Genomic DNA, 49,103 nt, shown 5'->3' with positions numbered 1-49,103 from the left:
CGGCCGTGGCGCTCGCCGCCGGGCTGCTCGCGCTCGGCATCGTGCCGCGTATCGATGCACGCGCCGCGCAGCGCATGCAGGTGGCCGCGCAGCAGGCGCTGCCGGTGGCAGTCATCATGCCCGGCACGGCGCCGGCCGATCAAACGCTGACGTTGCCCGGCTCGGTGATGCCGTATGCGGACGCATCGATCTATGCGCGCACGAGCGGCTATATCGCGCACTGGAGCGCCGATCTCGGCACGCACGTGAAGGCCGGCCAAACGCTCGCGCGGATCTCGGCGCCGGATCTCGACGCGCAGTTGCGCCAGGCTCGCGCCGACGAAGCGAGCGCGCAGGCGAACTACGACTATGCGAAATCGACCGCGCAGCGCTGGCAGGACATGCTGAAAACGCAGTCGGTCTCGCAGCAGGACACCGACACGAAGGTCGCGGACATGAACGCGAAGCGCGCGATGCTCGCGTCCGCGCAGGCGAACGTCGCGCATCTTGCCGAACTCGTGTCGTACGAGTCCGTCGCCGCGCCGTTCGACGGCGTGATCACCGCACGCAACGTCGACGTCGGCACGCTGGTGACCGCGGGCGGCACGCCGGGCAGCCCGGGCCTGTCCGGCGAACTGTTCCACCTCGAACAGACGGACACGCTGCGCGTGTTCGTCGACGTGCCGCAGGACAGCGCGGCCGGCGTGTCGACCGGCACGCCGGTCTACCTGACGACGCCGCAGTTTCCGGGGCGGCGCATCGCCGCGCAGGTCGCGCGCAGCGCGGGCGCGATCGACCCCGTCACGCGCACGCTGCGTGTCGAGATCGACGTCGACAATCGCGACGGCACGCTGATGCCCGGTGCGTATGCGCAGGCGCATCTCGTCGTGCCGAGCGCGGCGCCGGCGCTCGACCTGCCGGTCAGCGCGCTGCTGTTCCGCGCGAGCGGCGTGACGGTCGCCACCGTCGGCGCGAACGGGCGCACCGCGCTGAAGACCGTGCAGATCGGGCGCGATTTCGGCACGCGCGTGGAGATCGTCGCGGGGCTCGCGGCGACCGATCGCGTGATCGACAACCCGGGCGATGCGATCACGGCAGGGGAAGCCGTGACGATCGTGTCGACCGCGCACGATGCGGCGCCAGTGGCTGCTTCGTCCGCTTCGTCCGCTTCGTCCGCTTCGCCCGCGCAGGCCGCGCAGGCCGCGCAGGCCGCTCGGACCGCACTGGCCGATCAACCGGCGTCCGCGTCCGGTGCGCGCGACGTGCCGCCGCGCGAGGCCGGCGTTGCACCGGCTACGTCAACGCCTGCTCCGGCGCCCGCCCGCGGCTGACCCTTCGACGCCTCCCACGAGATGCCTGCCATGCGCCTTCTTCATCCGCTCCCGTTCGCTCGCCGCATCGTCGCGCTCGGCGTTGCCGCCGCACTGACTGCCTGCTCGACGCTGCCGCCCTATTCACCGCCCACCGTCGCGGTGCCCGCCCACTACGCGGGCGCACCGGCCGCGCAAGCCGGCTGGCACGTCGCGATGCCCGCCGACGCCGCCGCGCGCGGCGCGTGGTGGACCGTGTTCGACGACGCCGACCTGAACGCGCTCGAAGCGCGCGTCGACGTGTCGAACCAAACGGTGAAGAAAGCGATCGCCGATCTGCAGCAGGCGCGCGCGATGGTCGACTATCAGCACGCCGGGTTCCTGCCGACGATCACGGCAGGCGTCGCGCAGAGCCGTGCGCGCGTGTCGCAAAACCGGCTCGGCTCGTCGCTCGCCGGCAAGACGACGCCCGACTACCAGGCCGGCGTGGCCGCGAGCTGGGAACCCGACGTATTCGGCCGAGTGCGCGACGCCGTAGCGGGCGCGCAGGCGAACGCCGCCGCGAGTGCAGCCGACCTGCAGGCCGTGAAGCTGTCGGTCACGGCCGAGCTCGCGACCGACTATTTCGCGCTGCGCTCGCTCGACACGCAGAAGCAGCTGCTCGACGATACGGTGCGCGCCTACACGGATGCGCTGACGCTGCTCAAGCAGCAGCTCGCGGCCGGCGCGATCGACGCATCGGCGGTCGCGCAAGCCGAGACGCAGCTCGAATCGACCCGCACGCAGGACACCGACATCGACGCGTCGCGTGCGCAGTTGCAGCACGCGATCGCGACGCTCGTCGGCGAAAGCGCGTCGACGTTCGCGCTGCCGCCGCGCGTGCAGGCGTTCCGCGTGCCGGCGATTCCGGCCGGCGTGCCGTCGCAACTGCTGGAGCGGCGGCCCGACATCGCGGCGGCCGAACGCCGGGTCGCGGCCGCGAACGCGCGGATCGGCGAGGCGCGCGCCGCATTCTTCCCCGATCTCGTGCTGTCGGCGAGCGCCGGCCTCGAAAGCGCGTTCTTCGCGCCGTGGCTCGCCGCACCGAGCCTGTTCTGGTCGCTCGGCCCGCAACTCGCCGGCACGCTGTTCGACGGCGGCCGTCGCAGCGCATCGCTGCGCGGCGCGCACGCGCAGTACGACGGCGCGGTCGCCGACTACCGGCAGTCCGTCCTCGTCGCGTTCCAGCAGGTCGAGGATCAGTTGTCGGCGCTCGATGCGCTTGCGTCCGAAGCCGGCAGCCAGCAGCGCGCGACCGACGCGGCCGACCTGTCGCTGCGGCTGACGACGAATCGCTTCAACGCGGGCGCCGTCAGCTATCTGGACGTGGTGACCGCGCAGACGATCGCGTTGACGAACCGGCGCACGGCCGATCAGATCGACGCGCGCCGGATGGAGGCCGAAGTCGGCTTGCTGAAGGCGCTGGGCGGCGGCTGGCAGGCGAGCGCGGACGTGGTATCGAAAGCCGGTACGATGGAACGAGCAACAGCCGCTCAGCCCGCCCCCGCCGTCACGCTGCCGGCGGCCGGTTGAACGTGAGCACGAAGCGCGTGCCGCGCGCGTCGCTTTCGACCTGCGCGGTGCCGCCGTGCAACTCCATCACCGAGCGCACGATCGCGAGGCCGAGCCCGGCCGTGCCGCCCGGCACGCCGCCGCTGCGCGCGGGGTCGCCGCGCACGAACCGGTCGAAGATTCGCGGCAGCAGCGCGGGATCGATCGGCTCGCCCGGATTCTCGACGACGACGTTCACCGCCTCGGCCGTTTCGTCGACACCGAGCGTAATGACGCCGCCGGCGGGCGTGTAACGCAGCGCGTTCGCGAGCAGGTTGCCGACGGCGCGGCGAAACAGCTCGACATCGGCGGTCAGCTGCCCCTGCCCTTCGACGCGCAACGTCGAGCCCGCTTCGTCCGCGAGCCCCTCGAAATACCCGGCGATGCGCTCGAGTTCGTCGCGCACGTCGAACGCGCGCTGCCGCGTGACGAAGCTCGGATGCTCGGCGCGCGCGAGAAACAGCACGTTCTCGATCATCCGTGCGAGGCGGTCGTATTCCTCGAGATTCGATTCGAGCAGCGTCTGGTACTCATCCACCGAACGCGGCCGCGCGAGCGCGACTTCGGTGGCGCCGCGCATGTTGTTCAGCGGGGTGCGCAGGTCGTGCGCGAGGTCGGCGCTGAATTGCGACAGATGCGCGAATGCCTGCTGCAGGCGGCCGAGCATCGCATTCTGCGCATCGACAAGCGCACGCAGCTCGGGCGGGGCGCGCGACGCGTCGAGCCGCGTGTCGAGCTTGTCGACCGTGATCCGGCCGGTGTTGTCGACAATCTCGCGCAGCGGCGCGAGCGCCGTGCGGATCAGCCAGTAGCCGAGCAGCAGCGCGAACAGCGCGCCGAGCCCGCCGGCGAGCTCGAGCCGGTCGCGATAGCCGTCGAGCAGGTCGGCCCGGTCGCGCATGTTGCGCGCGATCGCGATGCGGATCGGCGTGCGGTCGCCCAGCGCCGCCTCGATCACGACGCCGCGCATCGGCGTGCCGCCGCCGGCCGTCCACGTGACGAGCCGGTCGGCCGTGATCCGGTCGTTTGCCGGAACCGGCACCGCGTGCGGCGCGAACAGCTGCACGTCGGCGAGCGGAACCGATGCGGCGGCAGGCGCGTCGTCGAGCGCGGCGAGCCGGACATTGTGCCGTGCGAGCACGTCGCCCCGCGCATCGACGACGGCCATCGACAGCGCCTCGTTGCCCAGCACCTGGCTCGTCAACCGCTCCGCGTGCGCACGCACCGCCTCGAGCGACTCGAGCTCGCCCGCGAGCCGGCGTGTGTGGCGCGCGGCCAGCACGATGTCGAGGTCGTCCTGCGTGTTGACCTGCCGCTCGAGGCCCGCATACACATACGTCCCGACGAGCGCGAACGACGCGAGCGTGGTCGCGGCGAACGCGAGCGCGAGCGTCGCGGCAAGCGAGCGCGGGCGCATCATGCGTCGTCCTTCGGTTCGAGCACGTAGCCGACGCCGCGCACGGTATGGATCAGCTTGACCGGAAACGCGTCGTCGATCTTCGCGCGCAGGCGCCGGATCGCGACCTCGACGACATTGGTGTCGCTGTCGAAATTCATGTCCCACACGTACGATGCGATCTGCGTGCGGCTCAGCACCTCGCCCTGCCGGCGCGCGAGCAGTTGCAGCAGCGAGAATTCGCGCGGCGTGAGGTCGATGCGGGTGGCGCCGCGCTTCACGCGGCGGCGCACCACGTCGATTTCGAGATCGCCGACCGTCAGGTGCTCGGTCTCGCGCGGCGGCCCGCGACGCGCGAGCGTGCGGATGCGGGCGAGCAGCTCGACGAACGCGAACGGCTTCACGAGATAGTCGTCGGCGCCGAGTTCGAGGCCGTGCACGCGGTCCTGCACGTCGTCGCGCGCGGTCAGGAACAGCACCGGCGTCGTGTGCGTGTCGCGCAGCCGCTTGAGCACGGCCCAGCCGTCGAGCACGGGCAGCATCACGTCGAGCACGATCACGTCGTAACGCTCTTCCTGCGCCAGCATCAGCCCTTCGCCGCCGTCCTTCGCGAGATCGACGCTGAAGCCCGATTCCTCGAGCCCCTTCTTCAGGTAAGCGCCCGTCTTCGGTTCGTCTTCGACTATCAGGATGCGCATGGCCGGCTCCGTCGCTAGCGTGGGGACATCCGGCGATGTTACCCGGAAATGGCGCCACGGCTTCGCTGCGTGCAGGCGCGCACGGCGTTGATGACAAAACCGTAATCAGCCGGTCAGCGTGGCGAGATCTTCTTCGCGACGCGGCCGAACCCGGTCCGGCTAGAGCCGCCGGCTCGCGTATTGCCGCTCGCTTGCGCCGGCGCGGTCGACCCAGCCGCGGTAGAACGCGCGGTACTTCAGCACGAGCTTGTCGTACTTGCTGTACGCGCCGCCGCCGTCCGGCTTCATCCCGTTCCAGATCTTGACGTCGTACCCCGCGGCCTGCCGGGTCTGGAGCCCGAACAGCAGGTAGTCGGTCGCGCGACGCAGGAGGCCGCCCGCCTTCCGGATCGAGATGAGCATGTGCATGACGTTCTTGCCGTCGCTCACCGGCGTCACGCACTGCAGCAGCTTGTATTTGACGTCTCCGTCCAGCGCGACGGTCATCACGCACCCGCCGGGGTAGCCGTCGAAGTGCAGGTTCATCTGCGACATGTTCATGCCGAGCGCGCGCGACAGCATGCCGAAAGGCCCGAAGTACCGGTCCACGGTGAAATCGATCCCGGCACCGAACCACGCGCCCGCCCGTGCCAGCGACTCGACCTCCGGCCACGGGCGCCAATCGTCGAAGAGCTTGAGCTCGAAGGCCGATATCGGCAGCGCGTGGACGGGCGCCGCGTGCTGCGCGTCGTAGAAATTCTCGACGATCCGCAACACCGCCGTCGTCGTCTCGAACGCGAAGTGCAGGTGCATGAAGTCGCCGTTGTCGACGTCGGCCGCGGCGATTTCGGGCAGCGGATGCAGCGGCTGCGCGGAGCCGTACCAGACCCACACGTAGCCGTACCGCTCGGCCGTGACCCACGTCGGCTGGCGCGCCCCGCGCGGGACCGGCTCCAGGCGGCACACCGCCGGGCCGTGGCCGGGGATATGCACGCACTGGCCGTGCTCGTCGTACCGCCAGTGGTGAAACGGGCACCGGATGCACCCGTCCTCGACCTGCCCGTCGGCCAGGTTCGCGCCAAGGTGCGCGCAGTGGCGGTCCATCACCACGGCCCGTCCCGACGCGCCGCGCCATGCGACGCACGGCTGGCCGAAGAGCGTCAACGCCGCCGGCTTGTCCTTGAGGTCGGCCGTGCGCATCGCGACGTACCAGCTCGCGGCCACGCGCGTGGTCGCGTCGTACGCCGCCGCCGGATGCGCGCCGGCACCCACCCGATTCAATTGAATGTCGTCGATCATTTCGATTCCGGGGTCGGGCGACTACTTCAGCGCCAGGCCGATGCGGGTCGTGACGTACGCCCTGAGCAGCGCGAACATCGGGTTGTAGTCGAAATACCTTTTCACCTCGGCCGGCGCGCTGGTCTGCGTCCAGTGCAGCAGCTTCATCGCCGGCAGCAGGCTGTACTTCGAGTTGTTGAGCTGCGGCCTGGCCCCGGTGATGCAGTACCCGAAGCCGAACATCGGCTTGGCGAACTCGCGTTCGTTGATGAGCGCGTGAATCCGCGCCGCGGCCTCCCCGGCCGGCTTGCGCCCTGCGCTCACGGCCTCGACCTCGGCCTTGGCGTCGTTGAACAACTGGTAGTACCCCTCCATGTCCGCGCACAGGAACCCGAGGTACGGCGCGTCGTCGTCGAGGCGATCGAGGTCGCGCTCGTCGCGCGACGCGCGGAACCGCGCGTGGGCTTGCACGAGCCGGAACTGGCCGAGGATCGTGCCGACCGCCCACAGCCTGTGGAACGCGTCCCACAGGCGAAAATCCGAGAACGCCGTGTAGCAGCAGCTGACGAAGTCGTCGTTGTGGTCCAGCAGCTTCTGCTGGAGCCGCTCGATGTACTCGAAGCGCTCGGGGGAGAAGTCGTCGTCGCGCAGCGCCTTGATCAGGCGCGCCGCGAGCGCGTGGATGGTCACCGCGGTGTTCTCGAGCCCGCGGGAGAAAAGCGGATCGATGAACCCGTTCGCGTGCAGCATCAGGCAGTAGCGATCGCCGACGCACGCGCGCGACGAGAACTGCAGGCGGTCGGTCCTGACCCAGTCGCGCACCGGCACGGCGTCGCGGAACTGCGCCGCGATGCTCGGGAACCGCGCGAGGAATGCGTCGAATTCCTGCTGCGCGGGGATGTCCGTTTTCGGGTGGACACGCGGGTCGAGCTGCAGGCCGACGCTCACCAGGTTGTTGGTCGACCGCGGGTGGTTGTTGAACGGAATCACCCAGAGCCAGCCGCCCTCGAACATGTGGTGCAAGGTCCCCTCGTGCCAACGCCAGCGCTGCCCCTTGACCTTGAAGATGTCGTCGAACGGCTTGACCCCGAGCATGTGCGTGTAGAGGCTGCGCGAATGCGTCTTGAAGCGGCACGGCTCTTCGCGCAGCGCGAACTTGGTCGCGAGCGGCGCGCGGGGCCCGCCGCAGTCGATCATGTACCGGCCGGTGAACCGTTCGCCCTGGGCGGTGGCCACCGCGACGCCGTCCTTGTCCGCGTGGTATTCCGTCACGGTCGTCTTCTGGCGGACCGTGCAGCCGTATTTGATCGCGGCTTGCAACAGGTAGGCGTCGACGTCCTGCCGGTAATAATGGCTCTCCGGCCCCCACGGCAGTTCGGGGATGACGCACTGCGTGAACTCCTTCGGATCGTGCTCCTCGCCGGGCTTGTGGAATACGAAGCCGAAGTTGCGCTTGATGCCCGTGCTCGATGCGACGTACCGCTGCGTCGCATAGAACGACGTGATGTGGTCAAGCTCCGGAATGCCGTAGCGATCGGCGATGATGCGGTTCATCAGGGACGTCTCGGGGATCGACGATTCGCCGATCGTGAACCGCGGGTGCGACGACTCCTCGATGATCAGCACGCGAAACCGTTGCCTGGCCAGGATGGCGCCCATCTGGGTGCCCGACATGCCCGAGCCGAGAATGATCACATCGAAGTGGTTGCTGTCGCGCCCGTTCGCGGGGCTCTGCTGAGTCATGGGGGCACACTCTCCTGGTGAGATGGAATACATGGCCGCGCGCGTCAGGCGCCGGATTCGTCGAGCGCGGCGCGCACGCGCGATCGCGCGGCACGCGTGAGCGTCAGCAGATCGCCGAGCATGCTGGGCGCGTACCCCCCGCTGCCGATCGACGGGCCGCTTTTACCGGCTTCGTATGCGCGCTCCGCCAATTTGACGTGAGGCGCCCGGAAGTGCAGCAGGACCTCGAATACGCGGTCGAGGGCCGCCAATCCGGCCGCGACGGGCTCGCCCCGCGCACGGGCCGCTTGCGCGTCGCCGAGCGCACGGTCGATGAGCGACGGCTGCCCGGCGAACCGCGCGTAGATCGCCCTGAATGCGGGCAGCACGTAGGGCAGGTACGTCTCCTTGAATTCCCGATACGCGTGGTGGTCCGATTGCGCCCCCCACAGCACGTGCTCCAGCACGAAGAGCGGCATTTCGACGGCGCCGGGGCCGAGGTAGCTGCGGCCCCCCACTCGAATCGGCTCGTAGAACGGGCGAAGCTCGTCGTAGAAGACCTGCAGCGAGATGAAGCGGTACGCGTAAACAATCGAGTCGACCATTTTCCGCAGATAGGCCGCCAGCGCGTCGCACCCTTGCGCGAACGCAGGTGCCTGCAGCGGCACGTCGGACAGCTCGACGGTCAACGCGATGGCCGCCTCGAGCGCCGCCATCGAGAGGCGCACGCTCTCGAGCAGGTGCGCTTCGTCGCGCAGCCCGGTGTAGCTGCGCTGCGCGTCGGCCGCCGCCGGGTTCCAGACGGTCACATGCAGGAGCGTCTCGCGCGGCGGTAGGCCGGTCGCGCGCGCCAGGTCGAGCAGCACCGGCTCGAGCCCGGGCACCGCGTCCACCGGCTCGTGTCCGTGCCGCTTGAGCGACCCGAGGAAGAACCCGATATCCCGCATCGCGGCCGCGGCTTCGACGAAGCCCCAGCCCGCGGGCATGCCGCGCGCCGGAAGGAACGCGCGCAACAGGCCGACGATGCCGGGCACGTCCCGTTGACGGTTCAGGCCGGGCAGTTGCAGGACGAACGCCCGCGCCTGCAGCGGATCGCACGCCGCCACGGCGTCGTGCGTGGCCGCGATGGCGCTTACCCGGGCCAGGGTGCTGTCCACTACAGGATCTCCGGCGCCGCGAGCGTCGGCCCGGGCTGGCTGCGAGACAGCCCCGCGTGGCCCTCGCGCAGCGAGCGCAGGTAATCGTGGTTCGTCGGCAGGCTCTTTCGCAGATGCTCGGCCTCGCGCCGGATCCGGGCGAACATCGCCTCGGCCTTGTCGATCGACTCCGGCCGGTGCCGCAAGAGCGGCAGCGACCGGTCCGGCAACAGCCCCAGGCCGGCAAATATGCAGTAGTAGTTGCCGTTCAACCAGAAGTTCTTGAATTCGTAGTCGAAGGTGTCGTAGTACGTCGAATCGTCGAACGACGCGGTGGTCAGCGGCAGCCCCGCCTTGTAGCGTTCGACCTTCTCCTGGATGGCATCCGAGAGCCGCAGGTCGTGCCGGTTCGCGCGCCAGAACGGGGTGTCGTCGCGCGACGTGGTGAAATAGTGCGCCTGGACGAAATCCCGGCAGTCGTCGAACATGTAGACGATTTCGGCATTGAATGCGTCGGTCAACCGCGGGTCGAACGACGTGTCGGGGAAGTGCTTCACCAACTGGTAAAGCGCCGCGTAGATGAAGTAGATGCCCGTCGATTCCAGCGGCTCCAGGAAGCACGACGACAACCCGATGGAGACGCAGTTGTTGACCCACGCCCGCCGGTTGCGCCCGACCCGGAACTTGATCTGGTTGAGCGGCTGCTCGTCCGAGAGCCCCCAGAGGTCGAGGAAGTCGGCGGTGGCCTGGTCGCGCGACGTGAACTTGCTCGAGAACACGTAGCCGCTGCCGAACCGGCCCAGCATCGGGATCTTCCAGGTCCAGCCCGAGTTCATCGCGATCGCCGAGGTGTACGGCTCGATCCCCACGCGCGCGTCGTCGGCGGGCACCGCGCTCGCGACCGCGCTGTCGCACAGCAGGTAGTCGGACATGTCGATGAACGGCTCCTTCAGGGCCTGGTTGATCAGGAGTCCCCGCATACCGGAGCAGTCGATGAACAGGTCCGCTTCCAGCGTCCGCCCCTCCTTGGTGGACAGGCTGGAGATATAGCCGCGATCGTCCAGGTGAACCTGCTCGACCTCGTCGACCACGCGCTTCACGCCGCGTTCGACGGCCCAGCGCTTCAGGAAGTCGGCCACCAGGTGCGCGTCGAAGTGCCACGCGTGGGACATCTGGCGGGTGCCGTCGGCCAGGCACGGTGCCAGCTTGGCGTCCAGCGCCTCGGTCTGCGGGTAGCAGGCGTACGCCATCGGCTGCTGGAAGCCCTGTTCGCGCTTGCGCAGCCAGTAGTGGGTAAGCGGCACGCCGTCGCAGTTCGGCACGTTGCCGAACAGATGATAGAAATGATCGCCGGGCGCGCGGTCGGGCGACTTCCGCCAGTTGACGAACCTGATGGCAGACTTGAACGCGCCGTTCACCTGGGGCATCCACTCCCGCTCCGGTATTCCGAGGAAGTCGAAGAACACCTTCTGCAGACTCGGAATGGTCGCCTCGCCCACGCCGATCCGGGGAATCGCCGCGGATTCGACGAGCGTGATGTTCGCCTGCTGCTGGAGTGCCCGGACGAGGTACGAGGCGGACATCCAGCCCGCCGTGCCGCCGCCCACGATGACGATATTCCTGATCGGATTACTCATGACACGCTTCCCATGGGATTGAAAACCTGAATGGATAGTGCCGCCTTTTCGAATTGAACCGGCAAATTGTTCGGCAACGCGTCACAACATGACGCCACCCGTCATGACAAGTCAAATCGCAAAGACGCGGTTAATTGAAGCGAATTCAATCAACAATGCGAATCCCCATCGAATGCGGCGGCACACCGCGCAATGGATTCAGCCTCGGCAGATTGACTTGCCGATTCGACGATCGCCGTTAGTGCACGGCCATGATCAATTGCCCTGATTGCCAGCACGATTGATACGCCATGCACTTGACCGCTGCGGCACACCTTAACAGCGTTCAGGACGGCATGCCGAGAAAAATTTCATATCAATCTAAAGTTATCCAGAGAAATTCTAAATCCCGCAAAATATCGACGAAATGCTGCACAAAGATCGATTTAATTTCTCAAACCAAATAAATTCTGTTTTTTATTTAAATCGCATATACAAGCACCCCATTTTACAAAAAACGCGAAATGACAGATCTAATTAACAGGAAAGAAATAAAGTCCTCTTCATTTCCAAAACAACGAAGTCGATCTTTTCGAATTTCGGCAGTTTTGATGCCGACCTGAAAATAATCCGACTCGTCGCCGGAGAAATTCGTCATCATGTGTCCGGGCGGACACGAAGGCCATGCAATGAAAACGGGCACGTACCCGAAAGAGCGGATCGCCTCTGCACTGAAGCATTCCAGCGGCGCCCCGGCTTCGGCCGGACGCGAACCGCGACACCGACGAATCGAGGAGGCCGCGTGCCCATCCAGGAAGCGTTGCTGAAGATGTCGATGTACGTCTCGCTGGTGCTGATCGTGCCGGGGCCGACCAATACGTTGCTGCTGTCGTCCGGGCTGAAGGTCGGCCTGCGCGGTACCTGGCCGCTGGTGATCGCCGAGGCGCTCGGCTACGCGATCGCGATTTCCGTATGGGGATTCTTCCTGGCCGCGTTCGCTGCCGGCCGGCCCTGGCTGTATGACGTGGTCAAGCTCGCGAGCTCCGTCTACATCTTTTTCCTCGCGCTCAGGATGTGGACGCATAGCCGCGTGCCGCAGGACGTACCGATCGCGCCGGTGAGGTTTCGCGATGTGTTCGTCGCGACGACGATGAACCCGAAGGCGCTGCTGTTCTCGAGCACGCTGTTTCCGTTGGAGGCGTTCAGGTCGGCCCACTATTTCGCATGGACGCTCCTCGTCTTTCTGGTCGTGCTCGCGCCGATCGGCGTGGGCTGGTCGTCCCTCGGCGGGCTCCTGACCTCGCAACGCGCGTGGGCCGCCCGAACGTCGACGCTGCTGCGCGGCGCCTCGCTCGTGCTGTTGATGTTCTCCGGCACGCTCGTGTACTCGGTCGTGAACCGCTGACCGCAGGCTGCCGATCATCGCGACGCGTGAGCACGCATCGCGCCGCGACATGACCGCGACCGCCCTGAGCGCGGCCTGGCGCAGAGCCGGCGCCGCTTCACGGTGAGTTCGTCCTCTCCGTCGGTACCCGGAACGATTCCCGCCGCCCTACGTGCATGCCGCGCCACGCGCCGGCATGTCGACGGCCGATTGCATGAACCGCTGATCGACCGTCGCGGCGATGCGCTGGGCCGTTTCGTACAACGCCGCGCTGATCTGCTTGACCGACATCGCGCCCGCTTCCCCCGACAGCGCGAGGTACGGGCACGCGAGGATCGCGATGGCCGAACCCGACTTGTCGACGATCGGCGTCGCGATATCCGTGATGCCGGGAATGCGCGCATTGGGACGGCAGAGATAGCCGTCGGCCAGATGGGGCGGCAACGTGTCGTCACCGGGCGGCGGATTGCGCGACCCACCGGCGTGCCCGTCGGCCCGCGACAACCGGGCCCGCACGTCTTCGTCCTGAAAGGCCAGGTACATCTCGCCCGCCGCGCTGCCGTGCAGCGGCATGCGCGTGCCGACGCGGACCGCGATGTTCCATTCCGTCTCGGCGCCGGCCGTCGCGATGACGATCATCGTGTCGCCGTCGAATACCGCCAGGTAACACGACTGGACCGTCTGCAATGCGAACTGTTGCAACAGCGGCGTGACGAGCGCGCCCAGCGATCGGGTCGGTGCATGATGCTGCCCGAGAAAGTAAAGCTTCATGGTGAGCGCGTACCGGTCATAGCGATCCACCCGGTAGATGTAACCGCGATCCTCGAGCACCTGCATCATCCGGTACAGCTCGCTTCGGCTGCGTTTCAACGCGCGGCAGATGTCCGCCTGCGCCATGCCGTACTGGCGATCGATCAGCAGCTCGAGGATATCGAGGCCTTTCTCGAGCGCCGGGGCGCGATAGCTCGTCTTCTTCCTGGGTCCCGGGCTGTCCGGGGGAGCGACCGGGTCCATGTCGGGATTCCGCATATGCCGCATTGCCTCTAAATTCAGTTCGTTCGAGTCATGCCGGATCGCCCGGCGTCGCTTCAGGACGCCGTTGCCGACCGGCCGTCAGCGCGTTTCCGGCCACCATGGCTGCGGCGTCTCGCGGATCAGGTAGTCGTCGAGATTCTTGCCGGCCAGCCACCGGGGACGTGCGCCCTTCCCCGACCACGAGCGGCCGGTGTTCGGGTCGTAGTATTTCGCCGGCGCCTTCTGTTGCCGCGCCTTGATGAAGCCCGCCGCGCGCAGCAGTTCGATTTCGGTGATGCTGAACTGCCGGACGTACTCGGCGATCTCCTTGAGTCGGGCCTGCTTCTCCTTCTGCCGGACTTCTTCGACGATCAGGTTCAGTTGACCCAGTTGCTGTTGCAGTTCGCGAATGGTGGGACTTTTCATTTGACAGGTTCAAGCGAGACTCGACAGGTTGCCGTTCGACCCCGCGCGGCGCGGCGCGGCTTCGAACGGGGTAAAAATGGCGGAATACCCGCTCACGACGGCTGAATCGCGTGGATCACGCCGCGCAGGTTCCTGCACGACGCCTCCTTGACGCGCGGCAGCGCGGCATGCACCTGGTCGCGCAGCTGGGGAAGCTCCGACACGAAGCGGTCGAGCACCGCCGCCAGGCGCGTCGCGCGCATCGCTTCGTCAGGCTTCATCAGGAAGGTGTCCGGCAGCCCGAAATGACTGAAAAGGCCCTGGAACTTGTCCTGGTAGGTCAGCGCCGCGACGGGCACGCCCATGCCAAGACTGGCGATCGCGAGATGCATGCGGCCCGTCACCACGCCGTCGACCTGCCCCGAAATGGCCTTCAGCTCGGCCGCCGACATGCGGGTGCGCGGGTAGTACAGCCGGTCGCCCATCGTCTCGGTCAAGGCGTCGTGCAGTGGTTCGAGACAGGTATCGTCGCCGTCGCGGCCGCGATAGTCGTGAGACAGCAGCACGACGCTGACGCGATGCCGTGCCGCGAGCCCGTGAAGCGCCTCCTGCGCCGACGCGACGAGCGCCGCGATATCCGTGTCGCTGGCCCGGCGAATCAGCATCGGGTGCAAGTTGAAAGCGATCACGATGTCGCCGGCCGCGCGCCGCGATTCGACCCACGATGCCGTCCCCCTGACGCAATCCGACGCATGGTCCGGCTGAAGCATGAATGCGGAATCCGCCACCAGCTCGGCGGGCGCCGAACTGAAACGCCTGAATCGGTCGAGCGACACGCCGTCGCGCACATTGACCAGCAGCCGCGCGTCGATCTGGTCGAATGCATGCCTCAGTTGCCGGTACGGCTGGCGGTTGAAGCTGAAGCCGAGAATCGTGCCGGCCACGCCGCGCCGGACCAGCAGGTCCGCCGTCGCCAGCAACCGCAGCGACGTCATCGGCGAGTAGTAGCCGTCCATCACGTCCGCGCCGATGACGACCACCGCGCTGGGCTGCAATGCGGCCAGCCGCTCGACGGTGTCCATCAGGCGCCACGGCTCGCGCCAAGCGTCGACCGCCTGAAAGCCGAGCCGGGTCGCGGCGTCCGCCGCCTCCGGCGTGGCCGTGACGACCGACACCCGCAACGCGCCGTTCGCAACACGCAACCGCTCGACGACCGCGCGCAGCATCGCTTCGTCGCCTTTCGAGCCGACCAGCGTCCACGGGTCGCACGGCAGGACCAGCAGATGGGCGCCGGGCGCGGCGGCGTCGCTCGCGGCACGCCGTGCGGCCTCGCGACGCCATTGCCGCGTCAGTCGCGTGACGTACAGCCGCACGCGCAGCCGCTGCTTCAGATCGGCCAGTTTCGACATGTTCGATTCCCCTGGTTGGTTCGATGGTTTCGATGGATGCGTCCGTCACGCGTGCGCTGCAACCGGCCGCCGCCGGAGCGTCTCGCGCAGGACATCCAGCTGCGTTTCGTGCCAGGCCAGCGCGGCGGCACGTGCGGCGGCCCCCTGCGCGACACGCTGCGCGCGGTCCGTCGCGAGCCGGACGACCGCATCCGAGAAGCCCTGCGGATCGCCGTCCCGCACGACGGTCACACCGCGCAGGTCCTGTTCGCCGAGGCCGCGCGCGCCGGTCCGCGTGCTGACGATCGGCACGCCGAGCGCCATGCTCTCGAGCAGCTTGATGTTGATGCCGGTGCCGAGCAGCATCGGATTGATCGAGATCGGCGCGATCGCGAACGCGTCGCCCAGCTCGGCGACGGTGCCGCGCTTGACGAGGTGCGGACCGTCCGGCACGGCCGCCGCGATCGTGCCGGCGAGATGCAGGCGAAATGCCGGCAGCCGCGCCACGACATGCGGCAGGATCTCGTCGACGAAGTACTTCACGGCGTCGCGGTTCGGCTGGTTGTCGCTGCCGAGAAAGGTCGCGTCGGCATGCCCGGCGCAGTCCACCTGCGGCGGAAACGCGAGCAGGTGACTGAGGACCGCGACCGACGGCGTGTCGCCGCCGCCGAGGCGTGCCGTCAGCGCGTCGCCCTCCTCGGCCTGGATCGCCAGCGCGACATGCGCACGGCGCAATCCGTCGCATTCCCGTTCCGGCGGAATCGAAAACATGTAGCGCTTCGCACCGGGGCGGCCGATGAACGGCACGTGCCGGTCCGCGAAGATGTCGTGCGTGTCGACGACCTTCACGACCGAATCGGGAAACGCATCGAGCGCACGCGAATAGAACACGTATTCGACGAACACGGCGTCGAACGTGTGGCGGTGCTGCAGCGCGCGCAACTGCGCGGAGAAGCTGTCGCTGAACAGCTCGTCGAGCCCCGTGTAATACGCATGCCGGCTGCCGGCCGCTTTCGCGGCGAGGCGACGCGCGAGCCACGCGACCCGCTTGAACCGATAGCGCGCCAGCGCCAGGCCCGCGCGACGCAATACCGACACGCGGTCCGCGCCGAACTCCTCGCGATGCGCGTCGAGATCCATGCCGCCCGTCTGGCGCGATTCCAGATAGACGAAATGCACATCGCAGCCGAGCGACCTCACCGCCCGCGCGAGATTCAGGACGCGACTGCGATTGCCCGCGTTGACGGGAAACAGCGGAATCGGCGAAACGATGGCGACTTTCATGAAGCGTTTCCTTGAAGCGGAGCGGGCGGCGGCGTGTCGTCCGGCGCACGGTGACGAATGGCGACGAACGCCCCCACGCGCACGGACTGTCCTCGCGCGAAGCCGACGCCGTGGACATAGATGCCTTTCTCGTGATCGGCGTCGTACCTGAACGGGCCGCCCGGCACGGGCAGCCACCGGAATCGCGCGTCGTCGAGCGTGCGCGCCGGCGTGTCGGTGCGCAGCGTCATCGGCGGGTACGCGCCGACGCGCACGGCGGCCGCGCCTGCCCCGCCGCCTTCCGGCACGCGCACCGATGCGTAGAGATCCCAGCGCCCGTCGCGCGGCAGCTTGTCGAGCTTGAGCTGGACCGCCCATGCGCCCGAATCGCCGCGCATCGCGATCGCGGCGCCGTCGAGCGAACCCGGATCGGCCACCAAACGCGCGCTGTCGTAGAGGTTCACGCGCGACACGTCGATCGCGCGCCAGTCGCCGTCGGCCGGACCCGCCACGAGCGGCGGCGCGACGACGGGATGCCGGTCGATATCGAGCAACGCGCCGAGTGCCGCGAGATTGCCGCTTTGCCGATACTGACGAATGCCTGCTGCCGCGATCGCCGCGTCGAGACGGGCGCGTCGCGCGCCGACGTCGAGGTCCCAGCCGTCCTTCGCGGCGCGCGCCGCGTAGCGCTCGCGCAGGGCCAGGATCACGAAATCGAGCGGCACGCGCGCCTGTCGCACGCGCGCGCCGCGCACGGCGTCGCCGTCGACGGCACGGGCGGCCGCGTCGAAATCGCGTTCCGCCTCGCGAACGAAGTCGTACGTGTACATCGACATGCCGACCGGCGTCTGCTCGGCGAGCACGTCGCCGCTCGCGCGCAGCGCCGCATGCATGCGGTCGATATAGCGCATGACGGCCGGGGCCGCCGCACCGTAGTAGGCGTCGCAATATTCGCGGACGAGCGCACGCGGGTCCGCCGTCGGCGTCCACAGCATCCGTGCGATCAGCCACACGCGCAGGCTCGCGAATTCGCCGCCGCGCGACTGCCAGTCGCCCTCCGCGAAGTAGCCGTCGACGTTCGGCAACGTGGCGAGCCACGCAATGCTGCGGCCGACCGGATAGAGATTCGGCGTCGGCTGCAGGTAGCCGCCGAAGTTCACGACGTGATCCCAGACGGTGACGTGCCGCGCGATCTGGTTCCATTGCTTCAGGCCGTCGCGCAGCCGCGCGTTGCGGTCCTCGTTCAGCGCGACGCTGTAGTCGACCTGGATCGTCATCGGATAGACGCGGACGTGATCCGGCACCTGCATGCCGTCCGGCGGCGTGAAGCCCCAGTGATAGGCCGGCATCGCGAAACGCGCGCCCGGCACCGCGGCCCGGACCTGCGCCGACACGTCCCGCACCATGTCGAGAAACGCGGCCGACAGCGCGCCACCGTGCGTATCGGCGAACGCGCGACTCGCCTGATCCGGGTCCCAGCCCCAGTCCATGTCGCGGATGCCGAACCAGATGCGGCCCGGATCGGGCAAACGCTTCAGCCGCTTCACGATCTCGGCGGCCATGGTGGCGCGGACGTCGGCCGACATCATCGCGAGTTGCCCGCCCGCATACCAGGACGGGTGAGCGGCCGCGTAGCGGTCGCGCGGCACGAGCGTCCAGAAGTCGGCGTCGCCATCCCGCGCGAGCCAGCTGCGATCCCACATGTCGATCCCGGGCGGGGACGCGCGGTACGACGTCCCGTGCGACTCGCCGTTCAGCAGGTTATGCGCGCGAAACGGCTTGTCCTCGCCTTCCGCACTCAATACCTCGCGATACGCGAAGCGCGGAACCTGCCGCACGGGTGTCGCGTCGACGCGAAGCTCGGCCTGCCTGGGCACTTCGGTGGCATCGGGCGCGAGCCACTTCACGCCCAGCTTGCGGTCGAGCCACCAGTACGCGCCGAACAGCGTGCCGCGTGGCGTCCCACCGGCGATGACGAGGTCGGCGCCGCTGCGGCAGACGACGAAGCCGTCGCTGCCGAGCCCCGCCGCGTTGGCCGGCCCGCATCGTTGCGCCGCATGCTCGCCGCCGACGACGATCGCGGGTGTCCGGTCCTGGCCGTCGTCCGACACGGCGAACGACGCGCCGCTGATGCGCGACAGGTAGTCGGCAATCTCGTCGGCCGCGTGCCGTGTGACGGCATCCGCCGCACCGGCGCGCACGCCGTAGCGCGCGACGCCGTCCCGCGCGAGCAGCACGCGCGACGCCGGCGGCACGGGCTGCGCGCCATCCGCGCCGTGCATGACCAGCGCGTACAGCGCGGCGGCCACGGCACACCGGACGACGCGAGACGGACGGACTGGCGTCATTGCCGGGCGATCCGCGACACGCCGGGCGGCAACGACAACGGCACGTGGAATTTGCGATAGAACCGCCACAGGCTGCGCAGATGATGGCGTCCCGCACGGGAGACGGGGCTCGCCGCCGACTGCCGCTGATGCTCGTGCACGAGCGTGACGCCCGGCATGCCGAGCACGCGATAACCGGCGAGCCAGGTCCGTGCGCACAGATCGACATCCTCCATGTAGAGGAAATACGATTCGTCCATGCCGCCGAGCGACTCGAACAGGTCGCGTCGCACCACGAACCCCGTTCCCATCACCCATTCGGCGTCGAACGGACTGCCGCACGACCAGGCATCGATCATCAGATGCCGAGCCATCCGCGCGCGGAAGCGGTTCGAGCGGCCGAGCGCGGTGCGGCGCGCCAGGATGTCGAGCCAGCTGTAGAACCGCCGTGCCGAATACTGGCGGCGGCCGTCGGGATACTGCAGATCGAGCCCGACGAGCCCGGCCTCCGGGCGCGCGTCGAGCAGGTCCAGCACCCTGGCCAGCCCGTTCTCGCTGAAACGCGTATCGGGATTGACCACCAGCACGTAGTCGCGCCGGCAGGCGGCCATGCCGAAGTTCACACCCGACCCGAAACCGCGATTGCATGCGGCACGCAACAGCCTCACGCCGTGCGGCAGTTCGCGTCGCAACCGCGCATACGAGTCGTCCGGCGACGCATTCTCGACGACGACGATGTCGTCGGCAAACGCGACGCGTAACGACGTCAATGACGCCACGCATCGTATCGTCAGGTCGGGCGTGCCGTAATTGACGACGATGACGCTGATTCTTCCTTCCGTTTCCATCGTGATACCCCCGCGCCGTGATTGATGGTGTCGGCCGGTTTGCCCGGCTCTGTTGATTGACGGGCGCGTCATGCCGACGCGCCGACCTGCTCGACGAGCCGCCAGAACTTGCTCGCCGATGCGTTCCAGTCGAACCGGTGGATCTGCTCCCGGCCCCGCGCGACGAGCGCGTCGCGCGATGCGGCCTCCGTGCCGAGCCGGCGCATCGCGACCGCGATGTCGACGACCGACAGCGGATTGACGAGCATCGCGGCGGCCCCTGCCACTTCCGGCATCGCCGACACGATCGACGTCAGCACGGGCACGTCGGACGCCATCGCCTCGAGAATCGGCAAGCCGAAACCTTCGTACTGCGATACGAACGCGACGAACAGCGCGCCGCGGTACAGCTTGGGCATCGCATCGTTCGGCAGGACCCCCGCGAACACGAGCCCGTCGGCGCACCGGTGCTGCGCGGCATGCGCAAGCAGCGCCGGGTCGGGTTCGCCGGTCAGCATCAGGCGCACGCCGAGCGGCAACAGCCCGCTCGCGCCGAACGCCTCGATCAGCCGGTGCAGGTTCTTGTAGTTGCGCCGGTTGCCCGGATACAGCACGTACGGAAATGGATAGCCGAGCGTGTCGCGATTGCGCCGGTACGCGTCGTCGGTGCCGTTGTGGATCGCGTGAACGCGCTCGGGCGGCATGCCCGACCAGCGCAGGAATTCGTCGCGCGTGAACTCGGACACGCAGACGATCGCCGTGCAACGCCGGTACAACGGCCGGAGGATCGTGTCGTAGTAGAAGCGGTGCGCGCGCGTATAGAAGTGGCGATGCGTGAGGTCGTGCACGACGACGACCGAAGGGAAGTCAGGCAACGTGGCCGGAACGAACCCGGGATTCCAGAACACTGCGTTGCGGGCCGGCAGCCGCCGCAGCGCCCGGCTCAACGCCAGCGGCGACAACGGATGCGCGACACCGCCGCCGACCGTCAGCGGCGCGATGCGCACGGTCGACGGTGCACGCTCGGCATAGGCCGCCATCACGTTGTGGATGCCGGTGCCGACCGGCCAGCGCGTGTCGGTGTAGACCGTGAGCGGTGCGCGCTCGACGCGACCGGCGCGATCGGCGCTGTCCGTCGACGGGGAGAGGATCGTGCTCATCGTTCAGTCCATCCAGCCCAGCAGCCGATGCGATGCGGCGATCCAGTAGTACTTCGCCCGGCGGGGATTGCGGCGCGCGCACGACAGCACGCAGCCGGCCACGGGCCGCGCGATCATGTAGAGGACGTACGCGAGCGGATAACGATTGATGCGCAGCACGTGCCCGAACCCGCGGTTGTAGCGTCGTCCGCGCGCATACGCATGCTCGTCGAGCACGGCCAGCGGCTCGGGATGATGCACGCGCAGGTGCGGGTCGTAGTCGATCCGGCATCCGGCCCGCAACGCGCGGACCAGGAAATCCACCTCTTCCCCCGCGCCCCAGCGCGAGGTCGCGCCGACGCCCAGGTCGACGTCGAACTGCCCCGCCGCGGCGACGGCAGTCCGGCGCAGGAAGATCGTGTACGACGTCGCGCACACCCACACGTTGAAACGGTTCACGGTCTGCGCCGACGTCGCCCATCGTCCTTGCGACGGCCTGCCCGCGGCGTCGACGCTCATCCCGGTCATGCCGTCGATCGTGCTGTCGGCCGACAGGCGCGCCGCGACCGCATGGAGCATCCCGGGCCGATACCAGCAGTCGTCGTCGGGAAAGCCGACCACGTCGCCCGTCACGGCCTTCAGCCCGACGTTCGTCGCACGCGACTTGCCTTTCTCCGATCGCAGGTGAACGATGGTCAGCCGGTCGCGATACCGGCCGACGATCCGCTCGACGCGGTCGTCCGGATTCTGGTCGACGACGATGACTTCGAGGTCGGCATAGGCCTGCAGCAGCAGCGAGTCGAACATGCGCTCGATCTCGTCGCTGCGGCCGAGCGTCGCCATGATGAGGGAGAATTTCATCGAATAGACCCGGACGGAAAAAAGGATCGGGGCCGCGCGACGCGCGGCGCGGTGCGTGCTTTGCGGGGTGCCGCCCGAGGAGCGAGGGCGAACGACGCGAGGTAGCCGATGAACAGGTACGACGTTTCGCTCTGGTGCATCGGGTTGATCAGCGACCAGGCGGCGATCGGCGCCAGCATGACCATCGCGCGCCGGCCCTGGCCGAGGCCGCCGAAGAACACCGCCCACGCGAGCAGCCCGATCGGGCCGGCGACCAGCATCAGGTCCAGCGGCGCGCAGAAGACGGCGCTCGTGCCCTCGCCGAGCCCGCGCACGGCGACGGCCGAGTGCGAGAAGTAGTGTTCGACGAAGCCGAAGCCGTGACCGATCCAGTCGCGGCCGACCAGCTTGATCGATTCCGTGAAGGCCAGCCCGCGCTCCTGCTGCAGGCGGACCTGCAACTGGTCGCCGGTCAGCTCGCGCGTGAACATGTACAGATAGAACCCGGCGCCGGCGGCCATCGTCAGCGCTTTCGCGAAGAAGTAGCCGCGCACCTGGAACAGGATCACGATCGCGCACGCGATCAGCACCGTCTTCGATTCGCTCAGCAGCGTCACGACCAGCGCGAGCACCACGAACTTCACGACGTCGGGAATGCGGCGCGGCGACTGCAGGAAACATGCATAGGCGCTCAGGAAGAAGAACGCGGCGAACCAGTTCCGCTCCTTGAACGAACCGTGAATCGCGTTCTGCATGAAATCGACTTTCTCGTACAGCACCGGGACGTCGAAGTGCTGCAGCGCATACTGGAACGCCAGGAATCCCGTGATCGCGACATAACCGAACGGCAGCGGCCGCTGGCGCGCCCGTGCGCCGTAGTAACGGCCGATCAGATAGAACGCCGGCATCACGAACACGAATTTCACGATCTGCTCGGCCGCCTTGAAGTGCGGATAGCCGGACAGGAACGTCGTCGACAGCGCGGCGCCGACGAACAGCGTGAAGGTCCAGATTTCCCATGCGCCGACGGGGATCCGGCGCCGCACCAGCAGCACCGGCAGCACGAGCACCGCGAACAGCTGGCCGAGTTGCGCGCCGCCGATCTTCAGGAACTGGATCGCGTTCAGCAGCAGCAGCACGAGCAGCACGGCATCCGCGAGATCGAAGCGCGCGCGCGGCGCGGCCGGCGCCGCACCGGGCGACGCCGCGTGCTGCCGCGGCACCTGCCGGACGAGGCCGTTCATGCCGCTTTCCTCGCATCGCGCAACGCGATCAGCATCGACACGGTTTGCCGGGCGGCCTGACGACGCAGCATCCAGGTCGCGCCGGCATACGCGGCGACGAAGCAAACAATCAGCAGGACCAACCGGGCCATGACCGGCACGCCGCCGAGCCATGCGCCGAGCCGCGAGACGAGCAGCGCGCAGCCGAGCGCGATCAGATAGGGCGGCACGAGCCGTCCCAGCAGGCGGCCCGGGTCGACCGACAGTTCGACGACGACGGCGCCGAAGCTGAGCGGCGTGATGAACAGCACCGCACCGACGTACAGCCACGCCAGCCCGGCGACATCGTGCGACGGCAGGCACAGCATCGCGCCCAGCACCAGCACGAGCTTGACGACCGTCAGCCACATCGTGACGCCGGGGCGGCCGCGCGCCGACAGGAATGCGCCGTTGACGAACTGGACCGTCTGGACTGCGCCGAGCGCCATCAGCGGCGTCATGACCGCGGCACTGTCGGCCCAGCGCGCGCCGAACAGCACGATGGTGATGTCGCGGCTCATGACGGCCATCAGCACGAACAGCGGCGCCGCGGCCATCGCGGCCAGCCCCGTGACGTCGAGGTAGGTGGCCGCCATTTTCCCCGCGTCGTGCGCGACGCGCGACAGCACCGCGAGCGCGACGTCGGTCGCGGCGCGGCACAGCAGTTCCAGCGCCGTCTGGTAGAGCCGCGCGCCGATCGCGTAGATGCCCAGCCCGGCCGCGCCGTACAGCGCGACGACGATCAGGTCGACGGTGCGCGTCGCCCACCAGTCGATCAGCCGCGCCGCGACGACGTGGCCGCCGAAGCGCGCGATGGGCCAGAAAGTCGACGCGTTGCGCCGGCCGCGCGGACGCCAGACCGGTTTGCGCCAGAGCCAGAACGCGGACATCGTCATGAAGGTCGCCGCCTGCGCGATCAGGCTCCACGCACCGGCACCCGCCACCGCCAGCGCGACCGCCACGGCGCCCGCGACGCTCACCGCCACGAGTTGACGCATCGCCAGCGTGCGGAAATCCAGCCGCCGCTTGTACAGTCCCTCCTGGAACGAACTGGCCGAGCCGATCGGGACGAATACGCAGGCCACCCGCAGGTAAGGCGCGAGGCCCGGTACGCCCAGCCAGGTCTCGACATGCCCGGCCATGGCGAACAGCACGGCCGCGAGCACGACGGCCATCGCGATCGACAACACGAACGGCCATTCGAGATCGTCGTCGTCGAGCGTCGCGCGCTGCACCACCGCGTCGCCCAGCCCGCCCTCGGCGATCATCAGGACCAGCGACAGCGACAGCGTGACGGCCGCCGCGAGCCCGACGTCGGCCGGGCCGAGCCAGCGCGCGACCAGCAGGTACGTGACGAGCGTGACGAGCTTGCCGCCCCAGGCCTGCACCAGCGCCCATGCCAGGCCGCGCACGGTGCGCGCGCCGAGCCGCTCGCCGCCGGACCACGCATGGCCGTTCGCCGCGCGCGGCGCAAGGTCGCGCAGCGCGGGCTCAGTGCTCGGTTTCATACGCGTAGTTCCCTTCGCCATACGCACCGTAGACGGCCTGACGCCGCGGCACGTCGTTCAGCACGACGCCGCTGATCGCGATGCCCGCGTTGCGCAGGCGACGTTCGGCCTCGCGGATCTCCGGCATCGAACTGCGGCCATGCCGGACGCACAGCAGCGTCGTCGCGCCGTGGCGGCCGATGGACGCCGCGTCGTGCAGCGCGAGGATCGGCGCCGTATCGACGATGACGATGTCGTAGAGCCGCGACGCCGTGTCGAGCAGCCCCTTGAAGCGGCCGTCGGTGAACAGCTCCGAGGTGCGCGCAACCGCACCGCGCGCCAGCACATCGACGCCGGCGATTGCCGAACGCTGCACGCCGCGCTCGAGCGTGCCGCTCGCGATCGCGTCGGGCAGGCCCGGCGCCGGTTGCAAGCCGAAGTGACGGTGCGCCTGGCCGCGGCGGATATCCGCGTCGATCAGCAGCACGCGCTTGCCGCCCGAAGCGAACAGCGACGCCAGGTTCGCGCAAAGGAACGATTTGCCCGCATTGGGCTGCGGGCTCGTGACCATGATCACGTGGTGCCCCGACTCGGACAGCGTGAACTGCAGCGTCGTGCGCAGGCTGCGGATCGCGTCGACGGTCACGTCCTCGGGAATTTCCGACGCGAGCACATGCGCGCCCTGGGCCGCGCGTTGCTGGCTTCGCACCAGGCGTCGCTGCTCGCGGCTGTGCGGGACCACCGCATAGACCGGCACGCCCAGCGCCTGCTCGAGGTGCTCGGAGTGCTCGACGCGCCCCCAAACCGCGCGTTGCGCGAACGGGGCAGCCACGCCCAGGGCGAGCCCGACACACAGCGACAGCGCGACCAGCAGCAGGCGCTTGGGCTTGACCGGCTTCACCGGCAGCACCGGCTCGTCGACGGCCCGCACGTTGCCGATCTCGCTTTGCCGGGCGATCTTGAGCTGTTGCGCGGTATTCAACAGGTTGGTGTACAGCTCGGTGTTGACGCGCACGTCGCGCAGCACCGCGAGACCTTCCCGCTCCGTACCCGGCAACCTTGCTTCGAGCGCCTTCAGTTCCTGTGCCTTGCCCGCCAGTTCCGCGAGGTTGGCGTCGAGGGCCTGCACGGCCGGATGGCCATCGGCGAATCGCGCGATCAGGTCGACGCGCTTCTGCTTGAGTTCGAGCGTGCGCGTCTCGATGTCCACTTCCTGACCGAGCAGCAACTTGCCCTGTTCGTCGAGGTCGACCGTGCGCGTGCGCGAACGAAACGCCGCGTACCGTTCCTCGGCATCCTTCAGCGTCTTCTCGACCGTCGGCATGCTGGCCTCGAGCGATTTCAGCGTCGCGGCGGCCTCCTCGCTCCGGTAATCGCGGTTCTGCGCGACATAACCGTCGACCACGGCCTTCAGGATTTCCCGGATGCGCGCCTTGTCGTCACCCTCGAGCGTGACGGACAGGATGCCGGACTGCTTGGCCTTCTCCTCGACGGTCAGATCGTCCTGGAGTTGCGACACCGCCTCGAGCTGCGGGATGCGCTTGAGCCGCAGCACCGTGCCCGGGCGGGCATCGAGATCCGCGACCAGCAGCGTCAGCGGCTGTCCCTTGAACGCCCCGTGCGCCGGCACGCCCACCGCGCCCTTCAGCACGACGTCGTCGTCCTCGTCCCGAAGCACGTAGCGACCGCCGCCTTCGGCGGTCACGGTGAACCCGACCCCGTCCAGCACGTCGATGCCGTCGTGGCTCTTCTTGCCGACCGTCCCGAACGCGGCGACGTTGAACCGCTCGCCGCCCCATGCAAACCGCGACAACCCCCACAGCGGCGGCGCCACGCCGTCGTCCCGGTAGCGGCGTGCGACCCAGCGGCCGATCAACGGGAAATAGCGCGGTTCGGCGATGATGTTGAGATGCTGCTTCGACACGACCTGGTCGATCACCATGCGCGCGCGCACGAGTTCGAGTTCGGCGGCGGTCGTGCTGCCGTTGTCGAGCAATGCAGCGATGTCGTGCAGCGGCGAATTGCCGGCCGTCGTCGATTCGTTGACCTGGATCGTCGCGTCGACCCGGTAGATCGGCGTCGCGAACACGACGTACAGCAGCCCCAGCAGGAACACGCCGGCCGCGATGCCGAGTACCAGCCGCCACCGTGCCAGCACGATGTCGACGTACGACGAAAGGGGGGCCTCGTCGTACAACGCCGCGTCGTACAGCCGTGCTTCGGAAAGGTCGGTCATGGCAAATCCAGTGTCTATCGGGTTCCGGCGGTTCATTTCGCGACCAGCGCGCCGGTCATGCCGGCATTGATGGCGGGCAGCAGCAACGACAGCACGCGGCTGAGTCGGACGAGGCCGTTGCCGTCGACGTAAACGACGTCCTTCGGCGCGAGCCTGAAGTCGTTCGCGAGCACCATCGCGACCGGCGACTTCGCGTCGAGATGAAACACATCGGGCGTGCTCGAGCCGCGACCGCGAATCACATAGACCTGCGCGGTGTCGGCGGTGCCGCTGTTGAAGCTGCCGGCCTGCTGCAATGCGTCGCCGAGCGTCAACGAACCGTCGCGCAGCGGCAACGCGAGCGTCGGCTTCGCGACCTCGCCCATCACGAATGCCCCGCTGTCCTCGCGCGACTGCACGCGCAGCACGTCCCGGTTGCGCAACAGGATGCGGGCCGGGTCGATCCGTCGTGCAACGAGCTGCGACAGATTCAGCACGTAATGCTCGTCGCCGCGCATCAGCTCGATCCGGCTACGGTCGGCCGTGGGTTGCAGGCCGCCCGCGCGATCGAGCGCCTCGATCAGCGTCATCGGCACGTCGTTGATCGGCTGGCTGCCCGGATTGCGCACCTCCCCCTCGACGTACACCTGCTGGCTGCGGTACGACGTCACGCGCACGGTGACCTGCGGATCGCGGAAGGTCTTCGTCAGCGCGACGCGAAACGCATCGCGGACCTCGGTCGTCGTCCGGCCCGCGACCGCGATCGTGCCGACATACGGAAACTGCACGCTGCCGGTGTCATCGACGACGAAGCCGCTGACGGGATCGCTCGGCCGTTGCGTCGACGACGACTGGCTCGTCGGCGCCGCGGCGGACAGCTCGGGGTGATCCCACACCGTGATCTGCAGCACGTCGCCGGCGCCGATCCGATAGCCGCCCTTCGCGCGCTCGCGCAGCAGCGTGTCGACGTTCTCGGCCGCATCGCTGTCGTCGCGCATCGATTTCAGCAGGTTGACGTCGATTTCCCGGATCGGCACATCGAGCGACCGCGCCGGCTCGCCGTTACGTGTGCTGGCCACCGGCAGTTCCTGCGAACCGGTCATTCGCATGCCGGGTGCGACCGCACATGCCGTCAGGAACACCGACAGCACGAGCGGCGCCAACGCGCGGCCCCGTCTGCTGCCTGTCGATATCACGTCGAATGCATTACCCATTGCTGCCTCGTCTGTCGCGCTGTCGTTCATGCCGTCCGTGGCGCGTTGCTCGCGGTTGTTTTCATGACGTCAATCGAGGGCGCGAATCGTCTCGCCCCCGTCCCGTGCCTGCCGATCGATCACCATGGCGAGCGGGACCAGGGCGGCACGATGCCCGGCCAGTCGCCCGCCGTGCCGCCGGCCCCGGCGGGTGTCCGAATCGGGACGCGTCGCGCACTGCGCGCGCGATGCACGGTCGGCATGCCCAGCGCATCGCTCGACAACGCACGCATCTGCCGCTCGACCGGCAGCGGCGCATAATTGCCGGCCGACGGCACGGCGACGCCGGATGCGACCGCCGGCTTCGCGATCGAACCGCGCCAGGGATTCGACGTGTGTGACGCGGGGTCCACAAGACCGGTGATCCACCGCGGCGGATTCGGCGCAGCGCTCGTCGCGGGGCGCGCCGCCGGCGCGCTACCATGCGCGGCCGACATGCACGCCAGGCCGGCGAGCAGTGCGAAGTGGCGAGCGCGCATCAGCGGCCTCCCCGTGCGATGGCCGCCGGAATCCGCGCGATCCAGTACGCGACCGCGCGCTCGATGTGATGCGCCACCGCATCGAACACGTCCGCCGACTTGCCGACGGGATCCGCGATATCGCGCTTCGTCGCATGGTCGAGCTGGAATACGCGACCCCGCGCGAACGGATAGCGGCGCTCGATCTCGCGGCATTGCACGAGCGTCATCGCGAGAATCAGCTGCGATGCGCGCACGTGACCGAGATGCACCGGCTGCGCGATATGGGACGTGATGTCGAAGCCGCGTTCGCGCATGACGTCGATCGCGGCCTGTGCGGCCGGCCGCCCGGCCAGCGCGATCAGCCCGGCGCAATGCACGTGCACCGACGGCAGTGCGCGCGCCAGCATCGCGCTCGCCATCGGGCTGCGGCATGCATTGCCGTCGCAGACGACCAGAATGCGTTCGATCATGGCCGGGCTCAGTAGGCGTTCGGATGAACGAAGCCCTTCAACACCGTGGCGGCGACAATCCTCATGTCGAGCCCGAAGGACCAGTTGCGCAGGTAATAGAGGTCGTGCTGCACGCGGCCGACCATCTTGTCGAGGTGATCCGTTTCGCCGCGATAGCCGTTGACCTGCGCCCATCCGGTGATGCCGGGCTTGATCCGGTAACGATGGATGTAGCCCTCGACGAGCGGCCGGTACAGATCGTCGTGCTCGATCGCGTGCGGCCTCGGCCCGACGACCGACATGTCGCCGCGCAGCACGTTGAAGAACTGCGGCAGCTCGTCGAGGCTCGTGCGGCGCAGGAACGCGCCGATGCGCGTGATGCGCGCGTCGCCGCGCGTGGCCTGGCGCACGATGCCGGCCTGTTCGGCGTGCACGCGCATCGTGCGGAACTTGTAGATCCTGAACACCCGGCCATCGGCGCCCTTCCGATACTGCGTAAACAACACCGGGCCCGGCGACGACAACTTGACCGCCAGCGCGATCAACCCGAGCAGCGGCGCCAGCGCGACGAGCGCCGCGGCCGCGAACACACGATCGAACAGCGCCTTCTGCATCAACGCGCGATGCGACATCGGCGACGCCACCAGGTTGATCGCGGGCATGCCGACGAGATCCATCATCGTTCCGCCGAGCAGCGCGATGCTGCACATGTCCGGCATGAAGCGGATATTGATCAGGTCGTCGCCGAACGTCTTCAGGACCCGCCGGATCGTCTGTTCCTCGGAGATCGGCAACGCGAGCCAGATTTCCGTCGCGGCTTCGGCGCGCACGGCCGCGGCGAACTCGGCGAAATCCGCGATCGCCGGGATGATGCCGCCGGCCCCGCCCGCGGGATCGTGGAGCACCACCGGGCGGAACCCGCTCGCAGGGGACAGCGCGAGCGTTTCGATCACCCGCACCGCATGCGCGCCGTTGCCGACGATCGCCACCTTGCGAAGATTCAGGCCGGCATGCCGCACGTGCGCGAGCATCGTGTAGGCGGCCAGGCGGATCACGACGAATCCGCATCCCGCGATCGCCGTCCAGTAGACGAACCACAGCCGCGACACGTGATCGACGCGATGCATCGCGAACAGCAGCACGAGATTGCCCGCCTGCACCGCGACCCATGCGGCACTGATGCGGCTGATCATCGCGATCCACGACCGCCCGCGCCACGACTGGTACACCTGAAATGCGGGAAAGACGGCAAGCGTCAGCATCGCGACGAACGGGACGACCATCGCGTCCGACCGGCCAAGCGTATCGTCATCGAACCGCACATGCGACGCGGCGGCCGCCGCCAGCACCACGACGAGTGCATCGAACAGGCGCGCAACAATCGACTGAACTCCGAACATGACTCTTCTCCAGGCGGCGCGCGACGGCGCCGCATTTGCCGTCACACGCGCCCGTATGCATCGTCGAAGCGCACGATGTCGTCTTCGCCGAGATAGCTGCCGGTCTGCACTTCGATGATTTCCAGCGGCAAGCGCCCGGGGTTCTCGAGCCGGTGCCGCACGCCGATCGGAATGTAGGTCGATTCGTTTTCGCCGAGCAGGAATTGCTCGTCGCCGCGCGTGACGGTCGCGGTGCCTTTCACGACGGTCCAGTGCTCGGCGCGGTGATGGTGCATCTGCAACGACAGCCGCGCGCCGGGATCCACCACGATCCGCTTGACCTGGAAGCGTTCGCCGCGGTCGACCGAGTCGTACCAGCCCCACGGGCGCCGCACGAGCCGGTGCGTCTCGGCTTCCGCGCCATGTTCGGCCTTGATCCGGGCCACGAGCGACCTGACGCCCTGAACGTGCTGCCGGTCCACGACCAGCACGGCGTCGGGCGTTTCCACCACCGCCACGTTGCTGACGCCGACACACGCGACGAGCCGGCCTTCCGAATGCGCATAGCACGCAGTCGCGTCCTCGAACATCACGCGTCCGCGCCCGGCGTTACCGTCCTCGTCCTTGTCGAGCGCGGCCCAGACGGCGTCCCACGACCCGAGGTCGGACCAGCCTGCATCCAGCGGCACCGCGACGGCCACCGGCGGTTCGGTCATCGCGGCCAGCCGCTCCATGACCGCGTAGTCGATCGAATCCGACGGGCTCGCGGCGAACGGCTCCGGCGCCGGGTGAAAGCAGCCGTCGTCCGCGCGGCCATCGCGGATCGCGGCGACGCACGCTGCGTGAATGTCCGGCGCAAGTGCCTCGATCGCGCGCAGCCAGACACTCGCCCGGACCACGTAAATGCCGCTGTTCCACCAGTGCGAGCCCGACGCGACGTACTGCGCCGCGATTTCGGGCGCGGGCTTTTCGACGAACGCATCGAGCGTGTAGCCGCCGGCGGCGCCGTCCAGCGAGACCTGGCCACCGGTACGCAGATAACCGAAGCCCGAATCGGCATGCGTCGGCCGGACGCCGAGCGTCGCGATGCACCCGAGCCGCGCGTAACGCAATGCGGTTGCCATCGCACGCTCGAAACCGGACGTGTCGTGGATCGCGTGATCGGCCGGCATGACGACCAGCACGGCGTCGCCGTGCTCGGCCAGCGCAAGGGCTGCCGCGAGCGTCATCGCGGGCGCCGTATCGCGGCGCGCCGGCTCGACGACCACGCGCGCCCGCAGGCCGCCGGCCGCAAGCTGCCGCACCGTGGTGTGCCGATGCGCGTCGCCGCATACGACCTGTGCAGCAGCCAGCCCGAATGCCGACCCGAGTCCGCTCACCCTGCGCAGCGTCGATTCGAGCAGCGTTTCGTCGCCGACGAGATGCGTGAGTTGTTTCGGGTGCTGCTCGCGGGACATCGGCCACAGCCGGGTTCCCGACCCGCCGGCCAGGACCACCGGCACCACCGCGCCCGCGGCGACACGATGCCGATCCTGAACGCCCGGATCGGCATGGCACGCCTTGTCGATCAACTCGATTTCACTCATCTCATGTACTCCTCAACATCCACCTTTTCCATCACGACACCGCATGGCACTGCCTGTCCCTTGCACCCATTGCCTCGCCTGCGAGCATGTCCGTGCTGACGCCGGACATGCTCCGCCCTCGGTATCCCGATACGTCGACAACATTCATCCCGGACGTCACCCGTCCATCGATGAATTAATCAATAAATTCGCATTCCTATATGTAGTGGAACGCGCGGTTACCGGACGAGCGATTCGATTCCCGCAAGGAACCCGGACGATGAACGGACTGCGAATTGCCTAGGCGCACGCCTCCGTACCGATGCACTGTCGCCGCGATGGCGTGTCGGCCCGGTTCGGCATGGCAATGAAAATGCCGCGTCCGAGCCATCCGGAACGGATTGGCGCATGAACGCGATTGATCACGTGAAGGCCCGGAATCGACCGCTTCGCCCCCGCGTCGCGTCCGGATATCGGAATAAGGATGTGATTCATGATCGGTCTAACGTTATGGTATTAACTACTTCGGCACGTGCCATTTAACGCACGATCCGTGCCATTGCGTCCCTTTCTTTTGCTGCAACGCAGAAAAACCTCGACAAACCAATGACCTATGTCCGGAATTGAAAAGGTATGAATAAATAGAAATAATCGGGTTTAACGTTTGCGAGGATGAAACGCTCTCGCCCGTTACGTAACGATGCGCCGTAACGCACGCCGGACGGGAACATGGCACGGAACACCCGGATCGTTGCGATTGCGGAACGGGTGCGGCCGGAGAGCGCGGCTTGAACGACAGATTCACCGCACATTGCAGCGCGTATCGGAATGCGGTGAATATCGGCGGCCGGTAATCCGCAATCCAATCCAAAAAAACCTGTCAACCGATTTAAATACCGGCAAGGTGCGCTGGAAATGGCGGATGCCTCGCCATCGTTTGCATACGACAGCGCGACAAAAATGGATCGACGGCCGCGACGCGTGACACAAGCGGCGTGGAATCGAACGGGGAGCGTATCGGTCGCGCGCGCAGTGCGGCGCGTGTACAAGCCTGGACAGGCAGGGATCCCGGGATGTTTCGGATGTCGTGCCCGGGGAAGAGCGACGCCATGCCCGGTCGTGCATGATCCGGATCGTCCGGTCGATCACGTCGATCGATTCGCGCACGACGTATCGCGCGCCGTGGCCGGACCGCTGGCGACCGCGGAGCACTTGCGCATGGCCTCGCCCCGCGGTGCACGTGTTGGCGGCGACGGCCGGGCGTTGCCGGCCGTCGCGCGCTCCGTCACTGACTCAAGTTCGCGCTCGCATCAGGCCTTCAGCATGCCGAAGACCTCGCTCAGCATCGACTTCGCGTCGCCGAACAACATCCGGTTGTTGTCCTTGTAGAACAGCGGATTGTCGACGCCCGCATAACCCGAAGCCATGCTGCGCTTCATCACGATCGACGTCTTCGCCTTCCACACCTCCAGCACCGGCATGCCGGCGATCGGGCTCGTCGGGTCGTCCTGCGCCGCCGGGTTCACGATGTCGTTCGCGCCGATCACCATCGACACGTCGGCCTCCGGGAAGTCGCCGTTGATCTCGTCCATTTCGAGCACGATGTCGTACGGCACCTTCGCTTCGGCCAGCAGCACGTTCATGTGGCCCGGCATGCGGCCCGCGACCGGGTGAATCGCGAAACGCACGTCGACGCCCTTTTCACGCAGCAGCTTCGTCAGCTCGAACACCGTGTGCTGGGCCTGCGCCACCGCCATCCCATAGCCGGGTACGATGATCACGCGCTTCGCCTCGCGCAGCAGCTCGGCCGTTTCCGCGGCGCTCACCGCCACCGCCTCGCCAGCCGGCTGCGCGCCGCCGCCGGCTGCCGCCGGCGCGCCTGCGCCGCTGCCGAAGCCGCCCGCGATCACGCTGATGAAGTTGCGGTTCATCGCACGGCACATGATGTACGACAGGATCGCACCGGACGAGCCGACCAGCGCGCCGATCACGATCAGCAGGTCGTTGCCGAGCATGAAACCGGTGGCCGCCGCCGCCCACCCCGAGTAGCTGTTGAGCATCGACACCACGACCGGCATGTCCGCGCCGCCGATCGCCATCACCATGTGCACGCCGAACAGCAGCGAGATCACCGTCATCACGACGAGCGGCAGCATGCCGTCCTGGATGCTTTCCGCATGCAGGAACGCGCGGCCGAAGTAGATCACGATCAGCAGCGCGGCCAGGTTCATCCAGTGCCGCGCCGGCAGCAGCAGCGGCTTGCCGCCGATCTTGCCCGACAGCTTGCCGAACGCGATGATCGAGCCCGCGAAGGTGACCGCGCCGATCAGGATGCCGACGTAGATCTCCACTTCGTGGATGGCCTTCTCGGCACCGGTGAACTGCAGCGACGTGTCGATGTAGCTCGCGAAGCCGACCAGGCAGGCGGCGAGACCGACCAGGCTGTGCATCAGCGCGACCAGTTCCGGCATCTGCGTCATCTGCACCTTCTTCGCGGCGTACAGGCCGACGGCGCCGCCGACGACCAGCGCGGCGACCACGTACGGAATGCCCGCGGCCGACACGCGCGGGCCGGCCACGGTGGCCAGCACGGCGATCAGCATGCCGATCATGCCGAGCAGGTTGCCGCGACGCGCGGTTTCAGGGTTGGCCAGCCCGCCGAGGCTGAGGATGAACAGGATCGCGGCGCCGATATAGGAGACGGTAGTCAGGTTTGCAGTCATTGTTGTCGTCCCCTTATTTGCGGAACATCGCCAGCATGCGCCGCGTCACCGCGAAGCCGCCGAACATGTTGACGGCCGTGAGCGTCAGCGCGCCCACCGCCAGGCCGAGGATCAGCCCGGACGGGCGATCGCCCGCGTTGGCCAGTTCACCGAGGGGCGGCGCGACCTGCACGAGCGCGCCGATCGCGATGATCGACGAGATCGCGTTAGTCACGCTCATCAGCGGCGTGTGCAGCGACGGCGTGACGTTCCAGATCACCATGTAGCCGACGAAGCACGCGAGCACGAACACCGTGAAGTGCGACAGGAAGCTCGCCGGCGCGTACTGGCCGACGACCAGGAAAGCCAGCGCGCCGACCGCGAACACGATGGCGAGCGCCTTGGCCGACATCGGCTCGCCGCTGTGGCCATGGCCCTTGGACTTCGCGGGCGCGGCCGCCGCGGGCGCCGCCGGGGGCTTCGGCGCGACGACCGCCTGCTTGATCGGCGGCGGCGGCCACGTGATGTTGCCGTCCTTGATGACGGTGAGGCCGCGGATCGCGTCGTCGTCGAAATCGACGTTGATCGTGCCGTCCTTGGCCTTGCACAGCTCCTCGACCACACGCAGCAGGTTGGTCGCATACAGCGTGGACGACTGCCGCGACAGGCGCGACGCGAGATCCGTGTAGCCGACGATCGTCACGCCATGGCGCACGACGGCCTCGCCGGGCACCGTGAGTTCGCAGTTGCCGCCCTGTTCGGCCGCCATGTCGACGATCACGCTGCCGGGCTTCATCGACTGCACCATCTCGGCGGTGATGAGCTTCGGCGCCGGCTTGCCGGGAATCAGCGCGGTCGTGATGATGATGTCGGCGCCCTTCGCCTGCTGCGCGTACATCGCGCGCTGCGCCTGCTGGAAGCCTTCGCTCATCACCTTCGCGTAGCCGCCGCCGCCCGATCCTTCCTCTTCGTAGTCGACCTTGACGAACTCGCCGCCCAGCGACTTGACCTGGTCGGCCACTTCGGCGCGCGTGTCGTTCGCGCGCACGATCGCGCCGAGGCTCGCGGCCGTGCCGATCGCGGCGAGACCGGCCACGCCGGCACCGGCGATGAACACCTTGGCCGGCGGGACCTTGCCGGCCGCCGTGACCTGGCCGTTCAGGAAGCGGCCGAACGCGTGCGCGGCCTCGATCACCGCCCGGTAGCCGCTGATGCCGGCCATCGACGTGAGCGCGTCCATCTTCTGCGCGCGCGACAACGTGCGCGGCAGCGAATCGATCGCCAGCACGGTGGCGCGCCTGGCGGCCAGCTGCGCCATCAGTTCGGGATTCTGCGCGGGCCACACGAAGCCGATCAGCGTGCCGCCCTCGCGCATCAGCGCCACTTCGTCGCTCGTCGGCGGGCGCACCTTGAACACGATGTCGCTGCCGGACCAGAGCTCGGCCGCCGTGGCGGCAATGCTCGCGCCGGCCGCACGATACGCGTCGTCGTCAAAGTTCGCACCGGCCCCGGCGCCGCTTTGCACGGCCACCGAAAACCCCAGCTTGATCAGTTTCTCAACCACCTCGGGGACGGTCGCTACGCGCCGTTCGCCGGTGGCTATCTCCAGAGGAATCCCAATCTGTAATGTCATATTGTGAACTGTCGGTTGCGGCCGCGCGAAAAATTCAGCCCCGAGTGTCGAGTGGCCAAATTCAGGCTCCCGGCCTTGGTGAAACAGGTCAACCTGGATCAACAGCGCAGCCCTGATGCAGCCACGAACACGTTGTCTCCATCGCCAGGTTCCGTACTCGATATCCGGCGTCGGGCCGTGGGACAGCGGCATCAAGCATACCGGCCGACGCGGTCTTCTCGAAATTTATCTTCTGAATCGAGCAGCATTCGTTTCATGAATCCCGTGCCGAGGATTCAGCGACAGTCTGACCGTTTCGGTTTACTCGTTCAAGTCGCGTGTGATCTCCGCACACGCCCCTTTCCCGGCGAGGCTTCGAAGGAATCGGTTCCGCCGACGGAACACATGTCGGCCGGCCATCACGGATCATTCGCTTTCCTGCCGCGGGGGCGCTACAAACGAACGCCAGCCAGGTCTTTCGATATGGCCCTTTAACTCGCACCGATCCATGCACTCATCGCACCCAACCACGCGTTGCGCCCTTGATCGCCACCGCCCGACGTTGCATGCTTCGGCGACTTCACGCACGGCTGCTCGGCGGTCGCGCGCCGGCCGTCGGCTTGTCATCCATCGGATTTCACAACCGAATCATGACGACGGGATCAAGCACTCCCGATCGCATTGCCTTGCGCGGTCATGTCGATGAAATGCTCCGCCGGCATCGGACGCCCGAGCAGGAAACCTTGCAGCGAATTGCAGCCGAGCGTGGTCAGGAACTGCTGCTGCGCCGTCGTTTCAACGCCCTCCGCGACGATCTTCAGGTCGAGTGCCCGGCCGAGCGCGACGATCGCGGAAATGATCGCGGCATCCTCGGTGTCGTGTTCGAGATCGCGGATGAACCCGCGGTCGATCTTGAGCTCGCTGGCCGGCAGGCGTTTCAGATAGAGCAGGCTCGAATAACCCGTTCCGAAGTCGTCGATGGAAATACGCACGCCCATGTCGTGCAGCTGCTCGAGGATTCTCAAGCTGGCGTCGGCATCGCGCATCGCAGTCGATTCGGTGATTTCCAGCGTCAGGCAGCGCGGTTCCAGCGCGTGCCGCTGCAATGCGGCCTGCACGACCTGGACCAGGCTCGCGTGACCGAATTGCAACGGCGACAGGTTGACGGCCATCGTCCAGTCGGTTCGACCGGCATCGCACCACGCGCGCATCTGCCGGCAGGCCTCGTCCAGTACCCACTCGCCGATCGGGACGATCAACCCGGTCTTTTCCGCGATCGAGATGAACTGATCGGGTGAAATGAGGCCGCGCGTCGGGTGCATCCACCGCAACAGCGCCTCGACGCCGATGATCGGTCCATGCGGCACTTCGAACTTCGGCTGGTAATGCAGGACCAGTTCACGCCGCTCCAGCGCCAGGCGGAGTTCCTGCACGATCTTCAGGTGCTCGCGGACATTCGCGTTCATCGATGCCTCGAAGAAGCAGTACGCGTTTCGGCCGAGCGCCTTCGCGTGATACATCGCTGCATCGGCATTGGTCATCAGGTCCCGGAAATGGCTGCCGTTGCCGGGATAGAGCGCGATTCCGATGCTGGCCGACACGCGCAATTCGTGCTCGGCCACGCGGAACGGTTGTCGAATCACCGCCAGTACCTTGTCCGCCACGCCAGCCGCGTCCGCGGGTTCGTCGACGGACACGACCAGCACGAACTCGTCGCCCCCCAGACGGGCGATCGTGTCCTGCGTGCGCAGGTTCGCGCCGATGCGCTGCGCCACGTCGACCAGCAGCAGATCGCCGACATGATGGCCATACGCGTCGTTGACCGCCTTGAATCCGTCGAGATCCATGAACATCAGCGCGAAACATCCTTTCTCGCGGTCGGTGCCCTGGATCGCCTGATCGATCCGGTCTTCGAGCAGCACGCGATTGGGGAGCTTGGTGAGGTTGTCGTGCAACGCCAGATACGTCAATTCCTGGTTGGCTTCGGCCAGCGACGTCGCCAGCACCGCCGTGCGGGACTCCAGACGCAGATCGAGGATGGAAACGACCAGCGCGATGGCGAGGATGGCCAACGTGGCGACGATGATGACCAGTGCGAGCCAGCCGGCGTCCATGCGCGAGCCGGCTGCACCGCAGATGCTGCCCAGCGGGAACCGGGCGGCGGCCATCCCGGTATAGTGCATGCCGGCGATGGCGGCCCCCATCAGCACGGCGGACCCCAGGTTGAGCAGGCGCACGCGGGACGAGTTCGCACGCCGGATGAACACGATCCACAGCACGGCGCCGGACGCGACCACGGCGATCGCGACCGACAGGCAAACGAGCAGCAGGTCGTACCGGATGCCCGGCGACATGTGCATGGAGGCCATGCCCGTGTAATGCATTCCCGCGACGCCGGCCCCCATCAACACGGCCCCGCCGCACAGCCGGTGCCACTTCAGCGTATCCCGACAGACGAGCCACAGTGCGCACGTGGAGCAGGCGATGGCGATCAGCAGCGACAGCAACGTGATGGTCGGATCGTATCCGACCGGAATCGGCAACGCGAAAGCAAGCATGCCGACGAAATGCATCGACCAGATGCCCGTGCCCATCACGCAAGCCGCGCCGACCAGCCACCAATGTGCGGCGCGCCCCTGGGCGGTCTTGATGCGCCCGGCCATGTCCAGCACGGTGTAGGACGCCAATATGGCGATCAGGAGCGAAAGAAGAACGAGCAACGCGTTGTAGCTTGTCGGCAGCATTGTTATTTACAGATCGCTTTCGGTTCGGCGGTGACGAGATCACACGTTACACAGGGTCTGCGTGAATTCGCGTGAAGGTCGGGCACAAAAGGAAAGCGGTGCCCGAAGGAACGGACTGGTCGTGCGACCAATCAGGCGATTCCAGCGACCACCGCTTGCATGGCGGATCATAAACGCGACCTTCCGTTCAGGGAAGGATTTACCGCTGCGGGGTCGGTGAAGGACGCGGCCCGGATTGTACGGGCATCCGCGGGCATGCCATCGGGCGGCCATGCGTCAGGCGCGGCCGCCGTGTTTGTCGATCGACGCCATCGACGGCAGACATCGACACGGGCGAGCGGTCACACCGCTCGGCGTCGACCCGATCGTCTCGCATGGTGCGCAGCAACCGCGCGGTTGACGAGTTCGGCTGTATCGCGATCAATGTACAGTCGCTCGATCGCCTCGACACGCTGCTGCGCCGGCTCGATTCCGGGTATGAGCGAGTCTGTCGATTCCGGCCGGCCTTCAGGCCAGCCCGGTGCGGGCGTTCCAATCCCGGCGTCAGATCGACTGGAGCGCACCGCTCTGCTTGCCCTCGGCACGAAGTTGACGTCCGATGCGGCGAATCTCGGCCTCTCCGCGCTGAAGCGCGTCGACACTGGTGTGCACGGAGTAGTGGCCGAGCACGAGTTCGTAGGGATGCTGAGTGGCGGAACCCAGCACGAAGCGCGTGTCGCCCTCGGCGACCAGTTTGATCGCCGTCTCGGCGCGCTCGAAGATCGCGACCTCTCCACGCGTGATGCGGGATGACGCACGCAGTGCGCCATCCATCACGGAAACCCACGCGACGTCCTGCCCCGGAGGAGGAACAAACGCCCAATGCTCGCCATCCTTCAGCGTGACCACGAGGTAGGTCATCGGCGGTGCATCGACAGGGCTCGTCATGCCATCGTACGTGCCCAGGATCACGCGCACGGGGCCCGCGCCCGGAACCTGCTCCGGCATCACATATTGGCTCCTGGTCGGTGCATTCTCCAGATCTGGCGGGAGCGCGACCCAGAGCTGAAAGCCCCGCAGGGGTGCCGTGTCAAAGGTGCCCGTGTGCCACACACCGCCGCCCGCCTGCATCCATTCCACCCCACCCGCGGGCAGCACCCCGGCGTTGCCCGTCGTTTCCGCATATTGGACCGCGCCGTCAAGGACGACCGTTACCGTGGCGATGCCTGAGTGCGGATGCCAGCCGAATTCAAGCGGTCGGGCGTGACTGCCATTGGACTCGAAGAGATCAAGGAACACGAACGGCTTGATCAACCGACCCAGGTCAGAGGGACTCACCAGCCGCGTAATCGACCCGTTGCCCAACCCGCGCGCGCGGCGGACGATACCACGTGAACGCTGCTCATGCTTGAGCGGAAACTGGGCGTTTTCGCTTCCCGTCGTGCTTGTTGTCATGGCATTCATCCTTGTTTTCACGTCTTCTTTCGACTTGCCGCTCGTGCGAAAGTGAGCGAATAGTGGCTGACCAACCCGCGCGTCGCGCAATACCCGGTTGGGGTCCCGCCTATCATCCGCGTCCATGACGATATCGAATCGGCATCCTAACTTCTTGCCACGCTGATCAAGCCGGCATGTTGACCTTGGCCCACTCCGCAAAGCCGGTGATCTGCCCGTTGACCAGCGCATCTGCGCGCGCCCTCTTGGCGTCCGCGTCAGGGCCGAAGTAACTGTAGTCTTCGAAGTAACCCATCATCGCGCAGACTTCGTCCGCGCCGGGATAGAACATTTCGTAGGCCTTGCCCGGCACCTGGTTCACCACCACGTTGTGGCCCTGCGCATTCAGGATATCCGCGAACGCCTGCCAGCTGTAAGCGTCGGCGCACAACGACAGAATCTGCCCCTGACCGGCTATCTCCGGATGGTCGAAGACTTCCTTGACCAACTTCCCCAGTTCGTGGATGTCGCCGGCATGGACGCTCTTGCTGTTGATATCCATCGGAACCGCCCAGGCCTTTTGATTCCCGTTCCCGGTGGGTTGCGGCGCCATCTGGCCAAGGAAATTCTGAAAGAAGAACGGCGCTTCGACGAAGCTGTAATCGGGAAAGCCCGCGTCGGCGATCACGGCGTTGGCCCGAGCTTTGTGGGTGAAGTGCGAAACCTCATACCGGCCGCCTGAAATTTCGTGAGCGTCGGGTAGCGTCGACCAGACCATGTGAGTCACGCCGGCAGATTTTGCGGCGCCGACCACATGCCTTACCTGATCGTATTCGCTCGTCCCTGTTGCGGGATCCCAGAAATTCGTGACCAGGAACACCCCATGGGCTCCGCTGAGCGCGGGCGCCAATGTGTCTACCCTGTTCAGATCTGCGGCAACCACTTCGACGCCTCGAGCGGCGAGCCGTTTGGCCTGATCCGAGCCGACATCTCGACTGATCGCCCGGACGGTATAACCGCCTTGATCGAGCAGCGCGTTCACCACGCCTTGCCCCTGTCGCCCCGTCGCGCCAAACACGACAATGGTTTTTTCCGACATGGTCATTCTCCTGCGTTTTCTGCGGATTGCCGCTGATACCAAGGAGCCGAGGACATCGCTCGGGGAGCGGGATCCTCAGCGCTCGTCTCGCACCCAGTCGTAGCGGTGTGGTGCGTTCACATAGCGTGATCGAAGTGAAACGGACTCACTTCACATGCTTGTCGAACCATGCGATCAACTGCTCCGGGTGTTCGGAGAAGTAGTTGTAGCCATCCCAGCGCCGGGTGCTGCCTTCGAGCCAGAACAGCTGCTTGTCGGCAACGGGAATGTTGTCGAAGATCGACTGTACGTCGCCGGGCTTGGTCAGCGCGTCGTTACGCACCTGCAGCAGGAAGGCCGGCGCCTGCCAGTGCTTCGCGTATTCCAGCGGCGACACCTGGTCGATCCTGAAGCTGGTAATCAGCTGCACCTCGCGGTCGATCGCCTCGAACTGGTCCGCAAGCCCCATGTACTCGAGGTTACGTTCGACCATGGCTCGCATCGAGATCGGCTGCACGGCAACAAGCGCCTGTACGTCGGCAAAGAACTCCGGATATCGCGTCTTCGCGACGAAGGTCGCGTTCGCACCCATGCAGCGGCTGAGCAGGCCCAGCTTCATGCCACGGGTATCGGGGCGGGACTTGACGTACTTCAGCGAACCGGCGACGTCGCGGGATTCGAACAGGCCCCACGTGAAGATGTTGCCGTTGGCCGCGCCGCTCTGGCCGTGGTTGCGCGCGTCGTAGGTCAGCACGTTGTAGCCAGCCTCATGCAGGTGCTGATATTCCCGCATGTAGTTGACCTCGATGTCATTGCCCGGAACGAACTGCCACCGCGGCAGGTGCGAGGGGAAGCCGTAGCGGTTCATCGGCATCGGGTGGTTGGCGATCACCAGCTTGTTCGAGCCCGCTCGGGGAATCCACCACGCCTCCAGCGGAGTGCCGTCCAGGGACGGGAACGTGATGTCCTCGTACGCCATTCCATACTCGTCCGGCGTGTGGAGGATCGGTGCGCGGACCGGGGTGCTGAGGCCCTGGGCCAGCGTCGTGAGCATCTGCGAAGTATCGGGCATGACGGTTTCTCCTTAGCTATCCGATTCGGGAAGTTTTCCCAGTCCGCAGAAGATACGTCCGAGCCTTTCGTTGAACAAGACGGGCATTTTTATTATCATCGTTCCATGAATGGAACAATCGATCTCAACCAATTCCTGATCTTCATCCGGGTCATTCAGGCGGGAAGCCTGAGTGAGGCAGCGCGACGCCTGAACCTGCCGAAGTCCACGGTAAGCCGAAAAATCTCCGACCTGGAAGACCGGATCGGCGAGCGGCTCATTCAGCGCACGACACGCAAGCTCAGCCTCACCGAGGCCGGCCGCGTCCTGTTCGAACGCGTCGGCCCCGCCATGAGCGACATCGAAGAGGCGGAGAGCGCAGTGGCGGGAATGCGTGGGACGCCCCGTGGCGTGCTGCGAGTCGCGGCGCCGATGTCTTTCAGCCCACTCAGACCGATCATTGCCGAATACCTCGCTCGCCATCCCGACGTCGCGATCGAGTTGGTGAACTCAGATCGCCTTGTCGATCTTGTCGACGAGCGCTTCGACGTCGCGATTCGGGCGGGCGCACTCGTCGATTCGTCGCTCGTCGCACGCAAGCTCGGAACAGCACAGTTCATGCTGGTGGCGACGCCCGAATACTGCGAACGCCATGGCGTCCCGAAGACACCTGCCGAACTGACGAACCACGCATGCATCGCCCTTGGCGGTAAAGCGACGTCGCGCGTCTGGCCTTTGGAATCAGGAAGCAAACGTACCGAAGTCCGCATTACGCCACGACTGATGGCCAACGACATCGAGATGGTTCGAGTGGCCGCTCTCGCCGGCGTGGGAATCGCATGGTTACCCAAGGCCTTGTGCACCGACGATCTCGACGGGAAGCGCTTGCGGCACCTGCTCGTCGACTGGTCCTGGGAAGACATTCCGGTCTATGCGCTCTACCCGACGAGGCGCCATCTTTCACCCAAGGTCGTCGCCTTCGTCGATCTGCTCGCCCAGCGGATCCGGTTGGGCAACGATTGACGTGCCGCGTGCGGCACGCTCGAACCGGATCCGGTGATCTCCCGAACCAGCTCAAATCGACGCGCGAAAGCGCGTCGGACATTCTTGTGGAGGTTCATCCGGCCGGGTTCCTGGAAGATCGGGGGGTTTGGCGACCTCCAGTCGCCCGGACCCCGTCCGGACGAACCATCGAACCAACCTATCAAAGCTTCACAGCCAGCCATTCGTTCATCACGCGCGCGTCCTCCAGCCGATCCAGCGCCAGGCAGGCGTCGCCCAGCGCATCGACCTGCGGCCGGTCGAACGCCACGCCCGCCAGCGTGCGATATTTCGCGAGCAAGGCCGCGTCCGGCAGCGGATTGCGCGGATCGCCGAGCGCGATCGGCACATGGCACGATGCCTGCCGCCCGTCCGTGCCATGCAGGATCACCGTCGGCTCGTCGAGATCGCCAAGCGCCGGGTCGACCTCGAGCGCGATGCGCGCCAGCAGCGCGGTCACGCGCGGATCGCTGCGCTGCGCCGCGCGATACACGCCGATTCCCGTGTCCCCGAATGCAAGCGCCGCCGCCACCGCATACGGCAGGCTCATCTGCGCGGACGACAGCGTCGTCAGATCGCAACCGCCGCACATGCGCATGACGAACGCGCTCGCGCGCACGACCACCCGCTCGATGTCGCCCGCATCGAACGTGCGGCCGTTCGCGAGCTGCAGCGCCGCGTCGACGGCCGCATGCGCGCTGCGGCACGATGCGTGCGGCTTGATCGAACAGCGCATCAGCTTCCAGTGAGTGCCGAGGCCGTCGGTCAGTGCATCGGGCGCATGCGACTGCGCGGCGAACGTGCTGAAGAAACCGCCCCATACGTCGTCGAACACCCGCGCGGGGCCGCTCACGCCTTCGCGCGCAAGCAGCGCCGCGAGCACGCCGCCCTCCGCCGCCCGCCCGGCGTGCAGCCGCTTCGTCTGCGAACCGTCGTGGATGAAACCCCACAGGCCGCCCGCGAAACTCGCCGCATGGCCGAGCGCGTCGCGCGTGCGCGCGGCGTCGAGCCCGAGCACGCGCGCGCTCGCGGCCGCGGCGCCGAACACGCCGCAACTGAGCGTCGAGTGCCAGCCCGCCCCGTTGTGCGCCGCGTAGCCGCCCGCCGCTTCGAGCACGCGCCGGCCGACGTCGTAGCCGAGCACGATCGCCATCACGCATTCGCGCCCCGTCACCGGGCGGCCCGCGCACGACAGCGCGGCCAGCACGGCCGGCAACACCACCGCGCCCGAATGATCGCAGCCGCCGGAATCGTCGAGTTCGAGCGCGTGCGCGGCAATGCCGTTCACGAACGCCGCATCGCGCGCGCCCGCGGCGTGCCGCGTGCCCCACAGCGTCGCGCCGCCCTGCGCGACCGTGCCCGTCAGCGCGCGGGCGCTGCGCGTCTCGGCGGCACACGTGCCTGCCAGCGCCGCGCCGAGCGTGTCGAGCACATGACGCCGCGCCTTCGCGACGACGTCATCCGGCAATGCCTCGGCGGCCGTTTGCGCGACGAATGCCGCCAGCCGGGTAGCGCGCGTTTCCAGCGCCGCCGTCATCGCGCGGACGCGTCTGCCACGCAGTGCGCGAATACGTCGACCGGATGGCCCGGCGGATTGACGGGCGCCTGCGCACGCCACCAGCGTGCGATGTCGCGCCCGGTCGCGAACCACGCGTCGCCCGCATCGCGCAGGTGCGCGAGCAATGCGCGCAGCAGGTCGATACGCCCCGCCGTGCCGATGATCTCCGGATGCAGGCGCACCACGCAGCACAGCCCGAACCGCCGAAACCCGTCGACATCGCGCCGCCAGTTGTCGAGCACGTCGCGATACGCCGCGATGCGCGGCTGGCCGGCCGGCACCGGCGGCGACAGGTTGAACTCGAAGTACGGCTCGTCTTCAAGCTCGTAGTGCAGCGGCAGCTCGACGAGCCGCGCGCCGTGTGCGCCGCCGTCGCCGCGCGGGTGCACGTACGGCAGATCGTCACCGCGCCATGACGACGACCACGTGAAACCTTCCGCCACGAGCCAGTCCGCGAAGCCGCCGGCCCAGTTGCCGGTGAACGAGCGAAACCCTTCCGCGTCGCGGCCGGTCGCATCCGCGAGCGCCGCGCGCCCGGCACGGCAGGCATCGATCTGCGCGGCGAGCGGCAGCGCATCAAAGTCTTCGCAGCGATACCCGCTCACGCCGAGTTCGTGGCCCGCCGCGCCGATCTCGCGCACCGCTGCCGCGTGGGTCTCGGCGACGATGCCCGGGACGAACCAGCTCGCGGGTACGCCGAACGCATCGAAGGTGTCGAGCAACCGCTCGACGCCGCGCGTCGCGCCGTAACGCCACACCGACAGCGATTTCTCGCGACCGGCGATACGCGGCTCGCGTGCCTGGATACCGTGAATGTCGTTGAAATCGACCGTGATCGCGACCGCGCAGCGCGCGCCGCCCGGCCACGCGGGAAGGGTCGTCATCGGCCGCTCCGTTGCGTTTGCGCCTCTCGCGCATGCTGCGCGAGCCACCAATCGGCCACTTCGCGACAACGCGCGAACCATACGCCGTCGCGCGCGCGCATATGGCCGAGCCACGCCTCGAGCAGCGCGATGCGCCCTGGCTTGCCGCACACTTTCGGGTGCAGCAGCGTCGTCAGGCACAGCCCTTCCCGGTAGACGCCGTCGAACTCGCGCATCCAGTTGTCGAGCGTCGCCTCGTAGCCGGCGATCCGATCGAGCCCGGCCGGATAGTCGGGGTTGCGGTGGTACGCGAGCGACGCGTAGTCGTCGGTTTCCCAGCGCCCCGGTATCTCGACGAGCGGCGGCTCGCCGTCCGCGCCGTGCAGAAGATACGGCCGGTCGTCGCCGCGCATCTAGCTGGAATAGCGCACACCGGCCTCGCGCAGCACGTCCACCGTCGCCGCGCTCCAGTCGCCGGACGGCGTGCGGAATCCGACCGGCCGCACGCCGAGCATCCGAACGAGGATCTCGGCCGACTGCGCCATGATCTCGCGCTGCCGATCCGGTTCGAGTGTCCAGAAGGCTTCGTGCCGGTAGCCGTGATAACCGATCTCGTGGCCGCGCTCGACGATCGCCGCGCATCGATCCGGCCACGTCCGCGCGACCCAGGCGGGCACGAAGAAGGTTGCGGGCACCTCGAACGACGCCAGCACGTCGAGCAGCCGGCCGAGCGCGCGCCACGGCCCGTAACCGCCGAGCGTGAAATACGCGGGGTTGCGCCAGATCGACCCGTTGAGCATCGCGTCGCCGGTCGGACCGTCGAGATCGAACGCGAGCGCGACGCATGCACGCTTCGCGTCCGGCCAGCGGGGAGCCAGATCCGTCATCGCGCGCTCAGTGCGTGCCGTTGATCATCGCCTTCGCCACCGCGTGTTCCTGCAGCCCCCACTTCGCGAGCAGCTTGTGGTACGACCCGTCCGCGATCATCTGGTTGAGCGCCGTGCTCAGCGCGCCGCTCAGCGCGGTATTGCCCTTCGCGACGCCAATGCCCGTGTACTGCGACAGGAACGGCTTGCCGACCGGCGCGTACGCGTTCTGCTCGAGGCTGTTCTGGTACGGCAGCGTCTCGCCGCCCTGCACGGCCGCGTCGATACGGTTCTGGCGCAGCTGCATGCGTGCGTCCGACGAGCCGTCGGTGCCGACCACGACGATCGCCGGCTTGCCGGCCTTCACGCAGTTCTCCGCGCTCCATGCGGTCGTGTTGTCCGGGAACGACGTGCGCCGGCTCGACCCCACGCGTTTGCCGCACAGCGCGCTCATCTGCGCGAACTCGCCGGCGCGTGTCTTCAGCGTGTAGAACTGCGGCCCCGTCTCGATGTAGTCGACGAACGTCACCGCGTCGCGGCGCGTCGGCAGGTCGGTCATGCCGGAGAGGATCATGTCGACGCGTTGTGTCGCGACCGCGCTCATCATCTGGTCGAAACTCGTCTCGACCCAGCTCAGCTTCGCGCCCATCTTCGCGGCGAGCGCTTCGCCGAGATCGACGTCGAAGCCCGCCAGCTTGTCGGTGGCCGGATCCTTGTATTCGAACGGCGGATAGTTCGGCACGATCGCGACGTTCAGCGTGCGCTTCGCGCCGGCGGCCTGCGCGGTTGCGTGGGACGCATGCAGCGCGAGTGCGCCGAACGCGACAGCGGCCAGCATGCGGGTCAGGACGGATGCTTTCATGGGATGTCGCCTTGTCATGGTGAGTAGTGAAGTGCTGCGCCGGTCTGCGTGCCGGCTCGCTCGGGTGCGGCGGGCCGGGCGGCCCGGCCCGCTCATGCGATCACGGCCGAGATGAAGTCGCGCGTGCGCGCATGCGACGGCGCGGACAGCACCTGTTCCGGCGGCCCGCTCTCGACGATCCGGCCGCCGTCCATGAACACGACGCGATCGGCCACCTCGCGCGCGAAGCCGAGCTCGTGCGTGACGACGATCATCGTCATGCCGCTCTTCGCGAGATCGCGCATCACGGCGAGCACTTCGCCGACGAGTTCGGGATCGAGCGCCGACGTCGGCTCGTCGAACAGGATCAGTTGCGGATGCATCGCCAGCGCCCGCGCGATCGCGACGCGTTGCTGCTGGCCGCCCGACAGCTCGACCGGAAACGCGTCGCATTTGTGCGCGAGCCCGACACGCGCCAGCAGCGCGCGCGCCTCCTCCTCGGCTTGCGCGCGGCGGCACTTGAGCACCTGCACGGGGCCCTCGATCACGTTCTCGAGCGCGGTCTTGTGCGGGAACAGGTTGAAGCGCTGGAACACCATGCTCGTCGCCAGCCGCTGGCGTGCGACCTGACGCTCCGACAGCGCGTGGAGCCGGTTGCCGGTGCGCCGGTAGCCGGCCAGTTCGCCGTTGACCCACAGCGCGCCCGCGCTGATCGTCTCGAGCTGGTTGATGCAGCGCAGGAACGTGCTCTTGCCCGAGCCCGACGGCCCGATGATGCACAGCACTTCGCCCTGCGCGACGTCCAGCGTGATACCGTGCAGCGCCTGGAAATCGCCGTACGCCTTGCGTACGTCCACGGCGCGAACGACTGCGTTCGTCATGACGTTCTCCCGATGGTTGACGGTCGCGTCGCTCATGCGCGGCCTGCCGCACGGCCCGCGCCGCGCGCGAAGCGCCGTTCGACGCGGGCCTGCACGAGCGACAGCACGGTGACGACCGCGAGATACCAGATGCCCGCGACGATCAGCAGCTCGATCACGCGGGCGTTCGCGTAGTAGATGTTCTGCGCGTTGTGCAGCATCTCCGCGTACTGGACGACGCTCGCGAGCGAGGTCAGCTTGACCATGCCGATCAGCTCGTTGCCGATCGGCGGCACGATCACGCGCATCGCCTGCGGCAGGATGATGCGGCGCAGCGCCTGCAGGTGCGGCATGCCGATCGATTTCGCGGCCTCGTATTGGCCGGTATCGACCGACAGCAGCCCCGCGCGCACGACTTCCGACGTATACGCGCCCTGATTGATGCCGAGCCCGAGCAGCGCGGCAAGGAACGGCGTCATCACGTCGACGGTCCGGAATTCGGCGATGCCCGGGATGCCGAGGGTCGGAAACACCAGCGCGAGGTTGAACCACAGCAGCAGCTGCAGGATGATCGGCGTGCCGCGAAACAGCCAGATGTAACCCTGCGCGATCGCGCCGAGCACCGGGTTCGACGACAGCCGCATCACCGCGGTGACGACGCCGAGCACGATGCCGAGCGTCATCGCGAGAACGGTCATCACGATCGTGTTGCCGAGCCCGGTCAGGATCGAGCGCGCGGTCAGGAACTGGCCGACGACGCGCCACTCGATCTGCCCGCGCGCGAACGCGACGGCCACGTAGGCGAGCGCGACGAGGATCGCGATCGAAGCGGCATAACGGCCCCAGTAGCGCCGGCGCACGCGCACGAGGCCGGCGGTCTCGTCTGCCGCGGCGCCGGCCGGCACCGGCGATGCGCCATCGAGGCGCCGCGAATCGGATGCACTCAGCATGACGGCCCCCGGTAGTCGGCCGCCCACGCGGCCTGGCGTTCGATCGCGCCGCTCAGGCGGCCGATCTGTTCGCGCACGCGTGCGGGCTGCCTGCCGCCCGCACCGCCGCGCTCCGCCACGGCCGCGTCGAGCCGCAGACTCGCGCCGACCCCCGGCGCGACC

General features: G+C 67.4%; 39 protein-coding genes and 1 pseudogene. 4 read left to right on the top strand and 36 right to left on the bottom strand.

The features are described 5' to 3' along the window. Both G3N62_RS15665 and G3N62_RS15660 read left to right on the top strand, forming a co-directional pair. Positions 1–1,310 (top strand): efflux RND transporter periplasmic adaptor subunit (locus tag G3N62_RS15665; RefSeq protein WP_206141253.1); only part of this gene is annotated, 1,310 nt, incomplete at its 5' end. Between the two features lie 30 nt (positions 1,311–1,340). Then, complete coding sequence (locus G3N62_RS15660) at positions 1,341–2,861, top strand: efflux transporter outer membrane subunit (RefSeq protein WP_124670574.1); 1,521 nt, start codon at positions 1,341–1,343, stop codon at positions 2,859–2,861. On the opposite strand, the gene G3N62_RS15655 is transcribed toward G3N62_RS15660, so the two are convergent. The 6 genes from G3N62_RS15655 to G3N62_RS15630 form a co-directional block, all read right to left on the bottom strand. After that, on the bottom strand, positions 2,839–4,299 hold the full coding sequence (locus G3N62_RS15655) for a heavy metal sensor histidine kinase (RefSeq protein ID WP_124670573.1): 1,461 nt from the start codon (positions 4,297–4,299) through the stop codon (positions 2,839–2,841). The two genes, G3N62_RS15660 and G3N62_RS15655, sit on opposite strands and share 23 nt — an antisense overlap. Next, on the bottom strand, positions 4,296–4,973 hold the full coding sequence (locus tag G3N62_RS15650; RefSeq protein ID WP_034190976.1) for a heavy metal response regulator transcription factor: 678 nt from the start codon (positions 4,971–4,973) through the stop codon (positions 4,296–4,298). The genes G3N62_RS15655 and G3N62_RS15650 overlap by 4 nt, the downstream gene beginning before the upstream one ends. A 159-nt stretch (positions 4,974–5,132) precedes the next feature. Beyond that, the gene (locus G3N62_RS15645) at positions 5,133–6,248 is read right to left on the bottom strand and encodes a Rieske 2Fe-2S domain-containing protein (RefSeq protein ID WP_124670596.1); all 1,116 of its coding nucleotides are present in this window, start codon (positions 6,246–6,248) and stop codon (positions 5,133–5,135) included. 24 nt (positions 6,249–6,272) lie between these two features. Next, complete coding sequence (locus tag G3N62_RS15640) at positions 6,273–7,973, bottom strand: tryptophan 7-halogenase (protein ID WP_034190975.1); 1,701 nt, start codon at positions 7,971–7,973, stop codon at positions 6,273–6,275. Between the two features lie 44 nt (positions 7,974–8,017). Further along, positions 8,018–9,109, bottom strand: coding sequence for a monodechloroaminopyrrolnitrin synthase PrnB family protein (locus tag G3N62_RS15635; protein WP_124670572.1), 1,092 nt, complete (start codon positions 9,107–9,109; stop codon positions 8,018–8,020). Continuing rightward, positions 9,109–10,725 carry a tryptophan halogenase family protein gene (locus G3N62_RS15630; protein ID WP_034190973.1) on the bottom strand — a complete coding sequence of 539 codons (1,617 nt, stop codon included), beginning with the start codon at positions 10,723–10,725 and terminating at the stop codon, positions 9,109–9,111. Before G3N62_RS15630 ends, G3N62_RS15635 begins: the two co-directional genes overlap by 1 nt. A 781-nt stretch (positions 10,726–11,506) precedes the next feature. Between G3N62_RS15630 and G3N62_RS15625 the strand changes: the two genes are divergently transcribed. Then, positions 11,507–12,109 (top strand): LysE family transporter, encoded by a 603-nt coding sequence (locus tag G3N62_RS15625; RefSeq protein WP_124670571.1) that lies wholly within the window; start codon positions 11,507–11,509, stop codon positions 12,107–12,109. A 147-nt stretch (positions 12,110–12,256) separates the two neighbouring features. Here G3N62_RS15625 and G3N62_RS15620 read toward each other — a convergent pair whose 3' ends face one another. From G3N62_RS15620 to G3N62_RS15520, 22 genes are all read right to left on the bottom strand, one after another. Next, positions 12,257–13,102: an IclR family transcriptional regulator gene (locus G3N62_RS15620; RefSeq protein WP_241013113.1), complete on the bottom strand. Its 846-nt coding sequence runs from the start codon at positions 13,100–13,102 to the stop codon at positions 12,257–12,259. A gap of 99 nt (positions 13,103–13,201) precedes the next feature. Continuing rightward, positions 13,202–13,528 carry an H-NS histone family protein gene (locus G3N62_RS15615; RefSeq protein WP_034190970.1) on the bottom strand — a complete coding sequence of 109 codons (327 nt, stop codon included), beginning with the start codon at positions 13,526–13,528 and terminating at the stop codon, positions 13,202–13,204. Positions 13,529–13,620: 92 nt separating this feature from the next. Continuing rightward, on the bottom strand, positions 13,621–14,916 hold the full coding sequence (locus G3N62_RS35980; RefSeq protein WP_241013112.1) for a polysaccharide pyruvyl transferase family protein: 1,296 nt from the start codon (positions 14,914–14,916) through the stop codon (positions 13,621–13,623). 45 nt (positions 14,917–14,961) lie between these two features. Then, positions 14,962–16,179 (bottom strand): glycosyltransferase family 4 protein, encoded by a 1,218-nt coding sequence (locus G3N62_RS35975; RefSeq protein WP_241013111.1) that lies wholly within the window; start codon positions 16,177–16,179, stop codon positions 14,962–14,964. Then, positions 16,176–18,506, bottom strand: a complete 2,331-nt coding sequence (locus G3N62_RS15605) for a DUF4838 domain-containing protein (RefSeq protein ID WP_241013110.1) — start codon at positions 18,504–18,506, stop codon at positions 16,176–16,178. The genes G3N62_RS35975 and G3N62_RS15605 overlap by 4 nt, the downstream gene beginning before the upstream one ends. After that, on the bottom strand, positions 18,503–19,333 hold the full coding sequence (locus G3N62_RS15600; RefSeq protein ID WP_034190967.1) for a glycosyltransferase family 2 protein: 831 nt from the start codon (positions 19,331–19,333) through the stop codon (positions 18,503–18,505). Before G3N62_RS15600 ends, G3N62_RS15605 begins: the two co-directional genes overlap by 4 nt. 68 nt (positions 19,334–19,401) lie before the next feature. After that, the gene (locus tag G3N62_RS15595; protein ID WP_049036126.1) at positions 19,402–20,472 is read right to left on the bottom strand and encodes a glycosyltransferase family 1 protein; all 1,071 of its coding nucleotides are present in this window, start codon (positions 20,470–20,472) and stop codon (positions 19,402–19,404) included. A gap of 3 nt (positions 20,473–20,475) precedes the next feature. Continuing rightward, a complete protein-coding gene (locus tag G3N62_RS15590) occupies positions 20,476–21,312 on the bottom strand; it encodes a glycosyltransferase family 2 protein (RefSeq protein ID WP_124670569.1) in 837 nt (278 codons plus the stop codon). Further along, positions 21,309–22,535 (bottom strand): hypothetical protein, encoded by a 1,227-nt coding sequence (locus tag G3N62_RS15585; RefSeq protein WP_059557911.1) that lies wholly within the window; start codon positions 22,533–22,535, stop codon positions 21,309–21,311. The genes G3N62_RS15590 and G3N62_RS15585 overlap by 4 nt, the downstream gene beginning before the upstream one ends. Beyond that, positions 22,532–24,061 carry an oligosaccharide flippase family protein gene (locus G3N62_RS15580; RefSeq protein WP_049036127.1) on the bottom strand — a complete coding sequence of 510 codons (1,530 nt, stop codon included), beginning with the start codon at positions 24,059–24,061 and terminating at the stop codon, positions 22,532–22,534. Before G3N62_RS15580 ends, G3N62_RS15585 begins: the two co-directional genes overlap by 4 nt. Then, positions 24,045–26,276 (bottom strand): polysaccharide biosynthesis tyrosine autokinase, encoded by a 2,232-nt coding sequence (locus G3N62_RS15575; RefSeq protein ID WP_124670568.1) that lies wholly within the window; start codon positions 26,274–26,276, stop codon positions 24,045–24,047. Before G3N62_RS15575 ends, G3N62_RS15580 begins: the two co-directional genes overlap by 17 nt. Before the next feature lie 32 nt (positions 26,277–26,308). Beyond that, the gene (locus tag G3N62_RS15570; protein WP_124670567.1) at positions 26,309–27,469 is read right to left on the bottom strand and encodes a polysaccharide biosynthesis/export family protein; all 1,161 of its coding nucleotides are present in this window, start codon (positions 27,467–27,469) and stop codon (positions 26,309–26,311) included. A 119-nt stretch (positions 27,470–27,588) separates the two neighbouring features. After that, positions 27,589–27,987, bottom strand: coding sequence for a hypothetical protein (locus tag G3N62_RS15565; RefSeq protein ID WP_034190963.1), 399 nt, complete (start codon positions 27,985–27,987; stop codon positions 27,589–27,591). Beyond that, complete coding sequence (locus tag G3N62_RS15560; protein ID WP_059557916.1) at positions 27,987–28,439, bottom strand: protein tyrosine phosphatase; 453 nt, start codon at positions 28,437–28,439, stop codon at positions 27,987–27,989. The genes G3N62_RS15565 and G3N62_RS15560 overlap by 1 nt, the downstream gene beginning before the upstream one ends. Before the next feature lie 8 nt (positions 28,440–28,447). Continuing rightward, complete coding sequence (locus G3N62_RS15555; protein ID WP_034190961.1) at positions 28,448–29,818, bottom strand: undecaprenyl-phosphate glucose phosphotransferase; 1,371 nt, start codon at positions 29,816–29,818, stop codon at positions 28,448–28,450. A gap of 41 nt (positions 29,819–29,859) precedes the next feature. Next, on the bottom strand, positions 29,860–31,383 hold the full coding sequence (locus G3N62_RS15550; RefSeq protein WP_124670566.1) for a mannose-1-phosphate guanylyltransferase/mannose-6-phosphate isomerase: 1,524 nt from the start codon (positions 31,381–31,383) through the stop codon (positions 29,860–29,862). A gap of 1,289 nt (positions 31,384–32,672) precedes the next feature. After that, positions 32,673–34,085, bottom strand: a complete 1,413-nt coding sequence (gene pntB, locus G3N62_RS15545; RefSeq protein WP_049035769.1) for a Re/Si-specific NAD(P)(+) transhydrogenase subunit beta — start codon at positions 34,083–34,085, stop codon at positions 32,673–32,675. A 13-nt stretch (positions 34,086–34,098) separates the two neighbouring features. Next, positions 34,099–35,697, bottom strand: coding sequence for a Re/Si-specific NAD(P)(+) transhydrogenase subunit alpha (locus G3N62_RS15540; protein WP_124670565.1), 1,599 nt, complete (start codon positions 35,695–35,697; stop codon positions 34,099–34,101). A gap of 641 nt (positions 35,698–36,338) precedes the next feature. After that, positions 36,339–38,420, bottom strand: a complete 2,082-nt coding sequence (locus G3N62_RS15535) for a bifunctional diguanylate cyclase/phosphodiesterase (protein ID WP_124670564.1) — start codon at positions 38,418–38,420, stop codon at positions 36,339–36,341. A gap of 543 nt (positions 38,421–38,963) precedes the next feature. Continuing rightward, on the bottom strand, positions 38,964–39,854 hold the full coding sequence (locus tag G3N62_RS15530; protein ID WP_124670594.1) for a pirin family protein: 891 nt from the start codon (positions 39,852–39,854) through the stop codon (positions 38,964–38,966). Positions 39,855–40,020: 166 nt separating this feature from the next. Beyond that, positions 40,021–40,932: an NmrA/HSCARG family protein gene (locus tag G3N62_RS15525; RefSeq protein ID WP_175027287.1), complete on the bottom strand. Its 912-nt coding sequence runs from the start codon at positions 40,930–40,932 to the stop codon at positions 40,021–40,023. A 145-nt stretch (positions 40,933–41,077) separates the two neighbouring features. After that, positions 41,078–41,983, bottom strand: a complete 906-nt coding sequence (locus tag G3N62_RS15520) for an alpha/beta hydrolase (RefSeq protein WP_124670562.1) — start codon at positions 41,981–41,983, stop codon at positions 41,078–41,080. Between the two features lie 105 nt (positions 41,984–42,088). On the opposite strand from G3N62_RS15520, the gene G3N62_RS15515 reads away from it, so the two are divergent. Further along, positions 42,089–42,985, top strand: a complete 897-nt coding sequence (locus G3N62_RS15515; protein ID WP_124670561.1) for a LysR family transcriptional regulator — start codon at positions 42,089–42,091, stop codon at positions 42,983–42,985. A 2-nt stretch (positions 42,986–42,987) separates the two neighbouring features. Here the strand turns inward: G3N62_RS15515 and G3N62_RS35970 are convergent. From G3N62_RS35970 to G3N62_RS15485, 8 genes and pseudogenes are all read right to left on the bottom strand, one after another. Beyond that, positions 42,988–43,083, bottom strand: a pseudogene (locus tag G3N62_RS35970) (IS481 family transposase); the annotation flags it as partial. Between the two features lie 83 nt (positions 43,084–43,166). Next, positions 43,167–44,540, bottom strand: a complete 1,374-nt coding sequence (locus G3N62_RS15510; protein ID WP_124670560.1) for an MmgE/PrpD family protein — start codon at positions 44,538–44,540, stop codon at positions 43,167–43,169. Beyond that, the gene (locus G3N62_RS15505; RefSeq protein WP_124609304.1) at positions 44,537–45,445 is read right to left on the bottom strand and encodes a polysaccharide deacetylase; all 909 of its coding nucleotides are present in this window, start codon (positions 45,443–45,445) and stop codon (positions 44,537–44,539) included. The genes G3N62_RS15510 and G3N62_RS15505 overlap by 4 nt, the downstream gene beginning before the upstream one ends. Continuing rightward, the gene (locus G3N62_RS35965) at positions 45,442–45,837 is read right to left on the bottom strand and encodes a hypothetical protein (protein ID WP_241013109.1); all 396 of its coding nucleotides are present in this window, start codon (positions 45,835–45,837) and stop codon (positions 45,442–45,444) included. The genes G3N62_RS15505 and G3N62_RS35965 overlap by 4 nt, the downstream gene beginning before the upstream one ends. Further along, positions 45,838–46,311, bottom strand: a complete 474-nt coding sequence (locus G3N62_RS35960; RefSeq protein WP_241013108.1) for a polysaccharide deacetylase family protein — start codon at positions 46,309–46,311, stop codon at positions 45,838–45,840. It lies immediately after the preceding gene. Positions 46,312–46,318: 7 nt separating this feature from the next. Beyond that, entirely contained in the window at positions 46,319–47,152 is an 834-nt protein-coding gene (locus G3N62_RS15495; protein ID WP_124670559.1) for an ABC transporter substrate-binding protein, read from the bottom strand. A 92-nt stretch (positions 47,153–47,244) separates the two neighbouring features. Continuing rightward, a complete protein-coding gene (locus tag G3N62_RS15490; RefSeq protein WP_124670558.1) occupies positions 47,245–48,048 on the bottom strand; it encodes an amino acid ABC transporter ATP-binding protein in 804 nt (267 codons plus the stop codon). Beyond that, the gene (locus G3N62_RS15485) at positions 48,045–48,941 is read right to left on the bottom strand and encodes an amino acid ABC transporter permease (protein ID WP_083286627.1); all 897 of its coding nucleotides are present in this window, start codon (positions 48,939–48,941) and stop codon (positions 48,045–48,047) included. The genes G3N62_RS15490 and G3N62_RS15485 overlap by 4 nt, the downstream gene beginning before the upstream one ends. Between the last annotated feature and the right edge of the window lie 162 nt (positions 48,942–49,103).

The sequence above is a fragment of the Burkholderia sp. Tr-20355 genome, assembly GCF_017104685.1.
In the GTDB taxonomy this organism is placed as follows: Bacteria; Pseudomonadota; Gammaproteobacteria; order Burkholderiales; family Burkholderiaceae; genus Burkholderia; species Burkholderia seminalis.
Note: the sequence above shows the minus strand (reverse complement) of the source record. Positions and strands in the feature narration are given on the sequence as shown.

Coding starts and splice junctions, on each gene's coding strand:
- pntB (WP_049035769.1), bottom strand. CDS start 34,085: ATGACTGCAAACCTGACTACCGTCTCCTATATCGGCGCCGCGATCCTG.
- G3N62_RS15570 (WP_124670567.1), bottom strand. CDS start 27,469: ATGGGTAATGCATTCGACGTGATATCGACAGGCAGCAGACGGGGCCGC.
- G3N62_RS15595 (WP_049036126.1), bottom strand. CDS start 20,472: ATGAGCACGATCCTCTCCCCGTCGACGGACAGCGCCGATCGCGCCGGT.
- G3N62_RS15550 (WP_124670566.1), bottom strand. CDS start 31,383: ATGAGTGAAATCGAGTTGATCGACAAGGCGTGCCATGCCGATCCGGGC.
- G3N62_RS15520 (WP_124670562.1), bottom strand. CDS start 41,983: ATGCCCGATACTTCGCAGATGCTCACGACGCTGGCCCAGGGCCTCAGC.
- G3N62_RS15565 (WP_034190963.1), bottom strand. CDS start 27,987: ATGCGCGCTCGCCACTTCGCACTGCTCGCCGGCCTGGCGTGCATGTCG.
- G3N62_RS15525 (WP_175027287.1), bottom strand. CDS start 40,932: ATGTCGGAAAAAACCATTGTCGTGTTTGGCGCGACGGGGCGACAGGGG.
- G3N62_RS35975 (WP_241013111.1), bottom strand. CDS start 16,179: ATGAAAGTCGCCATCGTTTCGCCGATTCCGCTGTTTCCCGTCAACGCG.
- G3N62_RS15660 (WP_124670574.1), top strand. CDS start 1,341: ATGCGCCTTCTTCATCCGCTCCCGTTCGCTCGCCGCATCGTCGCGCTC.
- G3N62_RS15560 (WP_059557916.1), bottom strand. CDS start 28,439: ATGATCGAACGCATTCTGGTCGTCTGCGACGGCAATGCATGCCGCAGC.
- G3N62_RS15485 (WP_083286627.1), bottom strand. CDS start 48,941: ATGCTGAGTGCATCCGATTCGCGGCGCCTCGATGGCGCATCGCCGGTG.
- G3N62_RS15630 (WP_034190973.1), bottom strand. CDS start 10,725: ATGAGTAATCCGATCAGGAATATCGTCATCGTGGGCGGCGGCACGGCG.
- G3N62_RS15515 (WP_124670561.1), top strand. CDS start 42,089: ATGAATGGAACAATCGATCTCAACCAATTCCTGATCTTCATCCGGGTC.
- G3N62_RS15640 (WP_034190975.1), bottom strand. CDS start 7,973: ATGACTCAGCAGAGCCCCGCGAACGGGCGCGACAGCAACCACTTCGAT.
- G3N62_RS15600 (WP_034190967.1), bottom strand. CDS start 19,333: ATGGAAACGGAAGGAAGAATCAGCGTCATCGTCGTCAATTACGGCACG.
- G3N62_RS15605 (WP_241013110.1), bottom strand. CDS start 18,506: ATGACGCCAGTCCGTCCGTCTCGCGTCGTCCGGTGTGCCGTGGCCGCC.
- G3N62_RS15655 (WP_124670573.1), bottom strand. CDS start 4,299: ATGATGCGCCCGCGCTCGCTTGCCGCGACGCTCGCGCTCGCGTTCGCC.
- G3N62_RS15585 (WP_059557911.1), bottom strand. CDS start 22,535: ATGAACGGCCTCGTCCGGCAGGTGCCGCGGCAGCACGCGGCGTCGCCC.
- G3N62_RS35980 (WP_241013112.1), bottom strand. CDS start 14,916: ATGTCGAAACTGGCCGATCTGAAGCAGCGGCTGCGCGTGCGGCTGTAC.
- G3N62_RS15490 (WP_124670558.1), bottom strand. CDS start 48,048: ATGAGCGACGCGACCGTCAACCATCGGGAGAACGTCATGACGAACGCA.
- G3N62_RS15555 (WP_034190961.1), bottom strand. CDS start 29,818: ATGTTCGGAGTTCAGTCGATTGTTGCGCGCCTGTTCGATGCACTCGTC.
- G3N62_RS15590 (WP_124670569.1), bottom strand. CDS start 21,312: ATGAAATTCTCCCTCATCATGGCGACGCTCGGCCGCAGCGACGAGATC.
- G3N62_RS15575 (WP_124670568.1), bottom strand. CDS start 26,276: ATGACCGACCTTTCCGAAGCACGGCTGTACGACGCGGCGTTGTACGAC.
- G3N62_RS15620 (WP_241013113.1), bottom strand. CDS start 13,102: ATGGACCCGGTCGCTCCCCCGGACAGCCCGGGACCCAGGAAGAAGACG.
- G3N62_RS15530 (WP_124670594.1), bottom strand. CDS start 39,854: ATGACAACAAGCACGACGGGAAGCGAAAACGCCCAGTTTCCGCTCAAG.
- G3N62_RS35960 (WP_241013108.1), bottom strand. CDS start 46,311: ATGACGGATCTGGCTCCCCGCTGGCCGGACGCGAAGCGTGCATGCGTC.
- G3N62_RS15615 (WP_034190970.1), bottom strand. CDS start 13,528: ATGAAAAGTCCCACCATTCGCGAACTGCAACAGCAACTGGGTCAACTG.
- G3N62_RS15505 (WP_124609304.1), bottom strand. CDS start 45,445: ATGACGACCCTTCCCGCGTGGCCGGGCGGCGCGCGCTGCGCGGTCGCG.
- G3N62_RS15495 (WP_124670559.1), bottom strand. CDS start 47,152: ATGAAAGCATCCGTCCTGACCCGCATGCTGGCCGCTGTCGCGTTCGGC.
- G3N62_RS15535 (WP_124670564.1), bottom strand. CDS start 38,420: ATGCTGCCGACAAGCTACAACGCGTTGCTCGTTCTTCTTTCGCTCCTG.
- G3N62_RS15510 (WP_124670560.1), bottom strand. CDS start 44,540: ATGACGGCGGCGCTGGAAACGCGCGCTACCCGGCTGGCGGCATTCGTC.
- G3N62_RS15540 (WP_124670565.1), bottom strand. CDS start 35,697: ATGACATTACAGATTGGGATTCCTCTGGAGATAGCCACCGGCGAACGG.
- G3N62_RS15650 (WP_034190976.1), bottom strand. CDS start 4,973: ATGCGCATCCTGATAGTCGAAGACGAACCGAAGACGGGCGCTTACCTG.
- G3N62_RS15580 (WP_049036127.1), bottom strand. CDS start 24,061: ATGAAACCGAGCACTGAGCCCGCGCTGCGCGACCTTGCGCCGCGCGCG.
- G3N62_RS35965 (WP_241013109.1), bottom strand. CDS start 45,837: ATGCGCGGCGACGACCGGCCGTATCTTCTGCACGGCGCGGACGGCGAG.